Source organism: Rahnella sp. Larv3_ips, assembly GCF_003697865.1.
GTDB classification, from domain to species: domain Bacteria; phylum Pseudomonadota; class Gammaproteobacteria; order Enterobacterales; family Enterobacteriaceae; genus Rahnella; species Rahnella rivi.
In genome coordinates this window covers 211,141-268,811 of sequence record NZ_MJIB01000004.1, presented here as the reverse complement: position 1 = coordinate 268,811, position 57,671 = coordinate 211,141, and the positions used below count along the sequence as shown (strand labels likewise).

51 protein-coding genes, 3 tRNA genes and 1 pseudogene (1 of these 55 running past the window's edge) are annotated in these 57,671 nt (G+C 53.7%); 26 read left to right on the top strand and 29 right to left on the bottom strand.

Translation table 11 applies throughout. From position 1 onward, the window contains the following. Positions 1 to 1,393 carry the 3' portion of a chitinase gene (locus ED901_RS03650; RefSeq protein ID WP_122094852.1) on the top strand. 407 nt of this gene lie to the left of the window's left edge, so 1,393 of the gene's 1,800 nt are visible here — the last part of the coding sequence; its start codon lies off the left edge, out of view; its stop codon occupies positions 1,391 to 1,393. 73 nt (positions 1,394 to 1,466) lie between these two features. Here the strand turns inward: ED901_RS03650 and nac are convergent, their stop codons facing one another. Beyond that, entirely contained in the window at positions 1,467 to 2,393 is a 927-nt protein-coding gene (nac, locus tag ED901_RS03645; RefSeq protein ID WP_056771836.1) for a nitrogen assimilation transcriptional regulator NAC, read from the bottom strand. A gap of 469 nt (positions 2,394 to 2,862) precedes the next feature. Between nac and ED901_RS03640 the strand changes: the two genes are divergently transcribed. Both ED901_RS03640 and shiA read left to right on the top strand, forming a co-directional pair. Next, positions 2,863 to 2,938: transfer RNA gene (locus ED901_RS03640), tRNA-Asn, on the top strand. Positions 2,939 to 3,181: 243 nt separating this feature from the next. Next, positions 3,182 to 4,501: a shikimate transporter gene (shiA, locus tag ED901_RS03635; RefSeq protein ID WP_122094850.1), complete on the top strand. Its 1,320-nt coding sequence runs from the start codon at positions 3,182 to 3,184 to the stop codon at positions 4,499 to 4,501. 64 nt (positions 4,502 to 4,565) lie between these two features. On the opposite strand, the gene ED901_RS03630 is transcribed toward shiA, so the two are convergent. After that, positions 4,566 to 5,207, bottom strand: coding sequence for a glutathione S-transferase family protein (locus ED901_RS03630; protein WP_122094848.1), 642 nt, complete (start codon positions 5,205 to 5,207; stop codon positions 4,566 to 4,568). A gap of 91 nt (positions 5,208 to 5,298) precedes the next feature. Here ED901_RS03630 and ED901_RS03625 point away from each other — a divergent pair, with 91 nt between their 5' ends. The 3 genes from ED901_RS03625 to ED901_RS03615 all read left to right on the top strand — a co-directional run bounded on the left by ED901_RS03625 (position 5,299) and on the right by ED901_RS03615 (position 9,360). After that, the gene (locus ED901_RS03625) at positions 5,299 to 6,783 is read left to right on the top strand and encodes an AMP nucleosidase (protein ID WP_256370263.1); all 1,485 of its coding nucleotides are present in this window, start codon (positions 5,299 to 5,301) and stop codon (positions 6,781 to 6,783) included. A 114-nt stretch (positions 6,784 to 6,897) separates the two neighbouring features. Then, entirely contained in the window at positions 6,898 to 8,328 is a 1,431-nt protein-coding gene (locus ED901_RS03620; protein ID WP_056769414.1) for an EmmdR/YeeO family multidrug/toxin efflux MATE transporter, read from the top strand. 321 nt (positions 8,329 to 8,649) lie between these two features. Then, entirely contained in the window at positions 8,650 to 9,360 is a 711-nt protein-coding gene (locus tag ED901_RS03615) for a YopT-type cysteine protease domain-containing protein (protein ID WP_122094845.1), read from the top strand. A gap of 78 nt (positions 9,361 to 9,438) precedes the next feature. On the opposite strand, the gene ED901_RS03610 is transcribed toward ED901_RS03615, so the two are convergent. Both ED901_RS03610 and ED901_RS03605 read right to left on the bottom strand, forming a co-directional pair. Further along, positions 9,439 to 9,921, bottom strand: coding sequence for a DUF805 domain-containing protein (locus ED901_RS03610; protein WP_122094843.1), 483 nt, complete (start codon positions 9,919 to 9,921; stop codon positions 9,439 to 9,441). 51 nt (positions 9,922 to 9,972) lie between these two features. After that, entirely contained in the window at positions 9,973 to 11,043 is a 1,071-nt protein-coding gene (locus ED901_RS03605) for a LacI family DNA-binding transcriptional regulator (protein ID WP_056769409.1), read from the bottom strand. Positions 11,044 to 11,323: 280 nt separating this feature from the next. Between ED901_RS03605 and ED901_RS03600 the strand changes: the two genes are divergently transcribed. Continuing rightward, entirely contained in the window at positions 11,324 to 12,580 is a 1,257-nt protein-coding gene (locus ED901_RS03600) for a maltoporin (RefSeq protein WP_056769407.1), read from the top strand. 263 nt (positions 12,581 to 12,843) lie between these two features. Here the strand turns inward: ED901_RS03600 and ED901_RS03595 are convergent, their stop codons facing one another. The 6 genes from ED901_RS03595 to ED901_RS03570 form a co-directional block, all read right to left on the bottom strand. Further along, the gene (locus ED901_RS03595) at positions 12,844 to 13,161 is read right to left on the bottom strand and encodes a glucose PTS transporter subunit EIIB (protein WP_056771833.1); all 318 of its coding nucleotides are present in this window, start codon (positions 13,159 to 13,161) and stop codon (positions 12,844 to 12,846) included. 73 nt (positions 13,162 to 13,234) lie between these two features. Next, positions 13,235 to 15,298, bottom strand: a complete 2,064-nt coding sequence (locus tag ED901_RS03590) for a beta-galactosidase (protein ID WP_122094841.1) — start codon at positions 15,296 to 15,298, stop codon at positions 13,235 to 13,237. A gap of 67 nt (positions 15,299 to 15,365) precedes the next feature. Further along, the gene (locus ED901_RS03585) at positions 15,366 to 16,517 is read right to left on the bottom strand and encodes an arabinogalactan endo-beta-1,4-galactanase (protein WP_240993891.1); all 1,152 of its coding nucleotides are present in this window, start codon (positions 16,515 to 16,517) and stop codon (positions 15,366 to 15,368) included. Positions 16,518 to 16,581: 64 nt separating this feature from the next. Continuing rightward, on the bottom strand, positions 16,582 to 17,433 hold the full coding sequence (locus ED901_RS03580) for a sugar ABC transporter permease (RefSeq protein ID WP_122094837.1): 852 nt from the start codon (positions 17,431 to 17,433) through the stop codon (positions 16,582 to 16,584). Between the two features lie 14 nt (positions 17,434 to 17,447). Further along, the gene (locus ED901_RS03575) at positions 17,448 to 18,749 is read right to left on the bottom strand and encodes a carbohydrate ABC transporter permease (RefSeq protein WP_056769398.1); all 1,302 of its coding nucleotides are present in this window, start codon (positions 18,747 to 18,749) and stop codon (positions 17,448 to 17,450) included. A gap of 78 nt (positions 18,750 to 18,827) precedes the next feature. Beyond that, entirely contained in the window at positions 18,828 to 20,054 is a 1,227-nt protein-coding gene (locus ED901_RS03570; RefSeq protein ID WP_122094835.1) for an extracellular solute-binding protein, read from the bottom strand. Between the two features lie 275 nt (positions 20,055 to 20,329). On the opposite strand from ED901_RS03570, the gene ED901_RS03565 reads away from it, so the two are divergent. Next, entirely contained in the window at positions 20,330 to 21,433 is a 1,104-nt protein-coding gene (locus tag ED901_RS03565) for an ABC transporter ATP-binding protein (protein WP_056769394.1), read from the top strand. Positions 21,434 to 21,504: 71 nt separating this feature from the next. Here ED901_RS03565 and ED901_RS03560 read toward each other — a convergent pair whose 3' ends face one another. Beyond that, positions 21,505 to 21,837: a DUF496 family protein gene (locus ED901_RS03560; RefSeq protein ID WP_013574907.1), complete on the bottom strand. Its 333-nt coding sequence runs from the start codon at positions 21,835 to 21,837 to the stop codon at positions 21,505 to 21,507. Positions 21,838 to 22,016: 179 nt separating this feature from the next. Next, positions 22,017 to 23,114: an FUSC family protein gene (locus ED901_RS03555; protein WP_056769392.1), complete on the bottom strand. Its 1,098-nt coding sequence runs from the start codon at positions 23,112 to 23,114 to the stop codon at positions 22,017 to 22,019. Positions 23,115 to 23,340: 226 nt separating this feature from the next. On the opposite strand from ED901_RS03555, the gene sbcB reads away from it, so the two are divergent. After that, complete coding sequence (sbcB, locus tag ED901_RS03550) at positions 23,341 to 24,768, top strand: exodeoxyribonuclease I (protein ID WP_122094833.1); 1,428 nt, start codon at positions 23,341 to 23,343, stop codon at positions 24,766 to 24,768. A 721-nt stretch (positions 24,769 to 25,489) separates the two neighbouring features. Here the strand turns inward: sbcB and ED901_RS03545 are convergent. Together ED901_RS03545 and ED901_RS03535 are read right to left on the bottom strand one after the other, a co-directional pair. Next, a complete protein-coding gene (locus tag ED901_RS03545) occupies positions 25,490 to 26,866 on the bottom strand; it encodes an APC family permease (RefSeq protein ID WP_056769390.1) in 1,377 nt (458 codons plus the stop codon). 504 nt (positions 26,867 to 27,370) lie between these two features. After that, positions 27,371 to 28,795 carry a glutamine synthetase family protein gene (locus tag ED901_RS03535; RefSeq protein ID WP_122095607.1) on the bottom strand — a complete coding sequence of 475 codons (1,425 nt, stop codon included), beginning with the start codon at positions 28,793 to 28,795 and terminating at the stop codon, positions 27,371 to 27,373. A 369-nt stretch (positions 28,796 to 29,164) separates the two neighbouring features. Between ED901_RS03535 and puuD the strand changes: the two genes are divergently transcribed. Genes puuD through ED901_RS03520 form a run of 3 tightly spaced genes read left to right on the top strand, consistent with a single transcriptional unit; the run spans position 29,165 to position 31,894 of the window. Beyond that, on the top strand, positions 29,165 to 29,968 hold the full coding sequence (gene puuD / locus ED901_RS03530; protein ID WP_056769388.1) for a gamma-glutamyl-gamma-aminobutyrate hydrolase: 804 nt from the start codon (positions 29,165 to 29,167) through the stop codon (positions 29,966 to 29,968). 4 nt (positions 29,969 to 29,972) lie between these two features. Beyond that, positions 29,973 to 30,530: an HTH-type transcriptional regulator PuuR gene (gene puuR, locus ED901_RS03525; protein WP_056769385.1), complete on the top strand. Its 558-nt coding sequence runs from the start codon at positions 29,973 to 29,975 to the stop codon at positions 30,528 to 30,530. A gap of 50 nt (positions 30,531 to 30,580) precedes the next feature. Further along, a complete protein-coding gene (locus ED901_RS03520) occupies positions 30,581 to 31,894 on the top strand; it encodes an FAD-binding oxidoreductase (RefSeq protein ID WP_056769383.1) in 1,314 nt (437 codons plus the stop codon). Between the two features lie 35 nt (positions 31,895 to 31,929). On the opposite strand, the gene ED901_RS03515 is transcribed toward ED901_RS03520, so the two are convergent. Next, positions 31,930 to 32,124, bottom strand: coding sequence for a hypothetical protein (locus tag ED901_RS03515; protein WP_056769381.1), 195 nt, complete (start codon positions 32,122 to 32,124; stop codon positions 31,930 to 31,932). Between the two features lie 194 nt (positions 32,125 to 32,318). Between ED901_RS03515 and ED901_RS03510 the strand changes: the two genes are divergently transcribed. After that, complete coding sequence (locus ED901_RS03510; RefSeq protein WP_056769379.1) at positions 32,319 to 34,046, top strand: potassium/proton antiporter; 1,728 nt, start codon at positions 32,319 to 32,321, stop codon at positions 34,044 to 34,046. Positions 34,047 to 34,120: 74 nt separating this feature from the next. Here the strand turns inward: ED901_RS03510 and osmE are convergent, their stop codons facing one another. Then, positions 34,121 to 34,453, bottom strand: a complete 333-nt coding sequence (gene osmE, locus ED901_RS03505; RefSeq protein WP_056769377.1) for an osmotically-inducible lipoprotein OsmE — start codon at positions 34,451 to 34,453, stop codon at positions 34,121 to 34,123. A 237-nt stretch (positions 34,454 to 34,690) separates the two neighbouring features. Between osmE and ED901_RS03500 the strand changes: the two genes are divergently transcribed. Continuing rightward, positions 34,691 to 35,290 (top strand): cupin, encoded by a 600-nt coding sequence (locus tag ED901_RS03500; RefSeq protein WP_122094831.1) that lies wholly within the window; start codon positions 34,691 to 34,693, stop codon positions 35,288 to 35,290. Positions 35,291 to 35,315: 25 nt separating this feature from the next. On the opposite strand, the gene ED901_RS03495 is transcribed toward ED901_RS03500, so the two are convergent. Continuing rightward, positions 35,316 to 36,944, bottom strand: coding sequence for a methyl-accepting chemotaxis protein (locus ED901_RS03495; protein ID WP_122094829.1), 1,629 nt, complete (start codon positions 36,942 to 36,944; stop codon positions 35,316 to 35,318). Between ED901_RS03495 and ED901_RS25025 the strand changes: the two genes are divergently transcribed. Beyond that, positions 36,877 to 37,074 (top strand): hypothetical protein, encoded by a 198-nt coding sequence (locus ED901_RS25025; protein WP_162237789.1) that lies wholly within the window; start codon positions 36,877 to 36,879, stop codon positions 37,072 to 37,074. The two genes, ED901_RS03495 and ED901_RS25025, sit on opposite strands and share 68 nt — an antisense overlap. Here the strand turns inward: ED901_RS25025 and ED901_RS03490 are convergent. The 5 genes from ED901_RS03490 to ED901_RS03470 all read right to left on the bottom strand — a co-directional run bounded on the left by ED901_RS03490 (position 37,052) and on the right by ED901_RS03470 (position 42,720). Beyond that, positions 37,052 to 37,552, bottom strand: a complete 501-nt coding sequence (locus ED901_RS03490; protein ID WP_082465670.1) for a GNAT family N-acetyltransferase — start codon at positions 37,550 to 37,552, stop codon at positions 37,052 to 37,054. The genes ED901_RS25025 and ED901_RS03490 overlap by 23 nt on opposite strands. An 83-nt stretch (positions 37,553 to 37,635) precedes the next feature. Further along, positions 37,636 to 38,706 (bottom strand): ABC transporter ATP-binding protein, encoded by a 1,071-nt coding sequence (locus ED901_RS03485; RefSeq protein WP_056769371.1) that lies wholly within the window; start codon positions 38,704 to 38,706, stop codon positions 37,636 to 37,638. Then, a complete protein-coding gene (locus ED901_RS03480) occupies positions 38,699 to 40,468 on the bottom strand; it encodes an iron ABC transporter permease (RefSeq protein WP_122094827.1) in 1,770 nt (589 codons plus the stop codon). Before ED901_RS03480 ends, ED901_RS03485 begins: the two co-directional genes overlap by 8 nt. 75 nt (positions 40,469 to 40,543) lie before the next feature. Then, the gene (locus tag ED901_RS03475; RefSeq protein WP_056769367.1) at positions 40,544 to 41,632 is read right to left on the bottom strand and encodes an ABC transporter substrate-binding protein; all 1,089 of its coding nucleotides are present in this window, start codon (positions 41,630 to 41,632) and stop codon (positions 40,544 to 40,546) included. A 197-nt stretch (positions 41,633 to 41,829) separates the two neighbouring features. Beyond that, on the bottom strand, positions 41,830 to 42,720 hold the full coding sequence (locus ED901_RS03470; protein ID WP_122094825.1) for an SDR family oxidoreductase: 891 nt from the start codon (positions 42,718 to 42,720) through the stop codon (positions 41,830 to 41,832). 137 nt (positions 42,721 to 42,857) lie between these two features. On the opposite strand from ED901_RS03470, the gene ED901_RS03465 reads away from it, so the two are divergent. Next, on the top strand, positions 42,858 to 43,775 hold the full coding sequence (locus ED901_RS03465; RefSeq protein ID WP_122094823.1) for an AraC family transcriptional regulator: 918 nt from the start codon (positions 42,858 to 42,860) through the stop codon (positions 43,773 to 43,775). A 96-nt stretch (positions 43,776 to 43,871) separates the two neighbouring features. Here ED901_RS03465 and ED901_RS03460 read toward each other — a convergent pair. Together ED901_RS03460 and ED901_RS03455 are read right to left on the bottom strand one after the other, a co-directional pair. After that, positions 43,872 to 43,959 (bottom strand) — tRNA-Ser (locus ED901_RS03460). Between the two features lie 195 nt (positions 43,960 to 44,154). Beyond that, positions 44,155 to 44,242, bottom strand: a tRNA-Ser gene (locus ED901_RS03455). A gap of 260 nt (positions 44,243 to 44,502) precedes the next feature. On the opposite strand from ED901_RS03455, the gene yccA reads away from it, so the two are divergent. Together yccA and tusE are read left to right on the top strand one after the other, a co-directional pair. Beyond that, the gene (gene yccA / locus ED901_RS03450) at positions 44,503 to 45,165 is read left to right on the top strand and encodes an FtsH protease modulator YccA (RefSeq protein WP_056769361.1); all 663 of its coding nucleotides are present in this window, start codon (positions 44,503 to 44,505) and stop codon (positions 45,163 to 45,165) included. 122 nt (positions 45,166 to 45,287) lie between these two features. Further along, positions 45,288 to 45,617, top strand: coding sequence for a sulfurtransferase TusE (gene tusE, locus ED901_RS03445; protein ID WP_056769359.1), 330 nt, complete (start codon positions 45,288 to 45,290; stop codon positions 45,615 to 45,617). Positions 45,618 to 45,627: 10 nt separating this feature from the next. Here tusE and yccX read toward each other — a convergent pair whose 3' ends face one another. Then, a complete protein-coding gene (gene yccX, locus ED901_RS03440; RefSeq protein WP_056769357.1) occupies positions 45,628 to 45,906 on the bottom strand; it encodes an acylphosphatase in 279 nt (92 codons plus the stop codon). A 98-nt stretch (positions 45,907 to 46,004) separates the two neighbouring features. Here yccX and rlmI point away from each other — a divergent pair, with 98 nt between their 5' ends. After that, on the top strand, positions 46,005 to 47,198 hold the full coding sequence (gene rlmI / locus ED901_RS03435; RefSeq protein WP_122094821.1) for a 23S rRNA (cytosine(1962)-C(5))-methyltransferase RlmI: 1,194 nt from the start codon (positions 46,005 to 46,007) through the stop codon (positions 47,196 to 47,198). A 123-nt stretch (positions 47,199 to 47,321) separates the two neighbouring features. Further along, positions 47,322 to 47,639 carry a heat shock protein HspQ gene (gene hspQ / locus ED901_RS03430; RefSeq protein ID WP_056769354.1) on the top strand — a complete coding sequence of 106 codons (318 nt, stop codon included), beginning with the start codon at positions 47,322 to 47,324 and terminating at the stop codon, positions 47,637 to 47,639. Between the two features lie 81 nt (positions 47,640 to 47,720). On the opposite strand, the gene ED901_RS03425 is transcribed toward hspQ, so the two are convergent. After that, a complete protein-coding gene (locus ED901_RS03425; RefSeq protein ID WP_056769352.1) occupies positions 47,721 to 48,131 on the bottom strand; it encodes a CoA-binding protein in 411 nt (136 codons plus the stop codon). Between the two features lie 191 nt (positions 48,132 to 48,322). On the opposite strand from ED901_RS03425, the gene ED901_RS03420 reads away from it, so the two are divergent. Both ED901_RS03420 and mgsA read left to right on the top strand, forming a co-directional pair. Beyond that, positions 48,323 to 48,979, top strand: a complete 657-nt coding sequence (locus tag ED901_RS03420) for a DUF2057 family protein (protein ID WP_122094819.1) — start codon at positions 48,323 to 48,325, stop codon at positions 48,977 to 48,979. A gap of 121 nt (positions 48,980 to 49,100) precedes the next feature. Next, on the top strand, positions 49,101 to 49,562 hold the full coding sequence (mgsA, locus tag ED901_RS03415; RefSeq protein ID WP_056769348.1) for a methylglyoxal synthase: 462 nt from the start codon (positions 49,101 to 49,103) through the stop codon (positions 49,560 to 49,562). Between the two features lie 40 nt (positions 49,563 to 49,602). Here mgsA and helD read toward each other — a convergent pair whose 3' ends face one another. Then, complete coding sequence (gene helD / locus ED901_RS03410; RefSeq protein ID WP_122094817.1) at positions 49,603 to 51,657, bottom strand: DNA helicase IV; 2,055 nt, start codon at positions 51,655 to 51,657, stop codon at positions 49,603 to 49,605. Between the two features lie 206 nt (positions 51,658 to 51,863). Here helD and ED901_RS03405 point away from each other — a divergent pair, with 206 nt between their 5' ends. Both ED901_RS03405 and yccS read left to right on the top strand, forming a co-directional pair. Continuing rightward, positions 51,864 to 52,325 (top strand): YccF domain-containing protein, encoded by a 462-nt coding sequence (locus tag ED901_RS03405; RefSeq protein WP_056769344.1) that lies wholly within the window; start codon positions 51,864 to 51,866, stop codon positions 52,323 to 52,325. Positions 52,326 to 52,381: 56 nt separating this feature from the next. Continuing rightward, positions 52,382 to 54,523: a YccS family putative transporter gene (gene yccS / locus ED901_RS03400; RefSeq protein WP_122094815.1), complete on the top strand. Its 2,142-nt coding sequence runs from the start codon at positions 52,382 to 52,384 to the stop codon at positions 54,521 to 54,523. Positions 54,524 to 54,557: 34 nt separating this feature from the next. On the opposite strand, the gene ED901_RS03395 is transcribed toward yccS, so the two are convergent. Beyond that, the gene (locus ED901_RS03395) at positions 54,558 to 55,301 is read right to left on the bottom strand and encodes a TfoX/Sxy family DNA transformation protein (RefSeq protein WP_371414278.1); all 744 of its coding nucleotides are present in this window, start codon (positions 55,299 to 55,301) and stop codon (positions 54,558 to 54,560) included. A 112-nt stretch (positions 55,302 to 55,413) separates the two neighbouring features. Here ED901_RS03395 and sulA point away from each other — a divergent pair, with 112 nt between their 5' ends. Continuing rightward, positions 55,414 to 55,920 (top strand): SOS-induced cell division inhibitor SulA, encoded by a 507-nt coding sequence (sulA, locus tag ED901_RS03390; protein WP_056769338.1) that lies wholly within the window; start codon positions 55,414 to 55,416, stop codon positions 55,918 to 55,920. 356 nt (positions 55,921 to 56,276) lie between these two features. Next, the gene (ompA, locus tag ED901_RS03385) at positions 56,277 to 57,353 is read left to right on the top strand and encodes a porin OmpA (protein WP_056769336.1); all 1,077 of its coding nucleotides are present in this window, start codon (positions 56,277 to 56,279) and stop codon (positions 57,351 to 57,353) included. Positions 57,354 to 57,484: 131 nt separating this feature from the next. On the opposite strand, the pseudogene ED901_RS03380 reads toward ompA, so the two are convergent. Next, positions 57,485 to 57,671, bottom strand: a pseudogene (locus ED901_RS03380) (Ter macrodomain-binding protein MatP); the annotation flags it as partial.

Genomic DNA, 57,671 nt, shown 5'->3' with positions numbered 1-57,671 from the left:
GATTTGCCGTAAAGGCCTGGCAACGATGTTTGCGCACTTCGCGCAGGAAACCGGCGGACATGAAAACTGGCGCCCTGAGGCGGAATGGCGACAGGGGCTGGTGTGGCTGCGTGAAATGGGCTGGGCCGAAGGCCAGAAAGGCGGCTATAACGGCGAATGTAATCCGGACGTCTGGCAGGGGCAAACCTGGCCTTGCGGTAAAGACGCGCAGGGGGACTTCGTCAGCTATTTTGGTCGCGGGGCAAAACAACTTTCCTATAACTACAACTACGGTCCGTTCTCAGACGCGATGTTTGGCACGGTCAGAACGCTGCTCGATAAACCGGAACTGGTCGCGGACACCTGGCTGAACCTCGCCAGCGCCGTGTTCTTCTTCGTCACACCGCAGGCACCGAAACCCAGCATGCTGCACGTGATCGACGGAACCTGGCAGCCTAACGCCCATGATAAAGAAAACGGCCTGGTACCGGGGTTCGGCGTGACCATCCAGATCATTAACGGCGGCGTGGAGTGCGGCGGTCCGACCGAAATTGCTCAGGGTGAAAACCGTATCTCCTACTACAAAAGTGAAGCGGAATACCTGAAAGTGCCGGTGCCTGCCAATGAAGTGCTCGGCTGTAAAAACATGAAACAGTTCGATGAAGGTGGCTCAGGCGCACTGCCACAGTACTGGGAGCAGGACTGGGGATGGGATCCGAGTACCCCGACAGGCGCGACGTATTCCTGTCAGTTAGTCGGCTATCAGACGCCATTCTCTGCGTTTAAAGAAGGCGACTACAAACGCTGCGTTCAGCACTTCTTTAATGTGTCGATTGTTGATGACTCCGGCAAGGTCGAGCCGGTCACGCCAGCGCCGGATCCGACGCCAGCGCCAACACCAACCCCGGATCCAACCCCTGCCCCGGCGGACACTAACGTGGCACCAGTGGCAAAACTGAGCGGGCCGATTGGTGATGTGGAAAGTCAGGCGAATGTGACACTTAACGCAGCCGCTTCCAGCGATGCGAACGGTGACAAACTGTCTTACTCCTGGCTGCTGCCAAACGGTAACACGCTGGAGGGTACCGACCGTGACAGCATCAGTTTTGTTGCGCCGACGGTGACGGTGAAAAAACAGTACACCTTCACACTGACCGTTTCGGACGGCAAGAAAAGCGATGTGGCTTCTTATACGCTGACGGTGACGCCGCAGGTGCAACCATTGCCGGATTCCGGCACGGGTAAAACCTGCGCGAACAACTGGGACGCACAAAAAATCTACTACGGAGGCGAAAGCGTTGTGTGGAAAGGCAAGGAGTATCTGGCTAACTATTGGACACAGAACAATGAACCTGGTAACCCGGAGTTCACTGGCGAATGGTCACAATGGAAGGAAATTAAAGCCTGTAAGTAAACCTTGTTTTAATGGTCACTCCTGACCGGGGAAAATCAAATGGGCGATCGACGATCGCCCATTTTTTCATGGTTCAGCTTGCCACCAGCATCGGTTCAGGAACTGGCGTGCTCTGCTCCGCAACCAGTCCCAGCAGGATTTTCTTCACCGCCATCGCCTCCGCCGACAGAGCCCGCGTTTCTGAGATACACAGTGAAAGCGGCACCTGAATGGCCGGGCTGCTTATGCATGACATCCAGGCTTTCGCCGGGCCGATCATGGCACGGGCGGCGGACTCCGGCAGGATCGTCGCACCCAGCCCGCTGGCTACTGCGGCGGTCAGCGTGGCGGAAGATTCAATTTCACCAATGATGTTAGCGCTCAGGCGACGCAAAGACATGGCATCGTCCACCAGACGGCGCATGACGTTATAAGCACGCGGCATAAACAGATTCAGCCTGGCCACTTCGCTCAGCTCAACGTATTTTCCCGGATTCGGTACAGCATGCGTGCCCACCAGATACAGATCTTCCCTCATCAGCGGCTGACTGCACAGCCCGGCTTCCGGGCGGGCGCCGTAAAGCACTGCCATGTCCATGCGGCCATCCAGCACCCATTCACCCAGCGCCGTGCCAAAGTTTTCATTGAGATACAGCAGAATGCCGGGGTGCTGCTCGCGCACTGCCTGCAACAGCGGCAGCGCCAGCTGTGAAGCCGCCGTGCCCGGCGCAAGGCCGACCGACACCTGCCCGCTGAGCGATTGCCCGGCGCTGCTTACGGCGCACTGCGCCTGCTCGCATTGACGCAAAATGGCCTGCGCATGGGAATAAAGAATGTGACCGGCTTCCGTGGGCGTGACGCCGCGCTTGGTGCGAATCAGCAATTGTTGCTGCAATTCACCTTCCAGCGTCGCCAGCTGCTGGCTCAGCGCCGGTTGAGCGATATGCAGAACCTCAGCGGCCTGCGTCAGGCTGCCGATATCGACGATTTTCACGAAGTACTTTAAACGCCTGAGATTCATCTCTGCCTCCATCTTGCGCGGTAAGGGGTACCCTGAACTGACGTAATGCACGAACAGCGTATTTATAAGCAGCTCTGATAAAAGCAAGAACTGCGCCAATCTCCGGCGGGCAGATGAAAAAACGGGCGCATCCCCGCCAATCCCCCGGAACATAAGAGAAAACGGTCGGATGGCCCGCACAATAAACGGCTGCGCAGAAAAAAATGCAGTGTGATCGCGCAATAATTTCATCGGGAGCGCACCAACATAATGCATTCTTATGGTTCAGCCTTATCAATTAGCAGGATGAATAACTGGCGGCTTTTAGGGGCATCAGACGCTCTATGATTGCAGCCCCAACCCCTCAAACCGGCCTTTTTGACTCTATTCTCAACAACTTGACCAAAGTATCAGCAAACGCACACATTTATGCAGTTTCCCCTTTGACATGCACAGGGGCAGTCGCTATTATTCGCCCCGTTCCAACGATTCCTCTGTAGTTCAGTCGGTAGAACGGCGGACTGTTAATCCGTATGTCACTGGTTCGAGTCCAGTCAGAGGAGCCAAATTAGAAACGCCCGCTTAAGGAAACTTAAGCGGGCGTTTTGCTTTGGTGTTTTTGATGTCCTTGCCTGCTTTGCCCCTTTTCTGCATAAAACTCCCCTTTCATTTTGCAAAAGCGTTTTAACCTGGCGGTTGACGCTGTAGTCTCAGTAGCGGTTTTTGTTAAGCTTTTTGATAACTCAATAACCTTTTGCCTATTTTAATAACGAAAAAGTTTAGAAATCTGAGGAACAGACAGGACAATTATGGACGCCATGCTCACTGCCCCCCGCCCCGATGAGGAAATACCTTCATATCGCCGTGCCCGCCGGGCTGCCTGGGGGAGCTTCGTCGGCGCAGTCGTCGACTGGTTTGATTTTTTACTCTACGGCATCACCGCCGCGCTGGTGTTTAACAGTGAATTTTTTCCGCAAATTGACCCGGCAATGGGCACGCTCGCGGCGTTTGCCACCTTCGGCGTAGGCTTCCTCTTCCGGCCGCTCGGCGGCATTGTCTTTGGCCATTTTGGCGATCGTTTAGGTCGCAAGCGGATGCTGATGATGACCGTCTGGATCATGGGCATCGCCACTGCATGCATCGGTATCCTCCCCTCTTTCGCAACCATTGGCTGGTGGGCCCCGGCTCTGCTGGTCACCCTGCGCGCCATTCAGGGTTTTGCGGTCGGCGGCGAATGGGGTGGCGCTGCGCTGCTGGCCGTTGAAAGTGCACCTTCGGGCAAAAAGGCGTTCTACAGCAGCGGCATCCAGATGGGATACGGCGTCGGTCTGCTGCTGGCTACCGGTCTGGTGTCGCTGATAAGCCACCTGACCACCGATGCCCAGTTCCTCAGCTGGGGCTGGCGTTTGCCGTTTCTGTTCAGCGTTGTGCTGGTGCTGGGCGCGCTGTGGGTCCGCAACGGCATGGAAGAGTCGGTCGAGTTCGAACGTGCTCAGGAGGCGCAGCCCAAAGAGGCGAAAAAAGGCCTGCCGGTCTTCGAAGCACTGAACCGCCACCCCGGCGCATTTTTGAAAATCATCCTTCTGCGCCTGTGCGAATTGCTGACGATGTACATTGTCACCGCGTTCGCACTGAACTATTCGACGCATAACCTGGGGATGTCGCGTGAGCTGTTTCTCAATATCGGATTGCTGGTCGGCGGGATAAGCTGCCTGACGATCCCGCTGTTTGCCTGGCTGGCAGATCGCTTCGGACGTCGCCGCATCTACATTACCGGCGCATTCGTCGGTGCCCTGAGTGCGTTCCCGTTCTTTATGGCGCTGGAAGCACGTTCCCTTGTCGGCGTGGTGATTTTCTCACTGCTGCTGGCTAATATCGCCCACGATATGGTGGTGTGCGTGCAGCAACCGATGTTCACGGAAATGTTCGGCGCAGGTTACCGCTACAGTGGTGCCGGGGTGGGTTATCAGGTCGCCAGCGTGGTGGGTGGCGGATTTACGCCGTTTATTGCCGCCGCATTGCTGAATTTCTCCGGCGGTGAATGGCATTCCGTCGCCATTTATCTGATGGCGGGCTGTTTACTCTCGGCCCTGACAGCGATAGTGATGAAAACACCTCAGCCGGACTGAAAAGAAAGCCATTAAAAAAGCCCGCTTAATGAAAGTTAAGCGGTTTTTTGCGTCCGGGGCGGCGTTAAACCACCCGCAACTCTTCGTAGGACACCATCACATGCTCCGCAAACGCCGGACGCTGTTTAAGTTTTTCATAATATTGTTCGATGGCCGGGTAAGGTGGCCGATCAATGGCGATATCAAAATAGCGATACAAACTGTGTCCAAACTGAATATCGGCCAGCGTGAATTCACTCCCGGCAAGGTAGCCATATCGGGCAATCTGCGCCTCAGCAATCGCCAGTTTCTTGTTCAGGTTCTGCAATGATTTTGTCAGTGCCTGATGATCCTGATCTTTCGCCGCCGTTCTCACTACCATCCAGAATACCGGCGCGGTGAAATTCATCGCCACCCCGATTTTTGCCCATTCGGTCCATTTATCAATGTGCGCACGCCGCTCAGCATCCTTCGGCCAGAATGTCTCAGCACCGTATTTTCCGACCAGATAGCGCAGTATGGCGCCGGTTTCCCACAGGGCCTCCCCTTCGCCATCGCGGATCACCGGTACGGTGCCATTCGGGTTCATCGCCAGAAATTCCGGCGTGTCATTGCCGCCGTATTTATGGCCGATGTCAGTTCTTTCATACTGCAGGCCCAATTCCCCGATACACCACATCAGCGCCTGCACATTAGACGACGTTTTTCTGCCCCATACCCGAATCATTCACTGTCCCCTGTTCGTTCATAAAAGCGTCATCCGGTTTTCATAGCCTAATAAAACATTGGCGGCGCTCTTCAGACAAGCCATATTTAGACTGAATGATGATGAACAAAGCACAAAGGAAAAGCGTATGGATAACACGTCCCTCACCGCGGTACAGGCGATTGAGAAGCTCGAAGAAATGTACAACAACTCGGTCGCCGCACTGCGGGATGCGATTAAAGATTTCATTGTTCAGGGCACGCTGCCGGACGTGGCTGACCGCGCGGCGGGATTATTTGTTTACCCTGAACTGCGTGTCAGCTGGGATGGCGTGACGCCTGCCAAAAATCCGACCCGCGCCTATGGCCGCTTCTCGCACCCCGGACGCTATTCCACCACCATCACCCATCCTGAACTTTTCCGTCATTATCTGACCGAGCAGCTGTCATTGCTGGAGGAAGAGTACAATGCGGTGATTGAAGTCGTGCCGTCGCAGCAGGAAATCCCTTACTCTTACGTGATCGACGGATCGGACCTGATGCTCGACCGCTCAATGAGCGCGGGGCTGGCGAAACATTTCCCCACCACGGAACTGTCGCAAATTGGCGATGAAACGGCAGACGGCCTGTATTACCCCGGCGATACCTTCCCGCTTTCTCATTTCAACGCGCTGCGGGCTGATTTTTCCCTCGCGCGCCTGCGCCATTACACCGGCACGTTGATTGAACATTTCCAACCTTACGTGTTGTTCACCAACTACACGCGCTATGTCGATGAATTTGTCAGCTGGGCGTGCGCGCAGATTGCCGATCCGGACAGCCCGTATGAAGCGCTGGCCTGCGCGGGCAGCGTGTTTATCACTGCCGATACACTTTATCCGGAACAGGCGGTGTCAGATCTGGCGTGGAAAAAACACCAGATGCCGGCCTATCACCTGATCGCCCGCGACGGCGCAGGGATCACGCTGGTGAACATCGGCGTCGGTCCGGCCAATGCCAAAACGATTTGCGATCACCTCGCGGTGCTGCGCCCGCACGTCTGGCTGATGATTGGTCACTGCGGCGGATTGCGTGAAACGCAGTCCATTGGTGATTACGTACTGGCGCACGCGTATCTGCGTGACGATCACGTGCTGGACGCGGTGTTACCGCCGGATATCCCTATCCCGAGCATTGCCGAAGTGCAGCGCGCGCTGTATGACGCCACCAAAAAGATGAGCGGAATGCCCGGCGAGGAAGTGAAACAGCGCCTGCGCACCGGCACGGTGGTCACGACGGACGATCGTAACTGGGAGCTGCGTTATGCCGCCTCGGCGCTGCGCTTTAACCTCAGCCGTGCCGTGGCCGTTGATATGGAAAGTGCGACCATTGCCGCGCAGGGTTACCGCTTCCGCGTCCCGTACGGCACGTTACTGTGCGTCTCCGATAAACCGCTGCACGGTGAAATCAAACTGCCCGGTCAGGCAAACAAGTTTTATGAAGGGGCGATTTCAGAGCATTTGCAAATCGGCATCTGTGCCATCGATCTGCTGCGTGCCGAAGGGGATCATCTGCATTCCCGAAAATTACGTACCTTTAACGAGCCTCCTTTCCGATAATTGTTTTTTAACACTTTAATTCAGCTCCTTCTTAAAAAAGACTTTGCATAATGCGAAGTCTTTTACCATCATAATTTAAAACGCTGTTCTACTTTCTGCCACACTGGAATTCTCTTGCAAAACGTCATCGTCTCTTTGCGCAAAGCCATCGAGCGCACGCCCTGGTATCCGAAACGGCGTTCTTACCGCACCCTGTTCTGGCGTGAAATCACGCCCCTCGCTGTGCCCATCTTCTTCGAGAATGCCTGCGTCCTGCTGATGGGCGTGCTGAGCACGTTTCTGGTCAGCTGGCTTGGCAAGGAAGCCATGGCGGGCGTGGGGCTGGCAGACAGCTTCAACATGGTGATCATTTCCTTTTTTGCCGCGGTCGATCTCGGCACGACGGTGGTGGTGGCCTTCAGCCTGGGTAAGCTCGATCACGAACGGGCGCGTGCCGCTGCGCGACAATCGCTGGCGATCATGACCGTTTTTGCCGTACTGCTGGCAATTCTTCTGCAATTTTCCGGGCATGTGATCATCGACATGATCGCCGGGAACGCCGAACCGGAAGTCAAAGAGATGGCGCTTTCCTATCTGCAAATGAGCAGCTGGAGCTATCCGGCGGCGGCCATTGCGCTGATCGGTTCCGGCGCGCTGCGCGGTGCCGGGAATACCAAAATTCCGATGCTGCTCAATGGCGGCATGAACATTCTCAATCTGGTGATCAGCAGCGTGCTGATTTACGGCTGCTTTGGCTGGAATGGACTGGGCTTTATCGGTGCGGGGCTCGGGCTGACCATAGCGCGCTATATCGGTGCCATCGCCGTCATTGCGGTGCTGATGGTCGGCTTTAATCCGTCGCTGAAAATCTCTCTTAAAAGTTATTTCCTGCCGCTCAATACCAATATTCTGCGCGAAGTGCTGGGCATTGGTATTCCGGCCAGCATTGAATCGGTGCTGTTTAACGGCGGTAAACTGCTGACGCAGGTTTTCGTCGCCGGTATGGGCACTAACGTTATCGCCGGTAACTTTATTGCCTTCTCCATTGCCGCATTGATTAACCTGCCGGGCAACGCGCTGGGCTCCGCGTCCACCATTATTGTCGGCACGCGGCTGGGCAAAGGGCAAATCGCACAGTCTGAGCGCCAGCTGCGCCATATCTTCTGGCTCTCGACATTTGGCCTGTGCGTTCTGGCGTTCATCTCGGTGCCCTTCGCCGGCGTGCTGGCGCGCTTTTACACCAATGAAGAAGACGTCATCGACGTCGTCAAAATACTGATCTGGCTGAACGCCGCGTTTATGCCTTTCTGGGCGGCGTCATGGGTGCTCCCTGCCGGATTAAAAGGCGCACGCGACGCCCGTTTCACCATGTATGTTTCGATGGTGGGCATGTGGGGTTGTCGTATTGTGGTGGGATATTTCCTGGGTATCGTGCTTGGTTTTGGCGTGGTGGGTATCTGGCTTGGCATGTTCCTGGACTGGATCGTGCGCGGTATTTTCTTCTACTGGCGCATGGCCAGCGGCCGCTGGCTGTGGAAATACCCGAAATCGAAGAGAACGGAATAACGGCCAACGTTAAGAGGTCAGTTCAGGCATCCGGCGGGGGTAAGTCTGAACGCGGGCGGAAAACGGTCTATATAAATAATTATTTCATATGCATTAATCAAATGCATATGAAATTAATATATCAACACAGTGAATAACATATTTTTTATACAAAAAAACAAAACAACTTAACTCATCGCCATCCGGCAACCCTCTGTATTTTATAAATAAAATTAGAATAAGGTTTGTAGTCTTATTTATAAATTGCTTCCACCTGGCGAATAAATTATATTCCGTGTCGCGTTTTTTATAATACCTCCCCATTAAAATAAGAAGGTTTAAATGCCAGCAGATATCGACAATCTTGTTACTACGCTTAACGGAAAAAGAAATAAATTCTTGCAGGATGATTATATTTCAGGAAATCAATGGGATAATATTAATCCTATGCAACGTCAAGGTGCATGGACAAACAATAATTATGACTCGCAGGGAAATATTCAATACCACGGCCTTGGAGCCGGAGTTTGCCTTGGACTGTCGAGTGCTTACTTAATTTCTGGTACGACATGGCCTGATTTTATGAACTATATTTCGAGTCCGCTGGGTAAAGTTCAGATTCGCGGCGTGCAGAATTTACTGAAGGAGCTTACTCTCTCCCGGCCAAAAAACCTGTCAACATATAAATGCCAGGGAAATATTAATTCCAAAGATGTCATGACAACCGTCCTGAGAAATAAAGGAATTTCTTATATAAAAGGGGGCAACATGATGACAAACAAACTATTAGAATCAATAAGAACGGATATACTTCAAAATATGTCTTCCCAAAACGGGTATATTATTATCATAGGTGGCCAGGCAGGACTTCATGCGTTCGCAATAAGAGCAGGAGTAAACGTTTTAAAATTTTTTGACCCCAACCATGGTGAATTTATTTTTCCGACCATGAATGGTCAGGGGGATTTAATGGCGCTTTTCTTGTTGACCTTTATCGTTGACCGTTACCCGAACTTTAATAAATGTGATGTTTCTTGTTTTAAACTTAGATGAATTAATTTTTTAAATCCTTTACATCATCGGCGCCGCGGAGTTTGCCGCCCGGCAAACTCCTGACTCTCATAGCACGTCTTATCCGGCAACCGCAGGCTTTTGTAAATCCACCGGCGTTTTCGACTTCTGGCAGCAGAGGTAGATGATCCCCAGCAGCGGGATCCAGCCGAGCAAAATGCCCAGCACCACATTCAGCACGGCGTAAGTCTCCGGCGAAGCGAACTGGATCAGGATCATATTCAGCAACCGCGAGACGACGCCCGCCAGATAGACACCGCCAAACCACCAGCCTGAACGGTTGATGTCATGCATGCGGCGGATGCCGACGGCCAGCAGCGGCAATGCCAGAACCAAGGCAAACAGGCTGTAGGCCATTCCGGCATACAGCACGCCGATATAAGGGTCGCCCGACATGGAAAAGAACGAAATCACGCCCATGACCAGCAGGATCATCAACAAAACATTGCCGAGGGTGAAAACCCAAAACGCCTTTCGGGTCGCTCTGCCCGAAAATTTCACATAGCCTTTCCAGCCCTGCAAATAACACTGCCATAAGGTCATTGCGTCACTTCCTTTTACTTTCCCAAAGAGTCCGGGGATTTAAACCGTTTCTTACTGGCCGCGCAACCGCGAAGCGAGTTTATCCAGCTGATCGGCAATCTGGTTCAGATCTTTGTCCTGCTCTCCCGGTGCACGGGTGGAGTTACGCACCACCAGCTTCGCCGGTAACAGGGTGGACTCGGTGACGTCATTTTTCGTCGCCAGCAGGCGTTCCACCGCCTCTTTGCTTTGCAGATCCAGATCCAGCGACACCGTGGTCAGCGCCGGATGGAAAAACGCGCTGTCGTAAGTATCATCGTAACCGATGATCGACACCTGTTCGGGAATGGCGACGTTATGCTGATGCAGCGCGCTGATAACGCCCAGCGCCATCTGATCGTTGCCCACCAGCATGGCGGTAAACTGCGGCGTCTCACGCAGGATATGCAGCGCATTGTAATAGCCGCTTTTGGCGCTCCAGTCACCGTGGATCACCGTGACCGGTGCCAGCCCCTTCTCCCTGAGCGTGTCCTGCCAGCTTTGCAGGCGCAGGCGCGATGACACCGACTCCTCCGGCCCTGCCAGCAGCGCGAAATCGCGATGCCCTAATTCCAGCAGATATTCCACGCTGGCGCGTGAGCCGTCGGCGGGATTGAAGCAGACGTTAAACACCGGGCTGCCCGGATCGACGTCGAGGAACAGACACAGAATATCGCGGTTATTTTCGTAGATGTGCTCTGCTTCAGCGCTTTCCAGCGGAATGTTGATGATGACGCGATCAACCCGCTGAGATTTCAGTTCGTTGATCGAGTCCTGAATGCTCTGGTTTACATCTTCATCAATCATCGAGATCAGCACCTGATAACCGGCCTGATGAGCATACTTTTTCACTGACGCTGCAATTTGCGAAGGCGCGTGTAAGGCCAGCGACGTGGTCACCAGCCCCAGCGTGAAACTCTGTTTACCCACCAGTTGCTGTGCCAGACGGTTAGGCACATAGCGCAGCACGTCTATCGCCTGTTCTACCTTCAGGCGGGTGGCTTCGGAAACGTTGGCTGACTTGTTTAACACCCGTGAAACGGTCTGATAAGAGACACCGGCGTAGCGGGCGACATCTTCCAGTGTCGAACTTTTCGATTTCATTCTTTTTCTCTGCCTGCAACCTGTGAACGTAGCTTACCTCCACAATCCTCGGGTCAAACTACGGGATCTCAGATAAAAGTTCAATCTGAGGCGCGCCGCACTGCATAAGTTATACGTTAACATTGCATAATCTTGTGATTTGAATCACTAACGGTTTATTTATAACACACAAGTTCTGGATCTAACTCACAATTCAGAATGTGTAAAATTGATCATTGTTGTTTCTGGGTATCTTATAGATTCCGTAAATGTGAACGTCATACAATCATAAGGAAAAATAATGAAACACAACTTACGCACTCTGGCTGTGGCGGTTTCCCTCGCCCTCACGGCAGGCCCTGCAGTGGCAAATGATATTGATTTTCATGGTTATCTGCGCTCCGGGCTGGGTGTTTCCGGCAGTGGCAGCTTAGAGCAATTCCAGAAAAACAAAGTCGGTCGTCTGGGCAACGAAAACGATACTTACGGAGAAGTGGAACTGGGCAGTGAAGTCTACAAAAAAGACGATGTCAGTTTTTATGTCGATTCGATGGTCAGCATGGTGTCCGACGGCTCAAATGATGATGAAAGCACCCTCAATGACGACGCGCAATTCGGGCTGCGTCAGCTGAATTTGCAAATTAAAGGGCTGGTGCCGTGGGATAAAGATGCGGTGATCTGGGGCGGTAAGCGTTACTACCAGCGCCATGATTTACACATCATCGACACCAAATACTGGAACATTTCCGGTGCCGGTGCCGGGGTGGAAAACCTGAAGCTGGGCGAAGGCGCGCTGTCGGTGGCCTGGATCCGTGGCGATGCCAATGACGTGGATTACCGCGTTGACGGCGATAACGACGTCAACATCAACTACATTGACGTGCGCTACGCCGGGATCAAACCGTGGAGCGGCGCGTGGATGGAGATCGGTGCCGACTACGCCATGCCAAACCTGACGCACGATCAGAAAGAGTACGGTGGCCTGTATGACGCGGATAACGGCGTGATGCTGACCGGCGAAATCAGCCAGGATATGTGGGGCGGCTATAACAAACTGGTTTTACAGTACGCAGACAAAGGCCTGGCGCAGAACATGATTTCCCAGGGCGGCGGCTGGTATGACATGTGGAATTACACCAATGACGCCACCGGTTATCGCGGCATCATCACCGGGCTGTTCCCGATCACCAGTAAATTCAGCCTCAACCACGTGCTGACCTACGGCCACGCCGACAACATCACCGCGTACACCGACACCACTGAACTGGTTTCTCTGGTGGGCCGTGCGCAGTACCAGTGGACGGATTACGTGCGTACCATTGGTGAAGTGGGTACGTTCTATCAGAAAGATGATTACAAGAACGGCTCGAACTATAAACAAGGTGGCCAGAAATACACCCTGGCGATGGGTCTGGCAGCCGGTCCTGAATTTATGTCGCGCCCGGAACTGCGTGTGTTTGCCTCGTATCTGAATGATTCCGAGCACGGCGATACTTTTGAAGATCACACGAAATCCGATACCTGGAACTTTGGGGTTCAGGTTGAAGCCTGGTGGTAAATTTCCTTTATTTCTGAAGCTGTCGCTGCGTTGGCTTGCCGACTTGCCACAACTTCACTGATTTTGGAAAGTTGAAGTCATGTTGTACAAAAAAGTCATATCCTCATTGTTATAAAGCGACAGATAAAAACTTAATTTCTCTTGTAGGGGATCGTTACGTTTTTTCTCCGCACAGCAGCATCATTATTATTGATTTAAAATAAGAAACAATAAAGGCAGCCTGGTGTCGGGCTGCCTTTATTTTTAGCGTTATTTAAAAAGACTTAATTACTGTTTAAACCAAATTTCTCTGTCATTAATTTCTTCAGGCTGTCGGACTGCTTACCAAATATGGCATGGACTTCCTGACCAATAATGACCACCCCTATCGCCCCCGCCTGCTGGATGGCACCGGAGTTAACCGGTTTAAGCGCTTTCACCTTGACGCGCAGCCTGGTGATACAGGCATCGACGTTAATAATATTATCGCGGCCACCGAGCGCCTCAATTAATAACGACACATCCGTGGACGGTGGTACGTCATCTTTCAGGTTTTTATTCTTCGCCGAGAACACATGCATAAAGTCTTTAATATTGACCATCATTAATCCTCTCTTGCAGAAATGAAAAAACGTGCAACAGGGAATATTCCCCGTTGCACGCCGGTAATACTTCTTATTGCGCGATTTTACGTGTCAGGATCTGATAACCAAATGCCGGTAACGTCAGTTTGCGCGGTAAATTGCCGCCGTGAACGATATCCTGATAATCCAGCGGCAATGTGACACTCTGACTTTGCGCACTGTAGTTTTGCAGGAAGATAAACTCGCTTTCACCGTCGGTACGCCTTGCAGCGGTCATGCCTTCCGGCAGCGGCGTGTTAATGGCGCGCGGCAGATGCATTTCTTTCGCCAGCGCGGTGAAGAAATCGGCATGGAACTGGGCGTCGTTGCGCGATGCCACGTAGTACGCCTGCCCTTTACCGTACAAATTGACGGTAACGGCCGGGGCACCGGCATAGAAATCATCGCCATAGGTGGCGAGCGCCGCCGCGCCTTCCAGATGGATCACCTCACACAGCTGCGATGCACGGTACGGCCCGCTTAACCCCAGCGCGTTGCCTTCGACACCGGCGACGCTGTTGTGCTGCTCGTCGGTCAGGCTGTCGATCTCTTCCGCCCAGATCCCGAGCACAGGGCGTAACGGTCCGGGGAATCCGTCGAGGAAACACAGGTCGGTTTCGTTGACGATGCCGCTCCAGTAGGTGGCGACAAAGCGCCCGCCGCTCTGCACGAAATGACTTATCCGCTCGCTGACCCCTTCGCGCACCATGTACAGCATCGGCGCGATCACCAGATCGTAGCCCTGTAAATCGCAGTCGGCGTTGATCACGTCGACGGCAATGCCTTGTGACCACAGCGCCCGGTAATGATCGGCCACGGTGTTTTCATAATGCAGACCGGCGTTGCGCGGCCCCATGGCATCGTCCATCGCCCAGCGGCTTTCCCAGTCAAAAATGATCGCCACTTTGGCTTCCACGCGGCTGCCCGCCACCGGTGCTAAGGCGGATAAAATCGTGCCGAGCTCGGCCACTTCGCGCCCCACGCGGGTATCAATATGCCCGACGTGATCGACCACGGCGCCGTGGAATTTCTCAGACGAGCCACGGCTTTTACGCCACTGGAAATACTGTACGGAATCCGCACCGTGCGCGACCGCCTGCAGCGAGGAAAGAATGTGCATTCCCGGCTTTTTCAGTTTGCTGGTCGGCTGCCAGTTGGTGAAGCTTGGCGTGGATTCCATCAGCACAAAGGGCTTGCCCTGCTTGAGGGTGCGCATCAGATCGTGGTACATCGCGGTGTACGCCGCGAGGCCGATATCATCCTGACGGGTGTGCCACATCGGGTAGCTGTCCCAGGAGATGAAATCCAGCACCCCGGCGAGCTTCCAGTAATCGTAATCGTAGAAATATTCCATGAAATTGGTGGTCGCCGGCAGCGCCGGGTTTTCGGCTTTCAGCGGGCGGATCTCGTCGCTGCAAAAACGCGTGACCTGGTCGGTATTAAAACGACGCCAGTCGAGATTCAGGCCGTGAACGCCACTTTCGCCCTGCGGCGACGGCGATTCCAGCTGTGACCAGTCCGTGTAAGTGTGGCTCCAGAACGTGCTCCACCAGGCCTGGTTCAGCGCATCCAGGGTGACGTAGCGCGCTTTCAGCCAGTCACGGAACTGCCCCTGACAGGTGTCACAATGACATTCGCCGCCGTACTCATTGGAGATGTGCCAGCCGATCACCGCCGGATGGTGGGCATAACGTTTTGCCAGCTGGCCGTTCATCAGTTGGACTTTTTCGCGATAAACCGGTGAGCTCAGACAGTGGTTGTGACGCCCGCCGTGCAACGCTTTGACGCGATCGCGCCCGACGCGCAACACTTGCGGGTATTTCTGCGACATCCACGCCGGACGTGCGCCGCTTGGCGTGGCGAGATAGACAAAAATGCCATTCTCATGCAGACGGTCGAGCACCTGATCCATCCAGTCAAACGTATAGCGCCCTTCTTCAGGCTCCAGCGCCGACCAGCTGAAAATTCCCACTGACATCACGTTGCAGCGCGCTTCTTTCATCATTTCGACGTCGCGGATCAGCACGTCAGGCGTGTCCAGCCATTGCTCGGGGTTGTAGTCCGCGCCGTGTAACAGGCCGGAAATCTTACTGCTCAGAAGAGGGAATTTCGTCATGCTTAATCCTTTAAATCCTTAAGAAAAAGTCAGTGCTCCCCGGCCAATGTGACCGGGGAAAAGGAAATTACTTGAATACCTGAATGGAAGGCAGAACCTGACCGTCACAGCTGAACAACGCCTGATTTTCGCGGGCATTGCCCTCTTTCCAGTGGTCGTTGATGTAGGTCATGCCCGCCGGCGTGGCCCAGCCTGCACCGCTGACCGGGATCCACGTCGGTTCCCAGTAGAACAGGCCTTTGCCACGGTTATCCGGCACGGCCACCAGACTTTTGATCATGTCGCTGAGGAAGTCTGCCTGCCCCTGCACAGTGCCCGGATAGCCGCCGTCTTTGGCTTCTTTTTCCGTGAAGCTGTTTTCAGCCGCGTCACAGTTTTGGGTGCTGTAGCCATACGCCACTTCCACCACGATCACGTCTTTGTTGTAGCGCTTGCTGATGTCGTCCATGTTGGTTTGCAGCGCAGAGATCGGGCCGTTCCAGTAGGTGTAAAACGACAGGCCGATGACGTCGTAAGGCACCTTGCGCTGATTGATTTCATCGAACCACCAGCGGAAGGTATCGTTCTTGGTGCCTTCAGCCAGATGCAGCATGATTTTGATGTCCGACGGATTTTTTTCATCGGCACGCACACCGGCAATCGCCGCATTCAGCAGCCCGGCCAGACGGTCAAACTCACCGCCGCCCTCGCCCCAGCTTTTGCCTTCCGGCCACAAAATCCCGCCGTTCATTTCATTGCCGACCTGCACCATGTCCGGCACCGTGCCCTGTTCACGGAATTTGGCGATCACTTCGCGGCTGTAATCATGAATGGCCGTTTTCAGCTGCGGATAATCCATTTTCGCCCAACTTTTCGGCTTGAACTGTTTACCGGGGTCGGTCCAGAAATCGCTGTAATGGAAATCGAGCAGGATTTTAAAACCCTGCGCTTTGGCGCGTTTCGCCAGTTCCAGCGTGGTGGCCAGATCGTTATTGCCGCCGCCGTAAGGTTTGCCATCCGCATCTTTCGGATCCACCCACAGGCGCAGGCGCACATAGTTGAAACCGTTCTGTCTGAGGATCACCATCGCATCGGTTTGCTTATGGTTTTGATCGAAGAACTTGCCGCCGTGCTTTTCCACATCAATCAGCGTCGAAATGTCTGCGCCTTTGATGAAATCCGCCGGGACGTTGGCGACTTTTTTAATCACCACGTCCTGCGCCATGCCGGAAAATGACATCGCCAGCAGCACGCAGGCCATTGCGCTTTTATTGAACATCTTTTTAGAAAAGAGAGTCATCGGATTATCCTTTGGTACTGCCAGCCGTCAGGCCGGAAACGAAGTATTTTTGTAAGGCGAGATAGAAAATGGCGACCGGCACGGCGATCAGCACCGCGCCTGCGGCGTACATGGTGTAATTCGCGCCCATTTTCTGCGCCACCAGGTTGTACAGGCCAATCGGCAAGGTGTACTTATCGGGCGTGCGCAAAATGGTGCTGGAGAGAATGAAATCCCCCAGCGGGCCGGTGAAGGAGAACAGCGCGATCACCGCCAGTATCGGTTTGGAGAGCGGCATAATGATTTCGATGAAAATACGGAAATTCCCCGCCCCGTCCATTCGCGCTGACTCGTCCAGATCTTTCGGAATGGCGTCGAGATAGCCTTTCATCAGATAGGTGTTCATCGGGATCATGCCGCCGACGTAAATCAGCACCAGCGCCAGATGGCTGTTGATTAACCCCAGTAACTGCGCCAGCACAAAGATGGCGATCAGCGCCGAAAACTGCGGGATCATCTGCAATAACAGGAACAGCATCAGCCCGTCTTTGCGGCCCTTAAAGCGAAAACGCGAGAAGGAATAGGCGGTGAAACTGACGCAAATCAGGGTCAGAACCATGGTCAGGAAGCTGATTTTCATCGAGTTCCAGTACCAGCCGACGTAATTCACGTCGCCGCTAAACAGGTCTTTGTAGTGCTGGAACGACACGTTCTCCGGAATAATCGAAGTACTGAGCAGGCTGTTACCGGCATTCAGCGACGCGCCGACGGTCCAGATCAGCGGATAAATAATAATGACCGCCACGATCAGTAACAGGACATAACTCAGCGAAAGGCGGATAAACCGGTTTCTTTTAATACTGCTGTTCTTACTCATCACCCTGCTCCCGCTTACGCCATATCATCTTGTTTAAATGAATTGGTTGAACGGAATTGCCACAGCGCAATACCGACAACAAATATCGACAGCAAAATCGTAATGGTCGCGGCAATGGCATATTGCGAGGATGACATGGTGAGTTTATATATCCATGACACCAGAATATCCGTACCGCCTGCATTCGATCCGGCCACCGCCGGGCCACCGTTATTAAACAGATAGATAATATTGAAGTTATTAAAGTTGAAGGTGTATTGCGTGATAATGATCGGCGCAATGGAATATAAAACCAGCGGCAGCGTAATGGTTTTTAATTTCTTCCAGGTGCTGGCACCGTCCATGGTGGCGGCCTCATACAAATCATTTGGAATGGCCTGCAAGACGCCGGTGGTCATCGCAAATACAAACGGGAAACCCAGCCAGGTCTGCATCATGATGAGCGCCGTTTTGGTCCAGAACGGATCCGTCATCCACGCCTTGGGTTCAATGCCTAACGCCGCCAGAATGCCGTTGTTGATCACCCCGAAAGAGTCGTTGAACATCCCGGCAAACACCAGAATAGTCACGAAGCCCGGTACCGCCCACGGCAAAATCAGAACGGTGCGGATAAGCGCTTTGAAACGTAAATCTTTCTGATTGACCAGGATGGCCAGCATAACGCCGACGCTGCATTGCAGCGTGGTCGCCAGCACCGTCCAGACCACCGTCCATTGCAATACGTCCAGCAATGTGGAGCGCCAGATATTGAGCGTGAAGATATTAATAAAGTTTTTGAACCCCACCCAGTCAACTAATTTAGCCGGTGGCGTGTGGTACAAATTGTAATTGGTGAACGCGATGGAGAAACCGAAAATAATCGGAAACACCACCACAAATACCAGCAATATAAAGCCCGGCGTGATCATTAAATAAGGGAAACCCTCGCGCAGCAATAAATGATATTGCTTTCTGACGCCGGGTAATTCCACACCCTGATCGCGTCGTTTGCCGTTAACCCAGGCATCGCGCAGGCTCAGATAATAAAAGCCGATACCAAAGGCGGCAATCAGGACGCTGATAATGCCTTTGGCTAATAAGAAGATGGAGTTATCACGCGGCACTTCTTCGCCCAGCGTATATAAGCCCCAAAATCCCTGTTGCAGGAAATCATAAAAGACACCGGCGAAACAAAACAAAATGACAAAAAACAGACTTCCCTTGGCCCATTGTCGGTTATAAAACTGACCAAAACCGGGAATAAGCGCCGCCGCCAGAGCCACCGGTGCATGGTGGCTGGCTGCGTGTGGCGCATGGTTTTCCTCGTGGAGACGCATAGACACAAAGATGTTCCTTTCACTGGTGAGGGCGTGAATTCACGCCCTCCTGTCAGACGTACAAAGTGTGTTACCGGATCACTCGTTGCTGGCTTTCGCCGCTTCGATTTGCATCTGGATATTTTTCACCGCGTCATTCATGGCGGCCTGCACCGGTTGCTTGCCGGTCACGCCCAGCTGAATACCGTTGTTGGCCGGCCCCCACACTTCCTGCATTTCCGGCACACCCGGCATCGCCGTAGCATGGGTGGATTGCAGCGCCACGGCGTTGGCGCGTTCATCATTTTTAATCATCGGATCGTTGACCAGCGCCGTCAGTGCCGGGATTTCTTTGGTCACTTCATAGCGCACCTTGGCGTATTTAGGCTGATTGATGAAGGTGATGAATTTCTCTGCCAGCGGTTTTTGCTTGCTGTAAGTGGATACCGCGTAGCCTTTCACGCCGAGGAAAGAGCTCATCGGTTTGCCATTAGGTAACAGCGGCAACGGCATCACGCCGTAGTGGATGCCCGCCGCTTCATACGGCTGGAACGCCCACGGGCCGGTGATGACGGCGGCGGCTTTCTTCTCCGTGAACAGGGAATCAATGGCATTCAGTCCGTTTTCGCCGGTGATCCCTGCCGGGAATAACCCGTCGGCATAGAATTTTTTCAGATAGGTCACCGCTTCAATGCTGCCCGGCTTGTTCAGGCCGATGTCTTCGACGTTGATCTCGCCCTTCGCATCTTTACCGAAAATGTACCCCCCCATCGATGCCATCGCGCCGTAGGCGTAATAGACTTCGTCAAACTTGGCTAACAGGCCGTATTTGCCTTTCGCCCGCTCTTCTTTGGAGAAGGTGTAATAATCGTCGAGCGTCGCCGGTGCTTTCGGCAGTAAGTCTTTGTTGTAAATCAGCACCAGCGTTTCCACCGCTTTTGGCACGCCGTAGGTCTGGCCTTTCAGCTGGAACGCGTTGATCGCCGAAGGCGTAAAGCTGTCAGTGAACGCTTTGTCGAGGGTCAGCGGGGCCAGTAACCCCTGCACAACCGCCGTACCGAGCTGATCATTAGGGATCACGACGACGTCGGGGCCAATGCCTGCCGGACCATCCAGACGTAATTTCTCCGTTTGTTGTGCATAAGGCGTTTCCTGCACAACGACTTTGACGTTGTTCTCTTTTTCAAAATCTTTCACCGCGTCGGAAATACCGGAAGATTTCTTAATATCTTCCCAGATAAGTAGCTGTCCCTCGGCTGCCCGGACAGCCTGGCTGCTCAGGCTTAACGACATCAGTACCAAGGCAGTAAGGTGTGTAATTTTCATTGTTGCTCCTGGATGTGAAGGTATAACATTTTTGTGTAGAACCTGACGACACCCAATCAATAACCCGTGTTTAAAACCCTTTAAAACCTGACAACACAGTGATTAATGTCGCTTCCGAATTCGTGTTATACGTTAAACTTTGAATCTTAAAATCACTACCAAAAGATGTGTATTGTGTGATCTCCTCTCCAAAATTCGAACCGACCTGTGCAAACGTTTACACAAGGTGGTTATAGTCCGAAATATCAGCGGTATGAATCTTTAAGAGGCCAAACATGTCCAGCATCAGACTTAAGAATGTGGTGAAGCGTTTCGATAAAACGGTCACGCTGCATGACATCAATATTGATATTGAAGACGGAGAATTTACGGTGTTTGTCGGGCCGTCCGGCTGCGGGAAATCCACATTGCTGCGCATGATTGCCGGGCTGGAAGACATTACCGAAGGTGACGTTTACATTGGCGAGCAGCGGGTGAACGACGTTGACCCTTCACGCCGCGGCGTGGCGATGGTGTTTCAGTCTTACGCGCTCTACCCGCACATGACCATTGCCGAAAACATGGGCTACGGACTGAAAGTGAACGGCGTGCCGAAAGAGGAAATCCGCCATCAGGTTGAGATGGTCGCCAAGACGTTACAACTTTCCCATCTGCTGGACAGAAAACCGAAGCAACTCTCCGGCGGTCAGCGCCAGCGCACCGCCATTGGCCGCGCGATTGTGCGCAATCCGCAGGTATTTATGTTCGATGAACCGCTTTCTAACCTGGATGCCGAACTGCGCGTTGATATGCGTTTACACATTTCCAAACTGCATCAGGAACTGAAAACCACCATGGTGTACGTGACGCACGATCAGACCGAAGCCATGACGCTGGCGGATAAAATCGTGGTGATGAATTACGGCAAAATAGAGCAGATGGGCGCGCCGATGGACCTTTACTACAATCCGGTCAATAAATTTGTTGCCGGTTTTATTGGTTCACCGAAAATGAATTTCCTGCCCGCCGAGGTGCTGAGCTGGCAGCCGGAGCGGCTGGAAGTGCGCCTTACGCCGGAGAAAACCCTGACGCTGGCATTGCGCACCCCCGAACTGGCGAGCGGCGAGCGCATTACGCTGGGCATTCGCCCCGAGCATTTGCTGTCAAAAGAAACAGAGAATGCGCTGGAATTTAACTGCGAAGTGGTTGAGCGACTGGGCAACAGCACCTATCTGTTCGGCCAGTGTTATGGCACCGACGGATTCAAAATGCTGCTGCCGGGCGATATGGCGTTCAACCCGTACCAGAGCCTGACCACCTGGTTTGAGGCCGAACGGTGCATGGTCTTCAACGATCAGGGTTTGCGGATAAGCGCGGCCAGCCTGTCTCATCTGCATTAATCGTCACTCACCTATTCTGGACATAAAAAAACCGGGCTTAAGCCCGGTTTTTGCTTTTGGCGACAACGAAATTACTTGGTTTCGTTGGCTTTGATTTCGCCCATCGCTTTCAGCTTTTTGGACATTTCACGACGTTCTTTCGACAGGTCTGCATTGCGGATGATGTAATCATCAACGCGATCTTCATAGTCGCCGCGCATGCTGGCAATGATCGCCTGAATTTCGTCGATGCTCATGCCTGGTTTGATGTAATCGCTCAGGTTGTCGAGCAACAGAACGCGCTTCTGGTTGTCGCGGATTTTCTTTTCGTTGTCTGCAATTTCACGCTGTAATTTGTTTTTACGACGGAAAATGCGCACAAACTCCAGAACGTCCTGGAAACTCGGCTTATTGATATTGTCCATTTTAACACCTTCGATTAAGTTACACAGATTCAGTGACTGACTTGTCGCAACCGCTTATTCACATGTGACTGACAGTGAATAACAACTTAGCAAAAAGAGGAGCAAAGTGCGTGCTGCGCGCTCAGATAATCGTCCAATACCGCCATCTTACCCGTTTTAGGCGGCAGAAAAAAATCCCTTCATGCTTTCGGCGTTTTACCGCTGCTTATTTGAGCTTCTTCTTTTTGCATGGTCAGGGTGATCAGATCTCCCATTGACTTCAGTTGTTCCGCCACCTGCGCGCTCAGCCAGACGTAACCATAGACTTGCGCTTCCAGATGGTGGGCGGCATTCATTTCTGCCATCAGCGCTTTCAGCTCTTCTGCGGATTCATTCAGCTGATGGCTGATTTTCAGTTCATCGCCCCGCGTGCCGTTAAGCAACATCAGGCTCAGTTTTTCCAGCGTATCCAGTATCAGCAACTGCGCACTGCGCAAGGTGCGCGCGTTGAGCATCAGGAAATGGCTTTCGCGCGAACTCCAGTAGGCATCGGCAAGCAGTTCGAGCGTACACAACAGATTACGGCTGAGGGTCTGGACAGCGTCAAACACCTCGCGGGGAATGTGCGATTCTTTGCTGGCGGGTGCAAACAGTGAACGCATTTTCACCATCTGACTCATCGCCGATTTCAGCTTGCCATGCAGGTGCGGGCGTTCAAGCAGATTGGGGGAAAGCCAGGCGCTGTAGATTTTGTTGAGGGACATCAGGTAGTCGGCCATCTGCATGCGCCAGTGAATAAAGGCGCGCTGCGGATAAATGCTGGCAAAAAACAGCGCCAGAAATGATCCGAATATCACATCACCGGAACGCCACAGCGCCATTTCCATATCTCCCGGCCCTGCCCCGCACACCACAGCCAGCGTAATGCCGATCAGCAGCGCCATGTAGGGACGTTTTCCGAGCGTCAGATAACCGCTGACGAACATCACGATGGCACACCAGACCAGCATCAGCGGCAGCGAATAGAGTTCCAGCCACAAGGCGATGAGGCCCGACGCCGATCCCAGAACCGTCCCGCTGACGCGCTCCATCACCCGCTGAACCACGTTACCCCAAAATGAAATCGGCCCCATCACCACCACCAGCGTGATAAGCGGCCAGGTTCCCTCAGGGATGTGAGTCAGGCGGACGATCAGGAATGTCAGGATAAACGCCAGTGCAATACGCAGCGCATGGGTGATGCGGTAGTGGCGATAGATGACGTTATCCAGCGGGGAAATTTTCTTGTCGAGACGCACGTTTGGCCTGCCATCGGCGATTATTCAATGAGAGCGTTAGTTTAGCCGAGTTAGTAAAGGGGATCACCCCGGTTTGGTCAGGGTTTTGCGGGATGCGTGCGGGAAATTCCGGCGATTTGCGGGGTCTGTTGCGCGACTGAGGATTTTGTCATGACATCGTTGCGTCGGATGGTATCCTATCCGGCGATTCACCCCCCAATTCCGCACTGATAAGGTTATCTTCGTCATGTCAGACAAGCCTCAAAAAACGTTTTACTTTCACGATTACGAGACATTCGGTAAAAATCCGGCGCTGGATCGCCCTGCGCAATTTGCCGGGGTGAGGACTGACGAAGAGTTCAATATCATCGAAGAGCCGTTAGTGATTTATTGTCGCCCTTCGGATGATTACCTGCCGGAACCGGAAGCGGTGATGATCACCGGCATAACGCCACAGATTGCGCTGGAACGCGGCCTGAGCGAAGCGGAGTTTACCGCGCAAATTCACCAGGCGTTCAGCGTGCCGGCCACCTGCATCGTCGGCTATAACAATATTCGTTTCGACGATGAAGTCAGCCGCAACATTCTTTACCGCAACTTTTACGACCCCTATGCCTACAGCTGGCAGAACGGCAATTCGCGCTGGGACCTCCTTGACGTGATGCGCGCCTGCTATGCGCTGCGCCCGGAAGGCATCAACTGGCCGGAAAACGACGAAGGCTTCCCCAGTTTCCGCCTCGAACATCTGACCAAAGCCAACGGCATCGAACACGAAAATGCCCACGACGCGATGGCCGATGTCTACGCGACTATCGCCATGGCGAAGCTGGTCAGGCAGGCACAACCGCGCCTGTTCAGCTTCCTGCTCGAGCATCGCAGCAAACATAAACTCAATACGCTGATCGACATTCCCTCGATGGCACCGCTGGTGCACGTCTCCGGCATGTTCGGTGCCGCGCGCGGCAACACCGCGTGGGTTGCGCCGCTGGCGTGGCATCCTGAGAATAAAAACGCCGTGATCATGTGCGATCTGGCCGGTGATATGTCGACGTTGCTGGATCTCACTCCTGATGAAATGCGCGAGCGTCTCTACAGCCGCCGCGACGCGTTGCAGGCGGGGCAATCGCCTTTGCCAATTAAACTGGTGCACGTCAATAAATGCCCGGTGCTGGCGCCGGCCAAAACGCTGCTGCCGGAAAACGCCGAGCGCCTGGGGATTGATCGTCAGCGCTGTCTGGAAAACCTGCAACTGTTGCGCCAGAACCCGCAGGTGCGCGAGAAAGTGGTGACGATGTACGCCGAAGCCGAGCCGTTTACGCCATCGGACGACGTTGATGCCCGCCTTTACGACGGTTTCTTTAGCGATGCCGATCGCGCCGCCATGCGCATCATTCTGGAAACCCGCCCGGAGAATCTTCCTGCGCTGGATCTGACGTTTAATGATTCCCGCATCGAACCGCTGTTGTTCCGTTTCCGCGCACGCAACTACCCCGAGACACTGACGGATGCCGAACAAAAGCGCTGGATGTTACATCGTCAGACCAAGCTCACTGACGAGCGTTTTCAGAATTATGCATTAGAGCTTGAAGCGCTCTATAACTTGCATGAGGGAGATGGGGAGAAGATGGCGCTTCTCGGGGCGCTGTTTGAATACGGCAAGAAACTGGTCGGGTGATTTAGTTCGGGGGCTTCCCCCAAATCTCCCTTTTCACTGCGTATCGAGATAATTTCGGTTTCTTACGTGCAGTGTTCAATTCATACACTGCGCCGAAACCGCCCAAAGGAGGGAAGTGCTTTCCCTCCTTTGGATTCCTCCCCGCTTTTTACTGCGCGCTATCGCTGGCACGGCGGACATATCCTGTGGCAACAGTGAGTGGCGCAAAACCCTGCCGCTGCGCGGTGCCCTCTCCCGGTCTTCGAGCCTAAGGTCTCGAATCCGCTCCGTTCGGCAGGATTTTTTGATCGCGCCCTCTCACCTTTTTTCAAAATCAAAACCAGATGAATGATGATTTCAAAATCAATATCAGATGAATGTGAGCAACGCGTTTGGCTTTTAAAGTGATCCGAACGGGTGAAGTTGTGACCCGGAAGCCAGTAGCCGCGTTCAAAAATCACGCCGGAGGGAGAGGTGAAAAACCGCGTTTTTTTGCGCGGGTTGTAACCCGACCGGAGGGAATCGCGCAGCGACGGGATTTTGCGGCAATAGCAGGAATAGCTGAAACATAGCCTGTCTGCATGGCACGGGTTTGAAAAAGCGAGGGGAGTGCAGAGGGGAAAAGTCTTTCCCCTCTGCTCGGTTTCGGCGCAAAAGTTCAGGTAATCGCAGACAGTGAGAAACCGAAATATCCTCAGTCCGCGTCAGCAATAAAAGCCCCCATTGCAGCGGCCCTCTGCAATTACGCCTCGGGGGCGATTTCCCCGCTCATCTGCGGCGGCTGCTTTCTGAAAGCATTGGTAATAAACGCCAGATAACCCAATCCGATAGCGCCCCACACCAGACCCAGCGTCATGGAGCTGGATTCCAGGTTCAGCCACAACGCCCCCACGGTCAGCGCACCAATCACCGGCAGGATCAGATAGTTGATGTGATCTTTCAGCGTGCGGTTACGTTTTTCACGGATGTAGAACTGGGAAATTACCGACAGGTTTACAAAGGTGAATGCCACCAGCGCGCCGAAGTTGATCAGCGCCGTCGCCGTGACCAGATCAAAGGTCACCGCAGACATCGCCACCACGCCAACCAGCAAGACGTTGAAGGTCGGGGTACGCCATTTCGGATGCACATAGCCAAACAGTTTTTCCGGGAATACGCCGTCACGGCCCATCACGTACAGCAGACGGGAAACACCGGCGTGCGCCGCCATGCCGGAAGCCAGAACGGTTACGCAGCTAAAGCACAGAATGACAGACTGGAAGAACTTACCGGCCACGTACAACATGATTTCAGGCTGTGAAGCGTCCGGATCTTTAAAGCGTGAAATGTCCGGGAAGTACAGTTGCAGGAAGTAAGACACCACAACAAAGATGATCCCGCCGATAAGCGCGGTCAGGAAAATCGCTTTCGGGATGACCTTGCCCGCGTTCGGCGTTTCTTCTGACAACGAACTGATGCCGTCAAAGCCGAGGAACGAGAAGCACAAAATGGTCGCACCGGTGATCATCGGCACCACGTGCGCGTTTTCACTGAAGAACGGCTTGGTGGTCGCCAGCGTCCCCATGCCCTCGCCCATGTAAACACCACGGACCAACAGCCCCAGGAACACCACCATGATCGCCACCTGCACCACCACAATAATGCTGTTGAGGTTAGCCACCACTTTGATGCCGCGCAGGTTGAACGCGGTCATCATCGCCACCAGTGCGGTAACGAATATCCACGACGGCACGCCGGGGAAGATCGCTTCCAGGTAAATTTTCGCCAGCAGGATGTTGATCATCGGCATGAACAGGTAGTCCAGCAGTGATGACCAGCCCACCATAAAGCCGACGTGCGGGCTGATGGCTTTTTGCGCGTAAGTATAAGCAGAACCGGCAGACGGGAAACGCTGCACCAGTTTGCCGTAGCTCACGGCGGTAAACAGAACGGCGATCAGCGCGAAGATGTACGCGGTCGCGACGTGACCATCGGTCAGGCCGGAAACGATGCCGAAGGTATCGAAAATGGTCATCGGTTGCAGATAGGCAAGACCCATCATCACAACCTGAACCAGCGTCAGGGTTTTACGCAGTTGAACGCGCTGAGTGGCCGGAGCGGCAGATGTATTAGCAGACATGGCTCAGTCCTCCCTGAATTGCAGACACCGGGCGCTTAAACGCCTCTGAACGCAACGTACAGGGAAAACTTCGTGAGTTATTACCAGTAAACGGGGGATAGATCTTCACATCGCTGGATACGCAAGTGAAGGCTGAGCGAATGTGGCCGCAGCGGAAAGAAGCACCGGCAGGCACCGGTACAGGTTTGAAATATTGCCCCATGTTACATTTCCTCATAGTGGCGACCGTTGTTAATTTGGGATCGCACACGAACCTTGTTATCTATCCGGATCTGGGTCCGGCCTCTGTTGAATTAGTTTGGGTACTGCACATACAAAAAAAATAACCGGCGCCTTTAAGCGTCGGTTATCTGCAGTGCGGCGTATTTTGCACAAATCACGCATGAATGACAAGATTCATAGGCTTTCAGTTACAAATTCTTTTCCAGATTTAAACATTCGTGCATGGATTTCCTCAAAGTGCGGGCGCTGATAACGTAAAAACGGCGCCCGTGGTGAAGGAAATCAGGCGTTACGCAGCATCCAGTCGATTTCGGTTTCGGTCACACGGCGTTCAAACTGCAACAGCTCATCGGATTTACAGGCGTGATAGACCTGCGAAAAACGTTCGCCGAGGTACTTTTTCAGCGCCGGTTGTTCATTAAAATCATACAGGGCATCGCTCTGGCGGATGGGCAGCGGAATACCCTCCTGCTCCAGACCGTTCCCGGTGACCGGTTCCGGCAACGGCAGATCGTTATCAAGCCCGAACAACATGCCCGCCAGCACGGTGGCGACCACTAAATAAGGGTTGGCATCCGCACCGGCAACGCGGTACTCAACGCGATGATCGGCCACGCCGCCGCAGGGTACGCGCAGCGCGACGGTGCGGTTGTTGTGCCCCCATGACGCCTGCGTCGGCACATACATGCCCGGCTGGAAGCGGCGGAACGCGTTGACGTTCGGCGCTAAAATCGCCATCGACGCGGGCATCAGTGCGATCATCCCGGCCAGTGAGCGTTTCATCAGTTCTGAATCCTGACCATCCGTATTGGCAAACAGGTTTTTGCCATTGTCATCGAGCACGCTGAGGTGGATATGCATCCCGCTGCCCGCGTAGTCGTCGTAAGGTTTCGCCATAAAAGTGGCGTCCATCTCATGATTTTCCGCCACCAGGCGTACCAGACGCTTAAGCATCAGGGCGTAATCACAGGCGCGCAGAATATTTTCGCTGTGCTGCAAATTGATTTCAAACTGTCCCGGTGAGGACTCCGCCACGGCACCCGAGGCTGGCAAGCCCTGAATGTGTGCCAGACGGTCAATGTCACTCAGCACATCGGCGAAGTGATCGAGATTATCCACGGAATAGACCTGCGTATGCATGCTGCGCTCTTGCGTACCGGGCGTGCACGGCGGCTGGATATAGCCTTCCGCATCGCGCTGCCTGTCGAGCAGATAAAACTCCAGCTCTACCGCTACCACCGGGAATAATCCCCGCTGGCGCAATGTTTGCCAGATATGATTCAGCACATTGCGGGGTTCAACGTCAAAGGGAGTGCCATCTTCGTCAAGCATGGTCAGCAAAAGCTGGCCGGTGTGTTCGGGGTCAGACGCTGACGGCGTTAAGGTGCCGGGGACAGGAATACAGTTACGATCGGGTTCGCCAAGCTCCTGCCCAAGACCCGCTTCTTCCACAACATTCCCGAGAATGTCCATGGCAAAAACCGATGCCGGGAAGTAACAGCCTTTTTCAAGTTTGCGCAGGGCGGAGATGGGAACGCGTTTGCCGCGGAAGGAACCATTGAGATCAGTGAGCAGGACGTCGACGTGAAGGGTTTGCGGGTGACGCTCCAGGTACTGGGTTACTTCATCCTGGAACGCGCTACTTCGCTCTTCAATGTGCTTAGCAAGAGAGGTGTTCTCGCTAATCTCTTTCTTAATTTCATTCATCAGTTCAGTCGCTTGCATAGGTTTTCCGCCATTTGCTGGATTCCGGCGTCAACGGCACCACCATGATGCCTGCCGGTTAAGCCTTACCGTTTGGTTGCTCTGTTCAACGCAGTTTTCTCATTTGTCATCTTCTTCTGGTGTGTCTGTTACCCGCCCGGCCATGCTCAAAATATAGGCCATATGATTAACCCTAGCCTTAACATAAATTTTTTGCAACACATACAATTCAGTAACAACTCTGTTTGAAAAGCCATCATGGCGCTGCTAAATTGGACAGAAGAAGGCCATCATCACTGATCAAATGCGTTAAAACAGCGTGCGGGGAGGCACGACCTGTTATTCCATTCACTTACTCAACGAGGCGGGACTATGGGCAATATATTTTCCACGGCATCAGCGGGGAAACAGACCAGCTACAGACCGATCATTGGGGTAGTCATGTGTGAGAATTCTGTTGATGAAAACCCTGCACTCACCGTTCACGAAAAGTATCTGGACGCCATTTTCAACGCCGACGCCCTGCCCGTCTGCCTGCCGCATGAGCTGGCAGCGCGCGAAGGCGCGATAGACCAGATCCTGCAAGGCCTTGACGGCATCTTCCTCACCGGCAGCCCCAGTAATATTGAGCCTCATCAGTACGGTGAAGAAGGTGTCGAGGAGCTTGCCGATCCAGGGCGGGATCGCCTGAGTCTGCAACTGATCCGCGCCACACTGGATAAGAAGATCCCGCTGTTCGCGGCCTGCCGCGGTTTGCAGGAGTTAGTGGTGGCCACCGGCGGCACGCTGCATCGCAAGGTACAGGAGGTGCCGGGATATATGGATCACCGCGAAGACACCACCCTGCCGCATGATGATCAATACAACGTTGTGCATCCGGTTCACATTGCGCCGGGGGGATTACTTTCGGAATTGTTACCTGATTATCAGCAGTTTCAGGTGAATTCCCTGCACGGTCAGGGGGCGAAAAGTCTGGGCGCAGAACTGAATGTGGAAGCCCGTGCGCCGGATAATCTGGTGGAAGCCGTGAGTGTGCGCGACCATCCCTTTGCTCTGGGTGTGCAATGGCACCCTGAATGGCACAGCCTGACGGACCCGGTGTCCCGTCAGTTGTTCAACGCATTTATCAATGCCTGCCGCAAAGGCCATCAGGCCCGGAGCGCTCGCGAGGAATAGACGGATGAGCGAAGTCAGTCTGGCGCCTGGTCGCCGGCTTTCTGAAATTCGTCAGCAACTCGGCATGTCCCAACGCAAAGCCGCCGAGTTGTCTGGCCTGACACACAGCGCCATCAGCACCATCGAGCAGGATAAAGTCAGCCCCGCCGTGAGTACGCTGCAAAAGTTATTACGGGTATATGGGCTGTCGTTATCGGAATTTTTTGCTGAAACGCGGGAAAGTGACAAACCGAGAATTGTCATTGATTCGGCGGAATTGATTGAAATCGGCAGCCGGGGAGTGTCCATGAAAATGGTGCACAACGGCACGCCAAACCACGCGGTCGCCATGCTGCTGGAAACCTATCAGCCCGGCAGCACCACTGGCGACAAAATCAAACATCAGGGAGAAGAAGTCGGTACGTTGTTAGAAGGAGAAATCATTTTAACCGTCAACGGTCAACGTTATCCGCTGCGTGCGGGGCAAAGCTATGCCATTAACACCGCTAACCCCCACAGCTTCAGTAATATTTCTACGCGGATTTGCAGGATAGTCAGTGCACATACCCCTAATACCTTCTAGTTGTCACCGGCTCCGGGCGTGGCAACGGGAACCCAAAGAAGGATGTCATTATGAGTGCTCAAACAGGAAGTCCCCGCGCCGTCGGCGCGCCTCACACCGACAGCTACTACGCCAGCTCCGTCAATGCGCATGCGCCCTGGCCGGAGCTGACTGACAATATTGAGTGCGATGTCTGTATTGTCGGCGCCGGTTACACCGGCATTTCTTCCGCCTTATACCTTTGTGAAGCCGGTTATGACGTGGTGGTGTTAGAAGCCGCCCGCGTCGGCTGGGGCGCCAGCGGGCGCAACGGCGGCCAGGTGGTCAATTCCTACAGCCGTGATATTGATGTGATTGAAGATCGTTACGGGCGGCAGACCGCAGATATGCTCGGCAGCATGATGTTTGAAGGCGCGAACATTATCCGTCAGCGCATCGACCAGTACGCTATTGACTGCGACTATCGCCCCGGCTGCGTGTTTGCCGCGCTGAGTTCACGCCAGTTGTCAAAACTGCGTGACCAGCAAAAGCTGTGGAACCGTTACGGGCATACCGAATTAACCCTGCTGGATGAAAGTGCCATCCGCCGGGAGATCGCCACCGACCGTTACGTCGGCGGGCTGCTGGATAAAAATGGCGGCCATATTCACCCGCTTAATCTGGTGCTGGGCGAAGCCGAAGCGGTGCGCCGTCACGGCGGGCGTATTTATGAAGGCTCAGCGGTGACGCGCATCGACCACGGCGACCCGGCGTTGGTCCACACGGCGAAAGGTCAGGTCAAAGCCAAATATGTGATCCTGGCCGGCAATGCGTATCTGAGCCAGCAACTGGCCCCGCGCCTTACGCGCCTCAGTATGCCGTGCGGCTCACAGATTGTTGCCACCGAACCCCTGTCGGACGATATGGCGCTCTCCCTGCTGCCCAATAATTATTGCGTGGAGGACTGCAATTATCTGCTGGATTATTTCCGCCTCACTGCCGACAACCGCCTGTTGTATGGCGGGGGCGTGACCTATGGCGGCAAAAATCCGCCGAATATTGATTCAGTGATCCTGCCCAAGCTCAACCGCACCTTCCCGCAGCTTAAGGGCGTGAAGATTGATTACCGCTGGGGCGGCAATTTCCTGCTGACGCTCTCGCGCCTGCCGCAGTTCGGACGGCTGGAAAATAATATCTACTATATGCAGGGAGACAGCGGGCACGGGGTGACGCTCACGCATCTGGCCGGAAAGCTCATCACCGAGATGTTGCGCGGCGACGCCGAACGGTTTGACGCGTTCGCCCGTCTGCCGCACATGCCCTTCTTCGGTGGCCGCAACTTCCAGGTGCCGTTCACCATGCTCGGCGCCGCTTACTATTCACTGCGTGACCGTTTGGGCGTGTAAAAAAGGCGTTCCCCGCGCGTGCGCGGGGCGGGGATTCAGCCTTTGCCGGACACCGGAAATTCCTCAGAGGTGCCCACTTCGGGCAACTCATCGAGTTCCGGCTGGATCCCTTGCGAAATGTAATCTTTTGCGGCCATTGCCTGCTCATTGCCCGCTGCATCACGGATAACCACATGTTTGATGCTGCCATCTTCCAGCACTTCACGGTGTACGCCGGTAAATTCACTCATTTGCTGCTCCTGTTGACTGATTGCAGATAGACTTCTCTCATCATTAAGCATAGTTTTTTATTCTTAAGTGCAACTAATAAAAATCCGAAATGACCCCAGCAAGGGGCTCATTTTCCTGATAAATTAGTCACCTCGTCACTGATGATGAAACCGCACTTCCCCCGCGCCACTCATGCTTTACAAGGAGAACACTCTTGGACGCCAGCACGATCAACACACTTTTCTTTATTGGCGCCCTGTTAGTCGCAGCGAGCATTTTGCTCAGTTCGTTCTCTTCTAAGCTTGGCATCCCTATTTTAGTCATTTTCCTCGCCATCGGTATGCTGGCGGGGGTCGACGGCATCGGCGGGATCGCATTCGATAATTATCCGGCAGCGTATCTGGTCAGTAACCTGGCGCTGGCGGTGATCCTGCTCGACGGCGGGATGCGCACACGGGCTTCGTCGTTTCGTGTCGCGCTGTGGCCTGCCCTGTCACTGGCCACCGTCGGCGTGCTGATCACCGCCGGGCTGACCGGCATGGCGGCGGCGTGGTTATTCCACATCGATCTGATGCAGGGCCTGCTGATTGGCGCGATTATCGGCTCGACCGATGCCGCCGCCGTGTTCTCACTGATTGGCGGTAAAGGCCTCAACGAACGTGTCAGCGCCACGCTGGAGATAGAATCCGGCAGTAATGACCCGATGGCGGTGTTCCTCACCATCACCCTGATCGACATGATTTCCAAAGGTGAACACGGGCTGAGCCTGATGTTTATCGTGGATGTGGTGCGCCAGTTTGGCCTCGGCATTGTGTTTGGCCTCGGCGGCGGCTGGCTGCTGCACAAGCTCATCAACAAAATCACCCTGGCCGCCGGTTTATACCCGCTGCTGGCCTTCAGCGGTGGCCTGCTGGTTTACGCCGCCACCATGGCGCTGGAAGGCAGCGGCATTCTGGCGGTTTACCTGTGCGGGCTGATGCTGGGTAATATGCCGATCCGCAACCGCCACGGGATTATGCAAACCTTCGACGGGCTGGCGTGGCTGAGCCAGATTGGCATGTTCCTGGTGCTGGGATTACTGCTGACGCCAAGCGATCTGTTGCCCATCGCTGTCGCTGCCCTGGCGCTCTCGCTGTGGATGATCCTGCTCGCGCGGCCGCTGTCGGTTTTCGTCAGTCTGATCCCGTTCAAAAACTTCACCCTGCGCGAACGGTTCTTTATCTCGTGGGTTGGCCTGCGCGGCGCGGTGCCGATCATTCTGGCGGTGTTCCCGATGATGGCCGGATTGCCGAACGCCACGCTGTTCTTCAACGTCGCCTTTTTCATCGTGCTGGTTTCCCTGCTGGTGCAGGGGACGTCGCTGGGTTTTGCGGCGAAAAAAGCGAAGGTACTGGTTCCGCCGCAGCCGACGCCGATTTCCCGCCTCGGGCTGGATATCGATGTGTATAACGACTGGGAACAGTTTATTTATCAGCTGGGCTCGGAGAAGTGGTGCGTCGGCGCAGCGCTGCGTGATCTGCAAATGCCGAAGGAAACGCGAATTGCCGCCCTGTTCCGTGGCAAAGAGATGTTGCACCCCACCGGCAGTACGCGGCTCAAAGAGGGCGATATTCTCTGTGTCATTGGTCAGGAAAAGCACCTGCCGGAGCTGGGTAAATTGTTCAGTGACAGCAATAAAGTGGTGCTCGACGACCGGTTCTTCGGTGATTTCATTTTGCAGGCCGATGCCCCTCTGGACGCTATTTCGCAGCTTTACGGGCTGAATCTGGAAGAAACGGTGGATCAGTCGCAGTCGCTGGGGCACTTCGTGATCAGGTTACTGGGCGGTGAGCCGGTCATCGGTGACCATATTGAATGGGATGGTCTGACGTGGACGATTGCCGAAATGGACGGTCATCAGGTGAGTAAAGTCGGTGTGAGGATTGTGACGGAGAAAGCCTGAGGTCTGATTCTTTCCCCTCTTGCGAGGGGAAAGCCGGGATGGCCGGTGAGCCTTCCCAGATAATTCAAAGCAGATTACTGAGCAGCTTGCGGGTCTTTGTCGTAGTCAGAACAAGACTGGTAGCCTTTGTTCATGACATGACCGGTGTCGTTATAGCTGACGAAGTAAGTCTGTGCTTTACCATCACGCGGAGCCACTGCATACGTCTGGCAAGTGCCTTTCGCATGGATAAGCGTCGCTTCTGTTGATGGTGGCCCTGCAATAGCGCGAACCTGCGTTTTCGTCATACCGACTTTCACATCGCTGACCACAGGCTCTTTAACGTAGCTCGCTGCGCGGTCGTAAGTCTGACACCCTGCCAGTACAGAAACGGCTGTCGCCACCACAAGTAACATTTTCTTATTCATAACATCTCCTCCTGAGTACTTTTTCTATTTTTGTATAAGCAAGTTAAGCATAGAAGAGATAAGGCATTTATCCACTGAATATGACTTCTATTTGTTGAAAGCTACAGTTTTTAAGTTTTATCTGATAAGCCGCCTGCGGGTTTCCCCTCTTAAATCTGTCTGACGAAGATGATTTTCAGACAGTTATGTTCTATACATGAAAGAGGTAAGCCATTGAGAGAAAAGGAGCCCGGCCTGATGCCTGTGGATCGACGTCGGTTTGTCACGTTGCTGGGTGTCATCGCTCTGATGCCACTGCCGCGTATTGGATTTGCCACCCCACGGGAGGTTGCGATGGAGACTTTACTGATTGATAAGCCGTCAGGCGGCGTGCCTAACAACCGGCTGCCGGTGATGATTTATCATCGCGTTATTCCGCCAAACGTTGCCGATAATGCCGACTATCTCGAGCACCTGTTCCGTTCAAACGGCTGGCCACCGCAGTGGCGCTACCCGGTCTACACCTTCACTCACTTCTATTCGAATACCCACGAAGCGCTGGGCGTGTTCGCCGGTTCCGCCACGCTGCAACTTGGCGGGGAAAAGGGAAAACTGATTGAGGTGAAAACCGGCGATGTGTTGCTGCTACCGGCGGGGATCGGTCATAAACAGATTTCCGCCGACGAGGATTTTATGCTGGTGGGCGCCTATCCGCCCCAGGTGAAAGCCGATCTTTGCCATGATGAGCCGTCACAGCTGGCGGCGCGCACCAAAGCGGTCAGCGCCGTACCGCTGCCTGCCAGCGATCCGGTGACCGGGCACAGTGAAGGCAGCATGATCACCTGGCACACGAAATAAGCGGGGATGTGCGCGCGGCAAAGGCTTATCCGCCTGCCCCCAGCGCAAAGCGCGCAACTGCTTTTTCCAGCCGTTGCGACTGACTCAGCAGTTGCCGCGAAGAGGCCGCGGCGTGATCGGCCAGCTTACCGTTTTGCAAAGTGACCTGATTGAGCGCGGAAATGCGCTCGGAGACATCGTGAACACTTTGCCCCTGATACAGGGTGGCGGCTGAAATCTCTTCCACCAGCGCGCTCAGGCCATTAAAGATGGCGATAATTTCTTCCAGGCTTTTCCCCAGCACCGTCACCGAGGCCGAACCGCGTCCGATTTGCTGCACGGAGTCATCAATCAGCTGATGAATGCCGCGTGTTGAATGGCTGCTTTTCTGCGCCAGCAGGCCAATTTCTTTCGCCACCACCGCAAACCCGCGCCCGTGCTGCCCGGCGTGCGCCGCTTCAATTGCGGCGTTCAGCGCCAGAATATTGGTCTGAAATGCCACGTTATCGATCATCGAGACAATTTCACTCATCTGTGAAGACTGGCTGACAATCTGCTTCATCGCCGTATCCACCTGCCCCATCACCTCACCGCCGCGTGTCGCCACGTTTTTGGCCTGCCCTGCCCGCTGGCTGGCCTGTTGTGCGTGGGCGGCGTTTTCTTTCACCCGTTCATTGAGCTGGGTGATATGCCCGGTGGCCGCATTCAGCTCCTGGCTCTGGATCGCCGCCTGTGCGGACAGCGCCTCGTTGCCCTCGGCCATCTGATTGATGTTCACTAAAATATGCGCCGAGGCATCGCGCACTTCGCTGACCAGCTTTTGCAGGCCGCGTTGCATATCGCGCAGGCTCACGCCCAGTTCGCGCATTTCGGTGACCCGCGAGTGATCATCTTTCACCTCGCGGGATAAATCCCCGGCGGCCAGCACGCTGATGTGGCCAATCATCCGCTGTAACGGGCGGATAACCCAGGCGGAAACGCCGCGCCAGACCAGCACCGCGATCACCGCCAGCACGGCAAGGGCAGCCATAAACAGGGTTTTCGCCTGAGTCAGCGCGTTAAGCAGCCGGTCGCTGAGTGAAACGGCGGTGTGCTCGTTCACGGCCAGATAGGCGTAATACTTCTGGCTAAAATCGTCCTGAAATGCCTGAACCGGCACTTCAAAGAAGGCATCAATATTGTTGTTTTTTTGCAGTCCGTCCGACTGTTCGCGCAGCCCGTCGTAGAACATCTGATAGCTGGCTTTCAGTTCTGTGGCGGCCTTGTCACTCTCTTTCGTCATCTTGCCGAAGCGGGCGAAGGCTGTCCGGGAGGCGCTGAGTGACGCGAGCGATTCCTCCAGCAGGCTGTTCCAGCTGCCCACTGAGCCGCTTTCTTTATCCTGCATGTAATAAATACCGGCGCGGTTCAGCTTGTCGCTCGCCATCAGCAATTCCATGCGGGCTTTGTCCATCACGGCTTGTTGCTGACGCAGACTTTCGGTGGCAATGACGTTGTTACGGGCATCCCTGAGGATGTTGGTGAGCACCAGCGTGGAGAATATCTGCAAAGCAGAAAACAGGGCGATAACGCAAATTACCCCGAAAAGTATGCCGCGTGGACGCTGAGTGAAAACGGATCGAAATAATCTGCTGAATCTGGCTTTGCCAGGCAAGGAGCTGAGCGTTAATATCATGATTATTCTGCATTATTTTAAGGAAGTGGCAGAATTTTACGCTCAGGAAATGACAGAAATATTTCACGGACAGCAGGAGACTGTCCGCAGAAGAAAGCAGGCAGCCGTCAGTTCAGAGGGCGCTGCATAATACTGACCCGCTCGCCGTTCACTTCTCGTTGTTCTACTTCCTGCCAGCCGAGACGCCCGTATAATCCCTGCTGATCGGGGGTATACAGCCACAGCGTATCAATGCCGGCCGCGCGTGAACGCGCAATGCAGGCTTTCACCAGCGCCGTGCCGATGCCTTTTCCGCGCAAATGATGACAGGTAAACACTTCGCCCAGCCAGTATTTGCGCTCCGCGACATCGCTGAGTTCATAACGCATCACGCCCGCCGTGCCCACCACCTGCTCTTTCTCATCAAGTGCGATCAGCACGCACTGACGGCCACGGCTGCCAATCCGTTGCACAAGGCGTTGGCGGATATAATCTTTTTGTGCCCAGTGTGCGAAGTCAGACCATTCGCCGTGCAGATATTCGGTGACCGTCTCGAGGTAGTGCGGAACATCAGCAAGGCTGGCGATTTTTACGGTGTCGTTGCCGTCGGGAGAGGTGTTTTGAGTCATGGAGAAACCGTTTTAAACAATCAGGGGGAACCAATTTGCGGATTCCCCCTGAGCCTGTCAAGTCGTTGCCTTAAGTTAACTCATTAAACTTTAGGGAAGATCCACACATGCTGTTCCGGTAAGGCCAGATGGCAATGCTGCGGATCGCGCACTTCCGCACCGTAGGCACGGATAACGAAGTCATCTCCGGCAGTGCGGAACAGATACTCCCAGCGGTCACCGAGATACATGCTGGTCAGCAGCGGTAATTCCAGCTGATTATCCCCCGGGCCGCCGGCCAGCACCACGCGCTCGACGCGGATCACTGCCGTCCCCTCCTGCCCGCTTTGCACCCCTTCGCCCGCCTGCCCCCATAATACCCAGCCTTTCCCTTCTATCCGCGCTTTGCCGTCGCGGACTTCGGTCACTTTGCCGTGCAGACGGTTGTTGCTGCCCATGAACTCGGCGGTAAACAGCGTTTTCGGCGAACCGTACATTTCCTGCGGTGTGCCCTGCTGTTCGATTTTGCCGTTATTGAGCAGCAGAATGCGATCCGAAATCGCCATCGCTTCGTTCTGATCGTGGGTCACCATCAGCGCTGACAGCCCGAGTTTGATGATCAGTTCGCGCAGGAAAACCCGTGCCTCTTCGCGCAGCTTGGCATCGAGATTCGACAGCGGTTCATCAAGCAAAATCACCGGCGGGTTGTAAACCAGTGCTCGGCCAATCGCCACCCGCTGCTGCTGCCCTCCGGAAAGCTGATGCGGATGGCGTTTGCCCAGATGCCCCAGCCCGAGCTGATCCAGTACCGCCTGCACGCGCCGGGTAATTTCCCCGGCAGAGACTTTGCGCAGCTTCAGCGGATAGGCCACATTCTCAAACACGGTTTTGTGCGGCCACAGCGCATAAGACTGAAAGACCAGCCCGAGATTGCGCTCTTCGGCAGGAATTTCGCTGCGCGGCGTGCCGTCGTAGACTCTGTTTTTGCCGATGATAATGGTGCCCTGTGTCGGTTTTTCCAGCCCGGCAACCGCACGCAGTAAGGTGGTTTTGCCACTGCCGGAAGGCCCGAGCAAGGACACCACTTCGCCACGTTTCAGATCCATCGACACGCCTTTGAGCACCGGATTGTCGCCGTAGGTTAAGTGCAGATTCTCGACCGATAATTCAATCATGTAATTTGACTCCAAAACGAAGGGCAATACCCAGACCTAACACCACCAGCAGGATGTTAATAAAGGAGAGCGCGGCGACGATATCAATGGCACCGGCCGCCCACAGGGAAACCAGCATCGAGCCAATGGTTTCGGTACCCGGCGAAAGCAGATACACACCGGTGGAATATTCACGCTCAAAAATCAGGAACATCAGCAACCACGAGCCGATCAGCCCGTAACGGGACAGCGGAATGGTGACGTGGCGGGTGATTTGTCCACGGGTTGCACCGGCACTACGCGCAGCCTCTTCCAGCTCCGGCCCGACCTGCAACAGCGTCGAGGAGATCAGCCGCAACCCGTATGCCATCCACACCACGGTATAGGCCAGCCAGACGCTGAAAATGGTGCTGCGCAGCGATCGCAGCCAGACCACCAGATTGTCACGCAACCACTGCGACCACGGCATACCGGAAAGCCAGCCGGATTTGAGGGCGTTGTCGAACCACATCGGCAGGAACAGGAACACCCACAGGAAAGCCAGACCGGCCAGCAGGCCCGGTACGGCACGCGGCACCAGCACGCTGTAATCGAGGAAGCGGGTGACACCGTCCGGTTTACGGTGCATGGCGATGCCGATAAACAGGTAACACGCCACCGCCAGCGCGCCGCCGATAACACCGATCGCCATTGAGTTGACGATGGCACGCAGCAGGTTCGGCTGCTCCCAGATGGTACGGAAAGTATTGAGCGACAGCTCATCCCACAGCGACACGCCAACCCCCCAGTTGGAGATAAACGCGCGCAGAACCACACCCAGCAACGGCACGCCGATGGTGACCGTCAGCCAGAACGCCACCACCGCACCGGCCACCCAGCGCCATTTGCCGAGCGGCAACGCGCGTGCCTGCGACGCTTTACCTTTCACGGTGACAAAACGGTTGGCGGTGCGCATCAGGCGGCGCTGCAACATCACCAGCGGAATAGTGATGCAAATCAGCACAACCGCCACGGCAGCCATCAGGTGATAAGACGGCGTCCCGAGCTTGTTGGTCAGCTGATACAGGTAGGTCGCCAGCACCATGTTGCCTTCCGGATCGCCCAGCACCAGCATCAGACCGAACACTTCCAGCCCGAGGAAAAACAGCAGCACGGTGGCGTAAAGAATCGACGGGCGCACCATCGGCAGACTGACGGCGGTCATCACCTGGAGCGGCGAAGCACCGGCGGTTCGCGCGGCTTCCTCAACATCCGACCCGACGCTGCGCAGCGCCGAGGAAATATAGAGATAGGCGTGCGGCACGTGCGTCAGACCCGCAATCACCACGATGCTCGACATGTCGTAGATGTTCCACGGCACGAAACCGAGGATCGCCTGCGCCCACAGCGAGAAGAACCCGACCGGCCCGGCGGCAACCACGTAACCGAAACCCAGGACCATCGGCGAAACGAAAATCGGCACCAGGATCAGCGGCTCAATCAGACGTCTGCCGGGGAGATCGGTGCGCACCATCAAAAATGCCAGGATGCCGCCAAGTGGAATGGCGATCACCACCAGCCCGAACGCCAGAATAAAGCCACTTTTCAGCGCCTTATAGAAATCAGGATCGGTGAAGATAAATTCAAAAGACTCAAGGCTCCATTCTTTGGACGGGGAAAAGAACGGCGCGGAGAGAAAACTTTGTATCACGATGAACGACAACGGAATGTAGATAACCAGAGCGGTTATCAGCACCACGATGCCACGCGGCAGGCTTTGCCACTTTCTGCGCAATGCATTCATGTTACTTCCCTTCGGTTAGCAGCGAAATCAGGCAAGAGAAAGGGAGGCGCGCAGAGCTGATGCGCGCCCCAACTGCTATTTTTGGGCAGCGGCGCGCCACTCTTTGATGTAATCGAGGCGTTTTTTCTGTTGCAGGTATTCCAGCAGGGTTTCGTCCACCGGAATTGGCTTGAGGGCGTTGCCTAACATTTTGGTCATGCCGTCGATGTCGTTTTTACCTTCGATATCGTTACGGATGGACGGAATGTCGGCCTGGTTCGCCAGAATGCTTTGGCCTTTTTCCGACAGCACATAATCCAGCCACAGTCTGGCGGCGTTACTGTTTTTCGATTCCTGGCTGATGAAGGAAACGCGGGAAAGCACCAGGGTGTAATCCTTCGGATAGGAGATGCCGAGCGACGGATCCGTTTTGGCGCGGGCTTCTGCGTAAGAACCGAGGATGTTAAAGCCGATCAGGTTTTCGCCGGAAGAAACGCGCTCCATCATGGTGCCGGTTGACGACTGCACCGCTAAACCGCCTTTGGCGACGTCAGCCAGCGTTTTGAAATAGTTCGGATCGGCTTTGAAATCCTGCACGGAGAGCATGAAGCCGAGGCCGGATTTCTCGATGTCGTACGTCGTGACCTTTTTCCTGAATTTATCGGTCTGGCTGGCAATCAGTTTCGCCAGCGCTGCGTGAGAATCTGGCACGTCACCGGCCGGGATCAGACGCTTGTTATAGATAAACACCACAGGTTCGTAAGTCGTGCCGTAGGCTTTGTCTTTCCACACCGCCCACTTCGGCAACTGCCCCTGTTCCGGCGATTTATATTCCTGCGCGTAATCGGTGGCCAGTTTCAGCGCGGTGTCCATGGAGGAGCTCCAGACCACGTCGCCGCTGGTACCGCCCGCCGCCTGTTCGCTGATATAACGGTTGTACAGTTCGGTGCTGTTCATGTCGTTATATTCAACTTTAATGCCGGGATAGGTGGCCTCAAAGCCCTGAATCAGCGGGCCTGCCGCTTTGGTATCGGTGGTGGAATACACCACGACTTTGCCTTCTTTGGTCGCCGCATCGACGATTTTTTGATAGTCGGCCGGATAGCCCTGAGGTAATGCAGACATGGCAGAGGAAGACATCATTACAGCCGCAGCAATCAGAGAGAATCGTAATTTGTTCGTCATTATTGTTAACCTCTAGTTACATTTGGGAAACTAAAAATCAACATAGCGCATAACATCTGGCAGGCAATAGGGTAAATTTTTTATCTTCCCGAAGTGTGATTCGGGGCGTTTTTTAGGCAATTAACTCCATTAACACCACGACAAAAAACGCAAACAGGTCAGCGGCGTGACCTGTTGTGCGTGGCTGTAAAATACGATTATTTGAAATAGCCGGCGGTGTCGATATCGGTCAGGAGATCCTGATGTTCAGGTTTCCAGCCCAGAACGTCGCGGGTGATCTGGCTGGAAGTCGGGTTGTTCAGTGAGGCGAAATGAGTAAACCAGCCAAAATGTTCTCCCGCCTCCTGCGCATTTTTACTCACCACCGGCAGGTTAAGGTGTTTGCCAATCAGGGTGGCGATCTCACGAAACGGCACGCCTTGTTCTGAATTCGCGTGATAAATGGCGTTCGACGCGCCCTTTTCCAGCGCCAGCACAAACACGCGGGCGGCATCCAGCCGGTGAACGGCTGGCCAGAGATTTTGCCCTGCGCCGATATAGGCGGATTCGCCCTTTTCCCGTGCCATGGCAATGATCATCGGCACAAATCCGTGGTCACCCGCGCCATGCACCGACGGCGGCAGACGCACCAGCGAGACGTGCACGCCCTGCTCTGCCAGCGCTGCGGCCGCCTGATCTGACGCTATGCGCGGGTTTCGCCCCTGCGGATCGGGTAAATCGTTTTCCGTCGCCAGGTGACCGTTACTCACCAGCGCAGTGCCCGAGGTGACGATCAGGGGTTTATCTGTGCCTTTCAGCGCGGCGCCTAACGCGCCAATCGCCAGCCGGTCTTTTTCGCAGTTCTCCAGAAATCGTGAAAAGTCATGGATAAACGCGGTGTGGATCACGCCGTCGGCCTGTGCTGCGCCTGAGGCCAGACTCTGCAAATCTTCAATACTGCCGCGATGCACGTCGGCACCCGCGTCGGTCAGCGCCTGCGCCGAGGCCTCCGAACGCGCGAGCCCCAGCACCTGATGACCGGCCTGCAGCAATGCCTGCACGACCGCAGAACCGACAAAACCTGTAGCACCTGTAACGAATACACGCATCTCGAATTCCCCTGTAGTTGGCTAAATTTGCTGTGGCTGAAAATGGGTATGCCTGAGTGAGCAAACTATAGGCGCTGGAGAAAAGACGATCTATGCGCTAATGTCCGCATTATCTTTGCAATCGTCCGGAGCCGCTGATGGATCCTCTTTCTGATGTGTTGTCACTGCTGAAGCCACGCAGTTATATGTCCAAAGGTTTTGAAGCCGGTGGCGCATGGTCGGTGCAATTCCCCGATCATTATCAGTCGATTAAATGTAACGCGATCATTACCGGTGAATGCTGGCTGGCGGTCGACTCCGTGCCAGGCGCCGTGCATCTGAAAGCCGGAGACTGCTTTGTGTTACCGGCCGGCCGCCCGTTCCGGCTCGCCAGCGATCTGTCTATTCCGCCCGTCGATGCCGGGCCAATTTTCCAGCAGGCGCGGGATGGCGGAACGGTTTCCTGCAACGGCGGCAAGGATTTTTTCCTCACCGGCAGCCGGTTTGCGGTCAGCGGCACCCACGCCTCTACCCTGCTGGCGATGCTGCCGCCGGTGGTACACATCTCGAAAGAATCTGACAAAGCCAGTTTGCGCTGGGCGGTTGAGCGGATGATGGAGGAATTGCGTGAGCAGCGGCCAGGCGGATTGCTGATCGCGCAGCATATGGCGCACATGATGCTGGTGCAGGCGCTGCGGATGCACGTCGATAACACAGCGGAAGGGGAAAGCAGCGGCTGGTTTGCCGCGCTGGCTGACAGGCAACTCTCCAAAGCGCTCAATGCAATGCATGAAAACCCGGCGCATCGCTGGACGGTGCAGACGCTGGCGGAGCAGGCAGGCATGTCGCGCTCGGTGTTCTCGCAAAAATTCAAGCTGGCCGTCGGCAGCGCGCCGCTGGAATACCTGACCCGCTGGCGGATGTTGCTGGCCGGTGACCGGCTGACAAACAGCAAAGAACCGGTATCGGCGGTGGCGTTGTCGCTGGGTTACGAATCAGAAAGCGCCTTCAGTACGGCGTTCAAACGCACGCTCGGGTGTTCACCAAGGCAGTACGGGCAGCAGCAAGCGGGCTGACATACTGCTAAGACAACGGGAAGTAACGAATGGATGTGCCGGATTACAGGCACAAAAAAAGCCGCTAATTGCTTAGCAGCTTTGATGTGTTGTTTATGGCGGAGGAGGAGAGATTCGAACTCTCGAATGGTTTCCCATCGCCGGTTTTCAAGACCGGTGCCTTCAGCCGCTCGGCCACCCCTCCGTAAACAACAAGCACTTTGCGACGTCAGTCGTTCAGTACGGGGCGTAGTATACAAGACCGGAAAAAAGATGCAAACATTATTTTCAATCTAGTTTGTTGATTTTATGAGCATTTAAAACGCATGCCCTGACGCGTGCCTGAATAACAGGCACAAAAAAAGCCGCTAATTACTTAGCAGCTTTCTTGTGTTGTTTATGGCGGAGGAGGAGAGATTCGAACTCTCGAATGGTTTCCCATCGCCGGTTTTCAAGACCGGTGCCTTCAGCCGCTCGGCCACCCCTCCGCAACGAAGCGAACTATAAACAGTGCCGATCCGCTTGTAAAGCCTGATTCTGTTCGTTTGCCTGAAAAACAGGCATTCTGTTCATAAGCGGCGATTTAAGCATCATTTCGGTGATTCTGACGTCAGGAAACCGCGCCCCGCACGCCCTGAGCAGGTAAAGAAGGGTAAAACGTCTTTAATGACGCGGCGCAACTACTTACACTCCGATCTGACTGTATTTTCACCGACTCCAATCCTTTTATAAGAGTGAGAATTTTATTATGGATCGTTACGTTGCCTCTTCGTCATCGCGCGCAGGCTCGTTGTTAAGCACACACCGGGTATTGCGTAACACCTATTTCCTGTTAGCCCTGACTCTCGGCGTTTCGGCGATCACTGCGACGGCGAGTACGGTGCTGAGATTGCCTTCTCCCGGCTTTCTGCTGACGATCGTCGGGTTTTATGGCCTGATGTTCCTGACCTACCGTACGGCTAACAGCCCGGCAGGTATTCTTTCCGCTTTCGCGTTGACCGGCTTTATGGGTTACACGCTGGGGCCATTGTTAAGTTCACTGCTGGCCGCCGGTGCCGGTGACATTATTATGCTCGCCCTGGGCGGTACAGCGCTGGTGTTCTTCTGTTGTTCGGCCTACGTGCTGACCACGCGCAAAGACATGTCGTTCCTGTCAGGCATGATGATGGCGGGCTTTGTGGTGCTGCTGGTGGCGGTTGTCGCCAACCTGTTCCTGCAAATTCCGGCGCTGTCTCTGGCGATCAGCTGCCTGTTCATTCTGTTCTCCGCAGGCGCGATTTTGTGGGAAACCAGTAATATTATTCATGGCGGCGAAACCAATTACATTCGCGCTACCGTGAGTTTGTATGTCTCGCTGTATAACGTGTTTGTCAGCCTGCTGAGCATTCTGGGTCTGTCATCCCGTAACTGATTGCTTTTCTTAGTTGTCGTCCGATGTAAATTGCAGCCCCGCCTTCCGGCGGGGCTTTTTATTTTTTCAGGCAGACCTTTTTTGCTAAACTGCCTGCTGCATTTTTACAGGTTTGAGGTTGTATGCTGGAGTTTGACGGTCAGGTTATTGAAACCGACGCTCAGGGTTACCTGAAAAACAGTAAAGACTGGCAGGAAGGCATGGCGCCACTGCTGGCAGAAGAAGAAGGGATCGTGCTGACAGATGCCCACTGGGAAGTCGTGCGTTTTGTGCGGGACTTTTACCTGGAGTTTAATACCTCGCCCGCCGTGCGGATGCTGGTCAAAGCCATGGCGCAAAAATATGGCGAAGAGAAAGGCAACAGCCGTTATCTCTTCCGGCTGTTCCCGAAAGGCCCGGCCAAGCAGGCGACAAAAATCGCGGGCCTGCCTAAACCGGTGAAGTGCCTGTAACCCCCGCGCCTCAGTATTTGATTTTGAACTCTTTATAATCGCCGGGTGCGGTCGGCTCACTGAGCACACGATCCACCCGCGCATGTGTCGGCCCGCCGGCTTTCAGCCAGACTAACAGCTGTTCCACCTTTTCCTGCTCCCCGCACGCCACCACTTCGACGCTGCCGTCATCAAGGTTTTTGGCGTATCCGGTCAGCCCCAGCGCGGTGGCCTGATGTTGTGTTGAAAACCGAAAACCGACACCCTGCACCATGCCGTAGACCCAGGCGGCTATACTGACTGTTGACATAATTATCTCTCCGTTAGCGGTATGGTTCGTTGCAATTTCACCTGCATGACCGGACAATGTCGCTCTTTTTTGTCTCCGAACCGACAGAACCTAATTTTATGACTGCACGTTTAATTCTGGCCAAAGGCCGCGAAAAATCTCTTCTGCGCCGCCATCCGTGGGTGTTTTCCGGTGCGGTTTCACGCATCGAAGGTAAAGCCAATTCCGGCGACACTATTGATATTGTAGACAGTCAGGGGAAATGGCTCGCGCGCGGCGCTTATTCTCCGTCGTCGCAAATCCGCGCCCGTGTCTGGACTTTCGAACCGCAGGAAGAGATCGACATCGATTTCTTTATCCGCCGCCTGCAACAGGCGCAAAGCTGGCGTGATTATATCGCCAAACGCGACGGGCTTGACGGTTACCGCCTGATTGCCGGTGAGTCTGACGGCCTTCCGGGCGTGACGATTGACCGCTTCCAGAATTTCCTGGTGTTGCAATTACTTTCTGCAGGGGCTGAATATCAGCGCGCGCCGCTGATTGCCGCCCTGCAACACTGCTACCCGGAATGCGCCATCTGGGATCGTTCCGACGTCGCGGTGCGTAAGAAAGAAGGCATGGAAATGGTGCAGGGTCATGTGCTTGGCGATGAGCCGCCTGCCCTGCTGCCTATCCAGGAGCACGGCATGAGCCTGCTGGTGGACATCAAAGAAGGTCATAAGACAGGTTTCTATCTCGACCAGCGCGACAGCCGCCTGGCTGCACGCCACTATGCGGCAGGCCGTGAAGTGCTGAACTGCTTCTCCTACACCGGCGCCTTTGCCGTGTCAGCGCTGATGGGCGGGTGCACGAAAGTCACTAACGTTGATACCTCGCAGGCAGCGCTTGATGTGGCGCGTCAGAACGTTGAGCTGAATAATCTGGATCTGTTGAAAGCAGAATTTGTGCGTGAAGACGTCTTCCAACTGCTGCGTAAATACCGCACCGAAGGCAGACTGTTCGACATGATTGTGATGGATCCGCCTAAATTCGTAGAGAATAAAAATCAGCTGGCGAGCGCGTGTCGCGGTTATAAAGATATCAATATGCTGGCGCTGCAGTTGCTGCGTCCGGGCGGTATCTTGCTGAGCTTCTCCTGCTCCGGCTTACTGCCCACTGACCTGTTCCAGAAAATCCTGGCCGATGCCGCGCTGGATGCGCATCGCGAAATTCAGTTTGTTGAGCAGTTCCGACAGGCTGCCGATCATCCGGTCACGGGCGCTTATCCGGAAGGTCTGTACCTGAAAGGTTTTGCCTGCCGGGTGACTCACTGATTGATCACGGTGTGCCCTGACAGGCGCACACCGGAGAATCTTTAGCGGATTAAGTGGTCAAAACTTGAAACAGCGCGTTTTATCTCCATATAGAAGATAAGACGCTAATTTCAGGAGATGACTATGATTGCCAGTAAATTTGGTATCGGCCAACAGGTCCGCCACAGAATGTTGGGCTATTTGGGTGTGGTAATCGATGTCGATGCGGAGTATTCGCTGGACAAACCTGACGTCGCTGAACTTGCCACTGATGACTCCCTGCGTGCGGCCCCCTGGTACCACGTGGTGATGGAAGATGAGGAAGGCCAGCCAATCCATACTTATCTGGCCGAAATACAGATCGATCACGAAGCGGCGCGGGCGCATCCGGAACAAACGTCTCTGGATGATTTAGCGGCCTCGGTGCGCAGTCAGCTTCAGGCCCCTCGCCTGCGTAACTGATGTCTCTGATTACAGATGTGAAAAACCGGCCTTTGCAGCCGGTTTTTTTACGCCATTTTTTTGTGCGTTACCGCTAAAAATCTATTTAATCCCCAGTCGCGGGATTTCAATTTTCGGGCAACGATCCATAACCACTTTTAGCCCGGCTTCTTTCGCCAGAACCGCCGCCTGTTCGTTGATAACGCCGATTTGCAGCCAGAGAACTTTGGCTTTTATCGCGATCGCTTCCTGCGCGACGCCGTAAGCGGCTTCAGCATTGCGAAATACATCGACCATATCCACCGGATGCGCAATGTCAGCCAGCGTGGCGACCACCTTCTGCCCCAGCAACTCTTGCCCTGCGAGTTTTGGGCTGACAGGCGTCACCTGATAACCCTGCGAAAGTAAGTACGCCATCACGCCATAACTAGGACGCCCCGGATTATCGCTGGCGCCGACCAGCGCGATGGTTTTCACATCCTGCAGAATGTTGCGAATATCATTATCTTGCACGGGATTTTCTCCTTTGACCTGTCTGAGCTAAGTGTAACTCAGCATTGTTATTCCGGCAGGCTGGCGGACAAAAAAGCCAGAAGACCGTCGTGGCGCGCCGTGTGAATTTAAAACATTTTGTAAAACTTTGACACACAATCACCGTTACTGAATAATAGAGGATGAACAACGTTGTGTTTGAGGAGAGAAGAATGAAAGTCTGTCATGCGCTGGTCGCATTAGCGAGTCTCAGCCTGATGGCGTCAGCTTCGGCGACCTCACTCAAACTTTCCCCAGACGTTGACCTGCTGGTGATCGACGGTAAACTGATGTCAGGCGCCATTCTCAAGGGGGCGGAAAGCCTCGAACTCGACGGCGGACAGCATCAGATCCTGTTTCAGGTCAGTAAAAATATTCATACTGCCAGCCCGCAGCCACCTCAGCTTTATCACTCTCCGGCCTTTATTGTGACCTTCAGCGCACATGATAACCGCTCAGTCTCCTTTGTTCTGCCATCGCTCAGTAATGAAAAAGAGATGGCGCAGTTTAGCCACGCGATGAACTACCAGCTGGTGAATGAACAAGGACGTCAGATTAAAACCCAGCGTGATGTGCTGAATATGTTTAATGCAGAACGCCTGGCTGACGCTGAAAAATTGATGATGACCTATAACCTTTCCGGCGCACGCGCGGCGGTGCCTGCTTTTGCCAAAAATAATTCAGACAGAAAAACGGCAATGACGCACGAACGCACTTCACAAATCGAAATGACCTATCTTCATCCGCTCTGGACCCGTCTCGCCGCCAATGCGGGTATCGAACAGTTTCTGCTCTGGTTCAGACAACCAGAAAAACAGGAACGGGCGTAGTAACGTCATCTGCATCACGCATTTTCTTCCTTAACGCCAAATTCTTGCCCCCGCGCTATGCAGTAAAACCCAGTTTCAGTATTCTGTGAGCCACTTTTACTTTCGCGTTGAAGGGAATTAGATGGAATTCACAACCCGCACGATCGCCAGCCAAAAGCATATTGCGCTGGTCGCCCATGACCACTGCAAAAATACGCTGATGAAATGGGTGGATAAAAACGTCGCTGAGCTTTCAAAGCACATTCTTTATGCCACTGGTACAACCGGAAATCTGGTTCAGCGTAACACCGGAATTAACGTCAAAAGTATGCTGAGTGGTCCGATGGGTGGCGATCAGCAGGTCGGCGCGCTGATCGCGGAAGGCAAAATTGATATGCTGATTTTCCTGTGGGATCCGCTCAATGCCGTTCCGCATGACCCGGATGTGAAGGCGCTGCTGCGTCTGGCGACGGTATGGAATATTCCTGTGGCGACGAACATTTCTACCGCTGATTTTCTGATTCAGTCGCCGATGTTTCAGTCGGAAGTTGAAATCACCATTCCTGACTATCAGCGCTATTTGTGGGCACGCCTGAAAGAATGAAGGATAAAAGGCCCGGAGCCAGTTCGCCGGGCCTTTTCGTTCAGGGCTTTCTCTGCACCGGTACACCGATGTCTTCAAGCTGTTCAACAAACACCGAAGGACGCGCTTTATCCTGCAGCAACCAGACCTGATGTTTCGCGCGGGTCATCGCCACATACAGCAAACGCCGCTCTTCCGCGTCCATGAAGTTCTCAGGTTCGGGCAGTAAAACCTGCTCCAGCACCGACTCGCGGGCCGGTGCAGGGAATCCATCATTGCCCTCATGCAACCCGACGATAATCACATAATCTGCCTGCTGACCTTTGCTGGCGTGGATGGTCATAAACTCAAGATTGAGTTTCGGCCAGCGCGTGGCGGCTTTCTCCAGTATTTGCGGACGCAGATGGTGATAACGCGCCAGCACCATAATCTGCTCCTGCGCCGTGACGTACCCGCTGAGTTTATCCAGTAATTTTTCCAGCTGGTCCTCAGGAAGAATAACGACATTTTTCTTGTTCCCCTTCGTCAGGCTGTTTAATGGTTTTTTCAGCTGATAAGGGTTTTGCTGGACAAATTTATTCGCGATTTCACCAATGCGATCATTGAAACGGTAGGTGGTATCGAGCGCACATTGCGCGCCTTCACCGAAGTTTTCAGCAAATGCGGTAGTCAGCGAAAGCTCTGCACCACTGAACCGGTAAATGGCCTGCCAGTCATCGCCAACGGCAAACAGGCTGGTGTGCTTGTTGAGTTTACGCAGGGCAGAAAGAAGCAGCGCACGCTGTGGCGAAATGTCCTGAAACTCATCCACCAGAATGTGTTTCCACGGGCTGACAAACCGCCCTTTCTCCAGAATATTGACGGCCTGATGAATCAGCCCTGAGAAATCCACTGCGCCCTCTTCTTTAAGCGCTGTTTTCCAGGCTTTCAGAAACGGTGCCATCAGGCGAATGCGCTTCTGGAATAGTTCTTTTACCTCTTCAGGGGCGGCGTCGGTCATCTCTGCCTGGCTGCCGCCATGCATACGCATCAGGCCGAGCCAGCGTTCAAGACGGCTGCACAGTCGCTCGGCCAGCGCTTTGTTCTTCCAGTAATCCCCCTCCGGAACGGTCCATTCTAGCTCATCGGTCATCCACTGCCGCCAGCCGCTGGCCTGGACTTTTTTCTCTGCACATTGCTGCTGCCAGGTTTTGATCAGTAAACTGCGGCGCGCTTTGGCATCCGTCTCCAGTTTGCTGATTTTCGGCGCTTTTTTGCTGCCTTCCGAAATAATCTGTAATGCCAGCGCATGGAAAGTCTTGGCTTTGATGCCCTCGGTATGCAGGCGCTCTTTTATACGGGTGTTCATTTCATCGGCGGCCTGACGTCCGAATGCCAGAAGCAGGATTTGCTCCGGCTGCGCTTCCTGACGCCTTAACAGCCAGCCAGCGCGCGCCACCAGTACCGACGTTTTGCCGCTGCCCGCACCTGCCAGCACCAGCACAGCATCTTCCCCGTTGACCACCGCCCGACACTGGCTGTCATTGAGCGGAGACACTTCGACGGTATCGAAGAAGTCACGATTATCGGCAATCACCCGATCAGTCCACGCCAGATTTCGTCTGTCGACGCTGCGTTTACCCTGCTCGAGCCAGCGCAGGCAGGTCTGATAATCGTCACGGCAGTTCTCAAATTCATTCAGGCGCTCAACCGGAACCGGTATCGCGGCAAAAGCGTCGGCGATATCTTTCTGCACATCAGCCAGATCAACACGCTTGAACCATTTGTCCTGCTCTTCAATGCGCTCGATTTTTTCCACCTGCCCGTGCAACACGCCGGCACTGACATCGCTCATTTCATCGCTCCAGCTCTGCCAGGCTTTGAGCAAATGCTGATAAAAACGCTGAGTTTCCTGCCACTCCGTGCCATGCAGACGCACGACTTTCTCTTCAGGAAGCTCGAATTCAAGCTCACCCCAGACAATGCCGCGTTTGCAGCGGATCTGGATCAGCTGATTGAAAGGGATCAGGTAGTGATGTTTGTCGCCGCTGACTTCAACGCCCGCGTTAAGCATGCGCACCCGATTGTAAGGATGCTGAGCCAGATGTTTCCCGAAAGAGGTCGATTTCAATTCCATATCATCACACCGTGTCTTTTCTTGATTCCTGACGGAAAAATAGTATGCGTTATTTTACATGTTCGGATTCGAAAGAGTATTTAGGAGTTCACCTTTGATAACCAGAGGCGATCCGGCACACGAAACAAGGTAGAATAAAGCAGGTGTTTCCATTTAGTGAACATGAAATCTTTTAACATTTTTAATAACTTCGGGAAGATCCCAACATGCGCACAGTGCTCAATATTCTTAACTTTGTTTTAGGTGGCTTTTTCACCACTCTCGCCTGGCTGTTTGCCACGCTGGTCAGTATTGTGCTGATTTTCACCCTGCCTCTGACCCGTTCATGCTGGGAAATCACCCGTCTGTCATTGCTGCCGTTCGGTAATGAAGCAGTACATGTCGATGATTTATATCCTGAGAGACGTAACGCGCTGCTTGCCGGTGGCGGTACTCTGCTGAATATCTTCTGGCTAATTTTCTTCGGCTGGTGGTTATGTATTTCCCACATTGTGGCGGGGATTGCTCAATGTATCAGTATTATTGGTATTCCAGTGGGCATCGCGAATTTTAAAATCGCCGCTATCGCACTTTGGCCGGTGGGCCGTCGGGTAGTTTCCGTTGAGCTGGCAAAACAAATGCGTGAATCCAATGCTGCGCGCCAACTTAATGACCGTCGCAATCGCTGAGCAACCTCGTTCGGCCAATTTTTTTAATCACTGATTATGTTTAACGTGGGGTTTTCGTGCTCTCTATTGCACCAGGGTTAAGGCGTTATGCCTATAACAGCAATGTTCTTTATCACATCAGGATTTTCATTGCGCTGACCGGTGCTGCTGCGGTGCCGTGGTGGCTCGGCCAGACAACGCTGACTATTCCGCTGACGCTGGGTGTGGTGGCCGCGGCGCTGGCCGACCTTGATGACCGGCTGGCAGGGCGTCTGCGTAATTTGCTGATCACCCTGGTGTGCTTTTTCATTGCCTCGGCATCAATAGAGTTGCTGTTTCCCCATCCGTGGCTGTTTGCGCCGGGCCTGATGCTCTCGACGTGCGGATTCATTCTGCTTGGTGCACTCGGACAACGTTATGCCACTATCGCGTTCGGCGCGTTGCTGATCGCGATTTATACCATGCTCGGCACCAGCATGTATCACATCTGGTATCAGCAACCCTTACTGCTGCTGGCAGGGGCAATCTGGTACAACGTATTGACGCTTGCCGGGCATTTAATTTTCCCCATCCGCCCGCTTCAGGACCAGATTTCCCGCTGTCTCACCCAACTGGCCGCCTATCTGGAAGCCAAGGCAACGTTGTTTGACCCCGATCAGGAAGACAACAATCAGCAACTGGTGGAACTGGCAATGGCCAACGGTCAGCTGGTTGCGACGCTCAATCAGACCAAGAATACGCTGCAGACCCGGCTTAAAGGCGACCGGGGTCAGAAAGGAACGCGACGCACCCTGCACTATTACTTTGTCGTACAGGATATTCATGAACGGGCCAGTTCCTCTCACGTGAAATACCTGAAACTCAGCGAACAGTTCCATCACAGCGACATTTTATTCCGCTTCCAGCGCCTGATGAGTATGCAGGCGCGTGCCTGTTTACAGCTTTCTCAGTGCATTCTTTATCGGCAACCCTATACGCATAACAGCCAGTTTGAACGCGCCTTTGCACGGCTGGAAGAGGCACTTAAGCGTCTGGAAACGCAGGGGGAACACCGGGAGATGTTGCAGGCGTTGCGCCACCTTTTGCGCAATCTGCATGCGATCGATGCACAGCTGGCGAATATTGAATCCGAGCAATCGTTGCCGGAAAATCAGGCCGGGAAAAGCCCGTTTGTTGAAGACCGCCTCACCGGCCTGGATGATATCTGGCTGCGGATTTCACGTCACTTCACGCCGCAATCGGTATTATTCCGCCACGCAATCCGCATGTCCGTCGTGCTGTTTGTCGGATATGTATTTATCCAGGTCAGCGGGCTGAATCACGGTTACTGGATTTTGCTGACCAGCCTGTTCGTATGCCAGCCTAACTACAGCGCAACTCGCCGGCGGTTAGCGCTGAGGATTATCGGGACCCTGGCCGGTATCGCGCTCGGAATACCCATCCTGTATTTCGTTCCCTCAGTGGATGGTCAGATGATCCTGATCGTGATCAGCGGGTTGCTCTTCTTCGCTTTTCGCACCGTGCAATATGCCCAGGCCACCATGTTTATCACCCTGCTGGTCTTGCTGTGCTTCAATTTGCTGGGCGAAGGGTTCGAAGTGGCAATCCCGAGGATTATTGATACGCTGATTGGCTGCGCCATTGCCTGGGCCGCCGTGACATTTATCTGGCCTGACTGGAAATTCCGCCAGATTGACCGGGTAGTCAGTAAAACCTTTCAGGCCAACTGCCGGTATCTTGATGCCATTCTGGTGCAATATCATCAGGGCAAGGACAACAGTCTTGATTATCGTCTTGCGCGACGTGATGCGCATAACTGCGATGCTGAACTGGCGTCCGTTGTCTCCAATATGAGCTCGGAGAAAAACAATGAGACGGCGACGCTTGAGGCAGCCTTTCGCCTGCTGTGCCTCAATCACACTATGCTCAGTTATATTTCAGCGTTGGGTGCCCACCGCGAAAAACTGCAGGATGCCGAAACGCTGCGCTTACTGGATGATGCTGCATGCTGTGTGGATGGCGCCCTGAATCATATGACAACCGAGACAGACCGGGTACAGCGCGCACTTGATCACCTGACCTCGCGGATTCAGATGCGTACGACAGAATCAGACAGTAAAGAGCAACTTGTACTGCAGCAAATCGGATTGCTGGTGGCTCATTTACCTGAGCTCACCAGCCTGAATAACAAGATTTCGCCGGAACAGCATCACTCCTGATACCGTTAACCTCCGGGCATTCACTCCAGCCCCATTAATGTGGATCCTGGAGTGGGTGTTCCGATTGCTCTTGCTGATGCCTGTACCATTGAATTAACGACTCACGGGATGACATCGGCAGAGCAGCCTCATGAAATCCAAGAATTGCCCCTTCCAGCGCCATTAATATGTTAATACCCAGATCTTTTTTCACGGTACAGAGCTTTTTGTACGTCAGACATGATCCCAGCGATTTAAGATCGCCCGAATTTTCAATACCCACCTCCCAGAGTAATTTTTCCAGCGCCAGCGTCAAATTGGGGAGATCTTTTAACCGCCCTGCCTCGTTTTTTTTACGTTTATTGATATCATGCTGCATTCCTGTGAGAGAAAGCATGGCCATCTGGCGCAGTTTTCTGGGTTTCTCCCACTGAGCTTTGCTCACTTTGAAATAACGAAGAAAAACGGGCATTCCGCGTTTACGATAAATCAGCCTTTCCATTCCTAGCTCGCAAAAATATTGCTCAGTTTCATCACTGGCGCGCAGGTACAACTCGCCGTCGGACACAAGAGCAAACATCACGCGGTCAGCCGATAAACTGTACCCACCGAACTGCGAGCGTGCACGTATGTTGCCCAATGAGGCAAAGAGTTCCGTACATTGAAGAATCCGTTTTTTTGACTGGCTTATCATTGCGTTATCCTTTTCATATTCATTCCATAGAACCATTTCTGGGTTAGCTAAACAGCTAAAATCAAAATACGCAATGTGGAGCACTGCGCCAAATACAAAATGCATTTGCAGTCAGTTACCTTCAAAATTTGCGAGATATCTTGGAAAAATTGGGTTGATCTTTGTGCACCGCCAGAGTACTGTACATTCATACAGTAACTCACTGGGGTACATCACTATGCGAACTCAACACCATGCAAATCATCATTTTAGTCAGCTTGCTTTGCCGGTAGATCATCAACAGGTAAATACGTCTGCGTCTCTGAATAATGGTCTGATCACTGAGTTCGTCTATAGTGCGAGCCAACCGGCGTTTGCCCAACTGTTACTGCCTCTGCTTCAACATCTCGGCACGCAATCACGCTGGCTGTTATGGCTCACGCCACAGCAAAAATTGAGCCGTATCTGGTTATCAGAATCGGGTTTGCCTGTAGATAAGATGGTGCAGGTAAATCAGATCACTGCGATGTCGACGGTGGACGCGATGGAGAAGGCATTACAGACCGGAAATTACAGTGTGGTATTAGGTTGGCTACCTGAATTGAACGATCTTGAGAGGGAAAGACTGCAAATTGCAGCCCGTCAGGGGGAGGCTTACGGGTTCGTGATGAAGCCGACAAATGAGCAGAGTTCAGCCAATGGACATCACTCAACCGTAAAAATTCACTCATTTGTATATCATTAGTTCAAATTAGGAATGTTCCGATGAAAATAATGCGGAACTTAGTGATTTGTGCTGGAACTGGCCCCAAAGCCAGTAAAAATGGGCATTCCTGACGCAGATATCCTCCAAGTTTTGTCAACAAAAGGTCAAACACGTTAAGAAATGTGTACATTTTTCCCTTTTTTTCCACAGCGTTAACACTTCAAGCTTGTAAGTTTCGCGCCACGTTGTAGACTTTACAACGCCAAGGTTGCTCTATAATGCCAACGTAAAGTGGCAAGTTCTTAATTGACGCAATAACCTTGGCGCAAGGATTTTAACCAAGGGCTTACAGCTTAAAGCTCAATTGCCTATTTGGATGATAACGAGGCGCAAAAATGAAAAAGACAGCTATCGCATTAGCAGTGGCACTGGCAGGTTTCGCTACCGTAGCGCAAGCCGCCCCTAAAGATAACACCTGGTATACCGGTGGTAAATTGGGCTGGTCCCAATACCATGACACTGGTTTCGCAAATGCTTACGAAGGTATCGGCAACGGCCCTACCCACGAAAGCCAACTGGGTGCAGGTGCGTTCTTGGGTTACCAAGCGAACCAATACCTGGGCTTTGAAATGGGATATGACTGGCTTGGTCGCATGCCTTCTAAAGGCAGCGTAAACAACGGCGCGTTCAAAGCACAAGGCGTTCAGCTGGCTGCTAAATTGAGCTACCCACTGACTGACGATCTGGACCTGTATACCCGTCTGGGTGGTATGGTTTGGCGTGCAGATTCAAAAGGTAACTTCAACAATGGCGCTGCTGGCCGCATCAGCGACCACGACACTGGTGTTTCTCCACTGGCAGCCGTTGGTGTTGAATACGCAGTAACCAAAAACTGGGCTACCCGTCTGGATTACCAGTGGGTTAACAACATCGGTGACGCAGCTACAGTTGGCGCACGTCCTGATAACGGCATGCTGTCTGTGGGTGTTTCTTACCGTTTCGGTCAAGATGAAGCAGCTGCTCCAGTTGTTGCTCCAGCACCAGCTCCAGCTCCAGTTGTAGAGACTAAGAAATTCACTCTGAAATCTGACGTTCTCTTCAACTTCAACAAATCGACCCTGAAACCAGAAGGCCAACAGGCTCTGGATCAACTGTACAGCCAGTTGAGCTCAATCGATCCTAAAGACGGTTCTGTTATCGTTCTGGGTTACACCGACCGTATCGGTTCAGAACAATACAACCAGAAACTGTCTGAGCAACGTGCACAGAGCGTAGTAGATTACCTGGTATCTAAAGGTATCCCTGCTAACAAGATCTCTGCACAAGGCCAAGGTAAATCTAACCCAGTTACTGGTTCTACCTGTGACTCCGTTAAAGGTCGTGCTGCTCTGATCGACTGCCTGGCACCAGACCGTCGTGTAGAAATCGAAGTTAAAGGCTACAAAGATACTGTTACTCAGCCACAGGCTTAATAACACTCTTTAGCTTTTGCTACAGATACTAAAAACCCCGCCTCGGCGGGGTTTTTTTATGTCCTGATTTAACCTTCAGAAGCCAAACCGGAACAGATAACGTTGCTGATCAGAAAGGATATGGAGACAGGTCAGCTATCTTGTTTACCCAGAATTTGCTGTAAATCTTCCTTCAGTGATGACATCTGATTCGCATATTTCTCTTTACGCTCAGCATCTTCAAGCAACTGTATAATCGTATCCGACAACGTTGCCCCGCGACGTTGTGCGAGCCCAGCAAGACGCTGCCAGACCAAAAACTCCAGATCGATAGACTTC

Excerpts from the sequence above, each read along its gene's own strand:
- nac (WP_056771836.1), bottom strand. The coding sequence starts at position 2,393 with ATGAATCTCAGGCGTTTAAAGTACTTCGTGAAAATCGTCGATATCGGC.
- shiA (WP_122094850.1), top strand. The coding sequence starts at position 3,182 with ATGGACGCCATGCTCACTGCCCCCCGCCCCGATGAGGAAATACCTTCA.
- ED901_RS03630 (WP_122094848.1), bottom strand. The coding sequence starts at position 5,207 with ATGATTCGGGTATGGGGCAGAAAAACGTCGTCTAATGTGCAGGCGCTG.
- ED901_RS03615 (WP_122094845.1), top strand. The coding sequence starts at position 8,650 with ATGCCAGCAGATATCGACAATCTTGTTACTACGCTTAACGGAAAAAGA.
- ED901_RS03610 (WP_122094843.1), bottom strand. The coding sequence starts at position 9,921 with ATGACCTTATGGCAGTGTTATTTGCAGGGCTGGAAAGGCTATGTGAAA.
- ED901_RS03605 (WP_056769409.1), bottom strand. The coding sequence starts at position 11,043 with ATGAAATCGAAAAGTTCGACACTGGAAGATGTCGCCCGCTACGCCGGT.
- ED901_RS03600 (WP_056769407.1), top strand. The coding sequence starts at position 11,324 with ATGAAACACAACTTACGCACTCTGGCTGTGGCGGTTTCCCTCGCCCTC.
- ED901_RS03595 (WP_056771833.1), bottom strand. The coding sequence starts at position 13,161 with ATGGTCAATATTAAAGACTTTATGCATGTGTTCTCGGCGAAGAATAAA.
- ED901_RS03590 (WP_122094841.1), bottom strand. The coding sequence starts at position 15,298 with ATGACGAAATTCCCTCTTCTGAGCAGTAAGATTTCCGGCCTGTTACAC.
- ED901_RS03585 (WP_240993891.1), bottom strand. The coding sequence starts at position 16,517 with ATGTCATTTTCCGGCATGGCGCAGGACGTGGTGATTAAAAAAGTCGCC.
- ED901_RS03580 (WP_122094837.1), bottom strand. The coding sequence starts at position 17,433 with ATGAGTAAGAACAGCAGTATTAAAAGAAACCGGTTTATCCGCCTTTCG.
- ED901_RS03575 (WP_056769398.1), bottom strand. The coding sequence starts at position 18,749 with ATGCGTCTCCACGAGGAAAACCATGCGCCACACGCAGCCAGCCACCAT.
- ED901_RS03570 (WP_122094835.1), bottom strand. The coding sequence starts at position 20,054 with ATGAAAATTACACACCTTACTGCCTTGGTACTGATGTCGTTAAGCCTG.
- ED901_RS03565 (WP_056769394.1), top strand. The coding sequence starts at position 20,330 with ATGTCCAGCATCAGACTTAAGAATGTGGTGAAGCGTTTCGATAAAACG.
- ED901_RS03560 (WP_013574907.1), bottom strand. The coding sequence starts at position 21,837 with ATGGACAATATCAATAAGCCGAGTTTCCAGGACGTTCTGGAGTTTGTG.
- sbcB (WP_122094833.1), top strand. The coding sequence starts at position 23,341 with ATGTCAGACAAGCCTCAAAAAACGTTTTACTTTCACGATTACGAGACA.
- ED901_RS03545 (WP_056769390.1), bottom strand. The coding sequence starts at position 26,866 with ATGTCTGCTAATACATCTGCCGCTCCGGCCACTCAGCGCGTTCAACTG.
- ED901_RS03535 (WP_122095607.1), bottom strand. The coding sequence starts at position 28,795 with ATGAATGAAATTAAGAAAGAGATTAGCGAGAACACCTCTCTTGCTAAG.
- puuD (WP_056769388.1), top strand. The coding sequence starts at position 29,165 with ATGGGCAATATATTTTCCACGGCATCAGCGGGGAAACAGACCAGCTAC.
- puuR (WP_056769385.1), top strand. The coding sequence starts at position 29,973 with ATGAGCGAAGTCAGTCTGGCGCCTGGTCGCCGGCTTTCTGAAATTCGT.
- ED901_RS03520 (WP_056769383.1), top strand. The coding sequence starts at position 30,581 with ATGAGTGCTCAAACAGGAAGTCCCCGCGCCGTCGGCGCGCCTCACACC.
- ED901_RS03515 (WP_056769381.1), bottom strand. The coding sequence starts at position 32,124 with ATGAGTGAATTTACCGGCGTACACCGTGAAGTGCTGGAAGATGGCAGC.
- osmE (WP_056769377.1), bottom strand. The coding sequence starts at position 34,453 with ATGAATAAGAAAATGTTACTTGTGGTGGCGACAGCCGTTTCTGTACTG.
- ED901_RS03500 (WP_122094831.1), top strand. The coding sequence starts at position 34,691 with ATGCCTGTGGATCGACGTCGGTTTGTCACGTTGCTGGGTGTCATCGCT.
- ED901_RS03495 (WP_122094829.1), bottom strand. The coding sequence starts at position 36,944 with ATGATATTAACGCTCAGCTCCTTGCCTGGCAAAGCCAGATTCAGCAGA.
- ED901_RS03490 (WP_082465670.1), bottom strand. The coding sequence starts at position 37,552 with ATGACTCAAAACACCTCTCCCGACGGCAACGACACCGTAAAAATCGCC.
- ED901_RS03485 (WP_056769371.1), bottom strand. The coding sequence starts at position 38,706 with ATGATTGAATTATCGGTCGAGAATCTGCACTTAACCTACGGCGACAAT.
- ED901_RS03480 (WP_122094827.1), bottom strand. The coding sequence starts at position 40,468 with ATGAATGCATTGCGCAGAAAGTGGCAAAGCCTGCCGCGTGGCATCGTG.
- ED901_RS03475 (WP_056769367.1), bottom strand. The coding sequence starts at position 41,632 with ATGACGAACAAATTACGATTCTCTCTGATTGCTGCGGCTGTAATGATG.
- ED901_RS03470 (WP_122094825.1), bottom strand. The coding sequence starts at position 42,720 with ATGCGTGTATTCGTTACAGGTGCTACAGGTTTTGTCGGTTCTGCGGTC.
- ED901_RS03465 (WP_122094823.1), top strand. The coding sequence starts at position 42,858 with ATGGATCCTCTTTCTGATGTGTTGTCACTGCTGAAGCCACGCAGTTAT.
- yccA (WP_056769361.1), top strand. The coding sequence starts at position 44,503 with ATGGATCGTTACGTTGCCTCTTCGTCATCGCGCGCAGGCTCGTTGTTA.
- tusE (WP_056769359.1), top strand. The coding sequence starts at position 45,288 with ATGCTGGAGTTTGACGGTCAGGTTATTGAAACCGACGCTCAGGGTTAC.
- yccX (WP_056769357.1), bottom strand. The coding sequence starts at position 45,906 with ATGTCAACAGTCAGTATAGCCGCCTGGGTCTACGGCATGGTGCAGGGT.
- rlmI (WP_122094821.1), top strand. The coding sequence starts at position 46,005 with ATGACTGCACGTTTAATTCTGGCCAAAGGCCGCGAAAAATCTCTTCTG.
- hspQ (WP_056769354.1), top strand. The coding sequence starts at position 47,322 with ATGATTGCCAGTAAATTTGGTATCGGCCAACAGGTCCGCCACAGAATG.
- ED901_RS03420 (WP_122094819.1), top strand. The coding sequence starts at position 48,323 with ATGAAAGTCTGTCATGCGCTGGTCGCATTAGCGAGTCTCAGCCTGATG.
- mgsA (WP_056769348.1), top strand. The coding sequence starts at position 49,101 with ATGGAATTCACAACCCGCACGATCGCCAGCCAAAAGCATATTGCGCTG.
- helD (WP_122094817.1), bottom strand. The coding sequence starts at position 51,657 with ATGGAATTGAAATCGACCTCTTTCGGGAAACATCTGGCTCAGCATCCT.
- ED901_RS03405 (WP_056769344.1), top strand. The coding sequence starts at position 51,864 with ATGCGCACAGTGCTCAATATTCTTAACTTTGTTTTAGGTGGCTTTTTC.
- ED901_RS03395 (WP_371414278.1), bottom strand. The coding sequence starts at position 55,301 with ATGCATTTTGTATTTGGCGCAGTGCTCCACATTGCGTATTTTGATTTT.
- sulA (WP_056769338.1), top strand. The coding sequence starts at position 55,414 with ATGCGAACTCAACACCATGCAAATCATCATTTTAGTCAGCTTGCTTTG.
- ompA (WP_056769336.1), top strand. The coding sequence starts at position 56,277 with ATGAAAAAGACAGCTATCGCATTAGCAGTGGCACTGGCAGGTTTCGCT.